We start from the raw sequence: 57187 nt of genomic DNA on the forward strand, positions 1-57187 counted from the left end.
GGACAATCAACACCTTTCGAGACCGTTTGTTAAAAATCGGGGGACGTGTCACTAAGCACGCCCGCAAGGTGATCTTGACGTTAGATAGCCGCATCCAAGAACAATTCGATGGTCTGTTCTGGCGAGCGTGGGAACGACTAAATGCTTTGTGGCAATAAAACAACGAAGTAGATTTTCAAAAAAATAGCAAAATCTGGCTGGTTTTAGTGTGCCCATTTTTCTCAAAAAACGCCCAATCGAAAAAAACACCCTGAAACCGTGCCAAGGTACTGGCAGTTTCAAGGTGATTTATCGTATTTTACTGATTTAGCTGTGGTTAAAAATTTAGTGCATGAATAATCCGGGTTTTATTGTTAAAAAAAACAAAAAAATAACAAGCAAACCTCACGGGGAGCCGTTATTATAAATAGCGTAATAGAAATGATGTGCAAGAGAAAAGGGACGCTATATTATCTTTGCCAGTTGTTCAAGCGTGCTCTTCTGCGGGAGCCAAACTTGTAACCGAACAATTAAAGTCAGTGACTTTTTGGGGTTTGTTCAAATTCAAGTGAATGACAATGGTGCCTATCTGCGAAGGCGATAATTGTGTGATCACAAGTGAATCTTCACAGATGATTTTGTTACGGGAAATATTTTCAAATATTTCTACTCACTCAATACTCTCTCTAAAAAATAAAAACCAGGATGTCTGCGCATCCTGGTTTTTATTTTCTTATCGGCTGAGGTTGTTTAGCACATCCAACACGGGTTGGAATGCTTCGAGTGTGTGGTAACGATCACCAATTAGGACACCGTCATAACCGATGGCACTAGCGATTGGTGAACCAACTTCATCCATGTGACCACCCAGAATCAATTGGTAATCAATGGCTGGGTAATTGCTCTTCATGAAAGCACGAATGGTGTTGTGGACATCGCGAATTTCATCAATTGAATAAAGGGCGCGGCCCATTTCGGTAGAAGCCAATGATTCATACGCGATGATGATTGGCTTCGTAATCTTTTGATCCAAAAGCAAAATATCTAGTTCTTCAGTGACCATTTCCAAATTACTGTATTGGCCGACTGAAATGATTGGCTTAATATCATTTTCCAAGGCGTTTTCGAGACGCTTGCGAACGATTAGCAAGCCTTCGTTAAGTGACTTACGACGCTCCAAGTGACCGATGAAACTCGTCGTGATACCAAGTGAACGCAAGACACTAGGCGAAATTTCCCCCACAGTACGCTCTTTAATCGTCAAATTTTGACTAATGACTTCGAACTTATCGTGGTCATTATCAACAGGTAGCGTTGGCGCGATTTTTAAGTCAACTTGAACTTCGGCATTATCCAAATCGCTTAGAAATTGCTTTTGAAGTTCAAAATCCACTAAGTTTTTAAAATTTAGAACAGCTAACATTGATTTATCCTCCCCAAAAGGTAACGTTGTTATACTTTTCGATTGATTACTTACAGTATACCCCATATTTCTGATGAAAGAATGGCTGATAATCGAATAATGGAAACTGAGTCATGAAAAAGCCACGAAAACATGGTTTAATTTAATTCTGGGGGGAAGGTCATGAAGGTACATCACGTAAAATGGATTTTAAAGGGCCTGTCAGTTATTGGTATCTTACTAACAATTTGGGCGATTTTTAAACTTTATCAGATGGGCGCTTTTAGTAATTCAAAAGTCTTAATTGAATTGCTAAAAGGATACGGAATTTTAGCGCCAATTGTTTTTATTTTGATTCAGATTATCCAAGTGGTCATTCCAGTGTTACCAGGTGGTGTATCGTTAGCTGCCGGTGTGTTGATGTTCGGCCCTTGGTGGGGATTCTTGTACAATTATATTGGTATTGTATTGGGGTCTTTGGCACTGTTTGCCTTGGGAAGGCGCTTTGGACACCGCATCATTGATATTTTTGTCAGTGAGGCAACCTTGGACAAATACATGCATCGATTGGATTCGAAAGGCTGGCATATTACGTTTGCGCTGCTTATTTTCGCGCCAGTCGCACCGGACGATGCGTTGGTTCTTTTGACTAGTTTGACGAAAATGACTTGGCGAGAATTCACATTGATCATTTTGCTCGGAAAGCCACTTTCAATACTTGCGTATAGTTTGGGGATGCTTTACGGTGCTGATTGGCTAATGAATTTTGTTGGCAAGTAGCGTATTTGAGACATAATAATTGTAAAGATTATTACGGCGTTATTCCTAACTTTTTATGCGTTAGTTACAAGTGAAGTTCGGTAATGACCGGATATTAATAAACAGACATTTGTCCTTGTACGACTTTAAACAATTAACCCCGCGAAACCTATGTTTCGCGGGGTTTTATGTTACATTTCAATGTTTGCTAAATCGTTAAGATTTCTTGATAATAGATAAGTTGAGTTTTTCTATTTGGAGGAGATGACATCATGTCACATCACACACAAGCTGACCGTCAATTAACGGCGGGGAGCTTGGCAGTTGCTATGGTTCCTGCGATGGTAATTTCCGCAGGCCTAACAGCACTTATGGCAGCGAAAGCATATGAAATGATTCGGCTAGCAAATGCGAACGGAAAAGTATTAGAAGAGAAAGCGAAGCAAGCAAATGATTAAGCGTGTATTTACGTATCTAAAAGATGACGTCATGTTCACGGTTAGTATGTTGCTTGCTGTTGGGACGTCTTTCTTTGTAACACCTGATTTCGGGGCTGTTAATTGGCATACTATTTTCAGTTTGATGTCGATGATGATTTGGGTTGGCTTTTTGGAACGAGCAGGCGTGTTGCATGCTGTCTCAGTTTGGTTGGTCAGCCGTAGTCACCATGCGCGAACGCTGATGACTTCTGTCACATTCCTATCGTTCTTCGGAGCGATGTTCCTATCAAACGATATTGCCATTTTGACGTTGATGCCAATCTATCTACGATTGGCCAAGGATCTGTCGGTTCGATTGAAGATCATCGGGTCAACGTTGGTTATTATGGCGGCCAATTCAGGGGCTATCTTATTCCCGTTTGGTAAGTCACAAAACTTGTACATGTACGGGTTCTATCACGTTAGCGTGGGCCAATTCTTCAAGTGGTCAGTGTCATTGACGTTGGCTTCATTGGTTTTGATGTTCATCATTACGCGATTCGTACGTGCGACGCCGTTGGAAATTAAGTTGAAGCCAGCTGATAAGCTAAATCATGGCTCACTTGTATTTTTGGCGATTACCGGTCTTATCTTGGTTGCAACAATCTTCGGCTGGACGCCATTTAACGTTGTTGTGCCATTGATTCTGGTTGCGTTTTTCATTTACAACCGCTCAATGTTCAAGATGGTCGACTTTGGCTTGCTAGTCACGTTCTTTTTCTTCTTCATTGCGACGAATAATTTGGCGCACATTGAAGTTATCCGTGAATTGGTCAGCTCATTGTTTGACACCAAGTCACACGTCCTATTCGGAACGTTCTTCTTGAGTCAATTCATCTCAAACGTGCCATCAACGATTTTGATTTCAACATTCACCGATCATGCGCGTGAATTGTTTATTGGATCAAACATCGGTGGATTGGGAACGGTTGTTGCTTCAATGGCCAACTTGATTGGATTCCGTGTGTTCCGTCAAATTGAACCAGACTCATCTAAGTCATTCATGAAGTTGTTCATGGTTGTGAACTTCGTCATGGCAGCAATTTTGCTGGTGATTTTTGGAATTTAATAATTAAAACGGCTGTTGCTCATATTTTTAGAGCAACAGCCGTTTTTCGTTATTCGCTTCGAGCTGGCAATTCGACGCTGGCTTCTGCCAAAACGTGGCCGACTAGGTCTTTACGGAGTTCGTTAAAGAAATAGCCGGGCGTCAAATCTAGCGTTGTATCAACGGCGTAAACCGTTAATGTGTAATCGTGTGTTTGATCAGGTGGCATTGGACCAATGTATGATTGTGTAATTTCAGGCTTACTGTGCTTGAAAATACTGTACATTGAGTTCGTACCAGGGACAAATGGCGCGTCAGATGTCGCTAGGTTTTCTGGTACACCACCCACAGGGAGATTTGCGACTGTCCAGTGAATCCATGGGAAGCCCCCAACTGGGATTGCGTCATAATCAATGAACGCAATCGCGAGTGTTTCAGTACCGGCTGGCACGTCGCTAACGGCGATCGGGAAATTAACAACGGGATTATCTTCTAAACGATATTCCGCTGGTGCAAACTTGGCATACTTATCAGGCAACAAGCCTTGATTATCAAGCGTTACGGATACTTTCATAATGTGTTCCTCCAGATGCTTTTGGTGTCAGTTTACCACAGCTGCCAAACAAAAGTGTTGACGGAAAAATGGCAATCATGTATTCTAAAGCCACATACGAATACGATAACCTATCAAGAGTTCGGCGAGTGATACCACACGATGACCCGACAGCAACCTACAGCAATGCAAGGTGCTCCACTGGTAACGGATAGGTGCTAATGATAACGGCACCTACTGGTTTTGTAGGTGTCGTTTTTGCTATGCAAAAATATTTTTAGGATGGTACTCGTAATGGGTGTGATTGATGTAGAGAAGATTCAGAAGACGTCAACGTTAGGATTGATGATGGCGGTCAGCAGTTCGCGGGGGCACCACCCTGCTGCTGGTGCTTACGGCGCAATGGCCAACAATCTCAAAATTGGCCAATTGTGGAATCGTGCGCAGCAGAATGATGCTTTAGCACGCAAATTTGTGGATGAAAATCCAGAAATTTTCAGTTCCAAGGCATCAAAGGAACCAGCCAAAACGGCAGTTCAAGAAGCGGCTGAGTCATTGGTTGAGATTGAGGAACGTATCGTTGAACAACAAGAATCACTTGATTATCGTCGTCGCTTCTTGTTGGGGTTGTTCAGTGAGGAAGAACTTGCTGAGGCAGAAAAAACGGCGCGTCGCCGGGCACATTTAAATGATGTTTCACGTGGAACGGAATATCGAAAGTTGCCGGACTAAATCAAACTGGTGTAAGCTTAGTTCACTAATACGAAAGCATGAGATGAGGTTTTGAGATGGACTTGGCACTTGATTTGGCACGCACAGCTCTGGCTGTGATTGATGTGCAAGACGGCATTGCATTTGCAGGCGTAGCGACGCCTAATACGCCGGAACAATTGGTGGCACACAACAACGAGTTGGCGGCAGCTTTGAAGAATACGGCAGCTCAAATTGTGCTGGTACGTGTTAAGAATGATGGCGCAGAAGGATTTAATCCTGTAACCGATTCACCATACACACCAGCGCAACCATTGTCAGCTGAGGCAACCCACTTGTCATTGGATATTGCGGCTGACGAAACAGCTGAGAATGTGATTGTTGTGAGCAAGCACAACTGGGGTGCATTTTATGGCACTGACTTGGATGTGCAATTGCGTCGCCGTGGCATCGACACGATTATTTTGACGGGTATTGCGACATCAATTGGCGTTGATACAACAGCCCGTGAAGCAGCCCAACGTGGCTACAACCTCGTGTTTGTGCCAGAAGCTATGACGGATCGCACGGAGCAAGGTCACAACGCTTCAGTAGAGGTGATTTTCCCACGCTTAGGGAAAATTCGTACGGTCGCAGAAGTGAAGACGGCAATTGCTGAAGCAAAATAGATGGAGAGCCTGGAATTAAGTTTCAGGCTTTTCTGTTTTTCGGACTAGTGTCTGGCTAATCTGGGCAAATGGCGTTAATATGGCAACAATAACAAAAAGTAAGGAATGGTGAGAGACGTGATTGAATTTCGCAATATCTCGAAAATTTATCAAGGTAAGCCAGCGGTCTCGAACCTAACGTTGGATATTGCTGACGGTGAATTATTTGTCTTAGTTGGCCCAAGTGGTAGTGGGAAAACCACGTCAATGAAGATGATTAACCGATTGGTTGAGCCGACTGACGGGGATACGTATGTACGTGGTAAGCGTGCGATTGATTACGACTTGGTTGAACTACGTCGTGGGATTGGCTATGTGCTCCAAAATTCGGCTTTGTTCCCGAATATGACGATTTTTCAAAATGCCGGTATTCAGTTGGAAGCAGCTGGCGTACCGCTAGAACAACGCCAACAACGCGTATACGAATTGTTGAATCGAGTCGGGTTGCCAGCAGAACAATATGCGAACCGCATGCCAAACGAGCTTTCAGGCGGTGAACAGCAACGTGTTGGGATTGTCCGTGCATTGGCGTCAAAGCCAGACATCATTTTGATGGATGAGCCGTTTAGTGCTTTGGATCCATTGTCACGTCGTTCTCTACAAGATTTGGTGTTGGAATTGCACGCAGATTTGCACACCACCATTCTCTTTGTGACGCACGATATGAGTGAAGCGACGCGCCTAGGAAACCGCATTGGTGTGATGTATGATGGCGTTTTGCAACAAGTTGGCACACCAACGGAAGTCACGACGCACCCAGCAAATGAGCTGGTCGAAGCAATGTTTAGCGAGCGTCCAGCAACCATGATTCAAGCCATTTTGGATGCTGGTTTTGGTGAACCAATCACGCAATTAGGTGACGAGCCACAGCTACAAGCAACCGATTATTTGGCTGAATTATCTAAGCAATTGGTTAACCATTCAGCTGTGGTCATCAACGGGACGACCAAGTTGACGGTGCAAGATTTGTTGCAGTATTTGGCTGCGTTTTAGAGAAAGTAGAGTGTGGGGATGTTAGCAGATATGTTACACATGCTGACAACATAATCTGGCGATATATTGACGGCGCTGCGTGAACACGTACTGCTTTCTTTGCTAGCGATTGTGATTGCAGCAATCATTGCCCTGCCACTGGCTATCGGTTTGATGAATCATCGCCGTGCTGGTGAGTGGGTGCTCCAAATTGTCGGGGTCATTCAAACGATTCCGAGTTTGGCAATTCTAGGGGCGTTAATTCCGTTTGTGGGTATCGGTACTGTGCCGTCAGTTATTGCGTTGGTGTTGTATGCGATTATGCCAATTTTTCAAAACGCGTATGCCGGTTTGACAGGGATTGATCCAACATTATTGGAAGCAGCTGATGCGTTTGGACTATCTAAGCGATTTAAGCTGTTCCGCGTTCAGTTGCCACTAGCGATGCCAATGATTATGACAGGGTTACGCATTGCGATGGTAATGATTATCGGAACCGCAACCTTGGCGGCGTTGATTGGTGGCGGTGGTTTGGGAACCTTCATCATGTTGGGAATTCAAACTAATAACAATGCTGAATTGTTGTTGGGAGCCATCCTGTCAGCTTTGTTAGCGTTGGTATTCTCTTGGGGTATTAAGCTACTAAGCAAGCTCTCAATCAAGCGGATGGGGATTGTCTTGGCCAGTTTGATTGTGATTTTTGGCGGAGTCGCCGGTTATCGTGCGATTGTCCAACCGGCCGGTACAATTACGATTGCTGGAAAATTGGGTGGTGAGCCTGAAATCCTGATTAACATGTACAAGGATTTGATTCAGGAAGATCATCCACGGTTGAAGGTGCAACTAAAGCCTAATTTTGGTGGGACAACCTTCTTGTATAAGGCGTTGAAGAGTGGTCAGGTTGATATTTATCCTGAGTTTACCGGAACGGTTTTGCAATCATTGGTTAAGACAGATGGTCATATTCCACATGACCCCGTCACGGCTTATGAGCGTGGCAAGAAGTTGTTGAAGCAACAGGATAACTTGGATTATTTGCAACCGATGAAGTATCAAAACACGTACGCTTTGGCGGTCCGTAAGGCGGATGCTAAGAAGTACGATTTGAAAACGACGTCTGATTTGAAGAAGGTTGATGCCCAATTTGCAGCTGGGTTCGACCCAGATTTCGCCAAGTTGTCAGATGGTTATCCTGGTTTGCAAAAGGCGTACGACTTGAACTTCAGTAAGGTCGTCACGATGGAATCAAGTTTGCGTTATGAGGCGGTTGCCAATAAGCAAGTTGATGTAACGGATGCTTATACGACTGATCCGCAATTGAAGCAGGATGATTTGGTGTCGTTGAAAGACGATAAGCAATTCTTCCCACCTTACCAAGGTGCACCGTTGGTTAACGATGCGACATTGCAGAAGTATCCAAGCATTAAGAAGAGCTTGAATAAGCTGGCTGGTAAAATTTCAGAAGATGATATGATCCAAATGAATTATGAAGTGACGGTTCAGCATAAAAAGGCTGGGGATGTTGCTCGTGATTATTTGAAGCAGCATGGCTTGATAGATTAAATTTGTAAGGCAATTGCCTTTTTTGTATGGGGGTCGAGTTCAGTAGTTTATAAAACAAAAAAATTTTAAGATATGGTATTCTGTGGCCGTAAGTAAGATTTTAAGTGCGATTTATGGGGGAAAAGTATGGAAGAAACATTAGAAAAACAACTTGAAAAAGTTATTGAAAGAACTAATCGACCAACGAATATTCTGTTTGTGGGGGCAACAGGATCTGGAAAGAGTTCTACAATTAACGCACTTTTCAATAATGAAAAAGCAAAGGTCGGTTTTGGTGCTGATCCTGAAACTAAGGATATTCAACAATATGAACTAGGGCATAATCTTACGCTGTGGGATTCACCTGGATTCGGAGATAGTAAGGAAAATGACAGACAGTATGCCCAACAAGTCATGACACTACTGCAAAAGAAAGACGCCGATGGTAAGGCGCTCATTGATTTGGTAGTTGTGATTGCAGATAACGGTTCGCGAGACTTAGGCACTGTGTACCAATTAATTAGTAATGTCATTATTAACAATTTGGCAGAAGAAGATAAGAACCGTGTTGTTGTGGCATTGAATAAGACTGACCTGTTGGCTGGAGGAAATTATTGGAACAAAGAGACTAACCGACCAGAACCTAAGTTAGAACTAAAAATTATAGAAAAGGAAGAGTCAGTTCGTAATCGTATTTATGCAGATACTAAAATTAATCCAACAGTATTGTCGTACACAGCTGGCTATTCAGATGAAGATACACAGCAAAAGCCATGGCAACTTATCAGATTATTAAGCAGTATTCTGGCGGCTGTTCCTGTAGCAAAACGACTAACCGTTGCCAAGACGGCAAATCCTGATGCAGAAATGTGGAAGAATGACGAAAATTACGATGAGTATACTGAAGAAGCTGATGACTTATTGTGGGAGACAATTAAAGATCTTGTAGAAAAGGCAAAGGAATTGATACCTTTTGCAAAGCCGATTATAGAAATCGGTAAAAAGGTATTTCAAATTTTCCCCAAGTTTATGCCTTGGCTGTAAAGCCATTTTATGGTCAATAGCATGATGAAAATACCTGAAAAGTTAAAATACACACCATTAGACATTGTGTTCATTGGACCATCTGGCACTGGAAAATCAAGTGCGATTAACAGGCTACTTGGGCAAAATGTCGCAAGTGTCGGTGATATTGATCCAGAAACTAGTAGCATACAGTCATATAACTTAACGGATAACGTGCGAATCTGAGACACTCCGGGTTATGGCGATAGTGTTCAAAATGATGAGATGTACTTTGAATCGTTAGAGCAATTGTTAAATCGCCAATATCACACGCTCGGAGGAGAACGCTCTGTTATTTATTTGGTGGACCTTGTGGTGTTAATTATCGATGCGCCAAGTAGAGACATTGGTACTGTGACTGGCATTTTAGATAGGTTAAAGTCTATCGGATTTTCGGCAAATCGCATTATTTTAGTAGCAAATCGTTTCGACCTAATTCAGTCGAAAAAAGAAAAGCTTCCCGGAGCAATGCGTAAAAGAGGAAATGTATTGAGGAAAAGGATTCAAGAAGAAACAGGTTATGATCTAAATCGTCCGATATTTATCTCTTCAAATACAACTGAGGGTATAGATCAATTACTTGAGGAAATTTTTAGCAAAGCTAGTTTGGGAAATAGGAAGCGATATTTGTAGTTAGAAATTTGATGGATTTATTAGTTAATGGGAAGGATGGAAATATGGGAGATAATTTAGATAGTCAATTGATGGATGTCATTAGGCGAACAGATAGGCCAACAAACATTTTATTTGTTGGCGCAACTGGATCTGGGAAAAGCTCTACAATAAATGCACTGTTCAATAGCGAAAAGGCGAAAATTGGATTTGGAGCTGACCCAGAAACAAAAAACATAGCAAAATATGAATTGGGTGAAAACGTTACACTTTGGGACTCTCCGGGACTGGGTGACAGTAAAGAAAATGACAAAGAGTATTCAAAGAATATCGCGAGCCTTCTACAAAGAATGGATGATAATGGCAATACGTTAATTGATTTGGTTGTTGTGATAGCAGACAATAGCTCTCGAAACCTGGGGACTGTGTATCAACTGATTAGTAATGTTATCGTCCCAAATTTGGCCGAAGCAGATAAAAATCGCATAGTAATTGCACTGAATAAGACGGATTTGCTTGCAGGTGGTATGTATTGGAATCGTGAGGATAATCGCCCGGAACCAAAGCTGGAACCTAAGATTGTGGAGAAAGAAGAATCTGTTAGAAATCGTGTATACAACGATACTAAAGTTAATCCGAAAGTAATATCATATGCATCGGGTTTCTCAGATGAGGAAATTTCACCGCAACCATGGCAGTTAATTAGATTACTGAGTGAGATAATTGCAGCCGTACCACCAATTAAGCGAATTACGGTTATGAATATGGTTAATCAGGATTCTACGGTATGGGAAAACGATGAAAATTATGATCACTATAAGACAACCGTCAAGAATAATTTGGCAGATTCTATCGTGGAAATTGCAGAGTCTGTTGGAGAGAAAGTTCCGATTTTAAAGCCTTTAACGACTGGCGTGAAGGTGGTTACTAGGTTGGTTGAAGGGTTCTTTGACTTTTTCTTCTAGAATGTCGGATGACATAGAGTAAGTGGTTCTATATTAGAAAAAGATTATAAAAGTTGTTGACAAATTAAAAGTATGAGCATACCATAATCAACATCAACGAAGACGAGATGTAGTAGCGGTTGAAAAATCTGCAGAGAGCTAGCGTTTGGTGAAAGCTAGTGATTGGCAAATCGTGAAAATGGTCTCTGAGTTAGTGTGTGACTGCGATCAGGTTCTGTAAGTGGTTACCGGGTGCGCCCGTTATAGCGCCAACGTATTTCCGGCGGCTGTCGACTAGTCCAGCTTGAAGGCGTACGTGTAAGCTTATTCGGGTGACTGAATAAGAAAACTGGGTGGTAACACGAGTCATTTCGTCCCGGGGATTGTGTCATAAGACACGGTCCCCGGGTTTTTGTTTATTCGGCCAAATAAACAGCCATCAAAGATAGGTTAATGAATTGGGTTTAAACGGAGAGTGGAAATTATGAGCAAGAAGATTATTACAAGTGCAGTTTTGGCATTGGCAGTGGCCGGCGCAGTTATCCCAGCAACATCAGTTGTGGCATCAGCAAAGGAATTGAAGACGGTGAAGGTGGGAATCAATTCACCATCTAAGACAGATCAAGCCGTTTGGAACATCGTTAAGAAGAATGGTGAGAAGCGCGGTATCAAGATTAAGTTGATTACCTTTACGGATTTCAACCAACCGAACGCGGCATTGAAGCAAGGTAATATTGATGCAAACTCCTTCCAACACTACGCCTTCTTGTCAGATTGGAATAAGGCGCACAAGGCAGATTTGCAACCAGTTGGTGAGACGGTTTTGGGACCTGGTCGCTTGTACTCAGATAAGTACAAGTCAGTGAAGGACATTCCAGACGGTGGGACGATTGCAGTTGCTAACGATCCAACTAACGAAGCGCGTGCCTTGTTCTTGTTGCAAGCAGCTGGCTTGATTAAGATTAAGGCAGGTGTCACAAGCCCAACTGTTCGTGACATCGTTTCAAGTTCTAAGAATTTGCACGTGAAGGAATTGGCAGCGGATCAAACGTTGGCTAGCTTGAATTCAGTTGATGCCGCCGTTATTTCAGCTACGTTCGTTGAAGCAGCTGGTCGCAACCCAAACTCAGCTATCTACGTTTGGAACGCAAACAACAAGCAATCACACCAATGGGTGAACATTATTGCAGCGCGTCATGGCGATGCTAAGAAGTGGTATATTAAGGCTTTGGTAAAGTCATACCAAACGAAGGAAGTTGGACAATACATCAACGACCACAACAACGGTACGGAAATCGCAGCTTGGAAGGGTGCCCCTAAGGCTACGGTTGTGACGGCCGATACGGCTAGCGATGCGTCATCTGCATCATCAAACTAATCAAAAAATCGAGGGGATTTGAATGGCAACAGCACTAGGAAACATCAGGGGAATCGCACGTCCAACGATTGTTGGTCAAACGCTATATGCGACGGAAAGTGTCGCGGACGAAATTGGGAATCGTTATCAAACGAATTTGGTGGTTGTGAACGAGACGGATACGACCACGTTGGTGAATGACGTAACCGATTTGCAAGGAACGACACAGGCTATTTTCTATCAGCATGATGAGCAACTATACCGCCGTTCTGTTGCTGGCGAAACGGTGCAATTAACGCATCAAAGTGATTCCATCACGAGTTTTGTGCCAACACCTGATGGGGCGGGTGTTGTGTTTGCTGTTCAAGTTGAAACACAAGCATCGTTTAATGCCGTCAGTGAGCGACCAACGGTGCGATATTATACGAAGCGTCATTATAAAGATGACGGCGTGGGCTTTATCGATGAGCAACGTCGCTTTGAGATTTATCAAGCCACGGCTTCTGGGGTGACACGTTTATTGGGTGAGTTCTCGTTGCCGGTTAAGGTTGCAGATGCGACTGATACGCAGGCGGTCATTATTGTGCAAACGAACGACGAGGACGCGCACGAATATCGTTCAGAATTACGCACGATTGATTTTGAAACTAAGACGCAAACCACAGTGGCCACGAATTTGGCACAGATTTATGAAGCGACAATTGCACCAGATGCAACGCAAATTTTGGCTCTTGGCAACGATGATCAATATCCTAATCGACGCGCAGTGAGCCTACATTATTATGATGGTCATCAAACACGATTGGTTTTTGATGACGAAGAATTGTTGGCAGAACCCAATTCTGATGTCATCGTGCAGGGGCAAGGACGCCATGTGCGTTGGTTGGATTCAGAAACGTACATCTTTGAAACTGGCTATCGCGGACACACGCGTCTGTATCAAGGAACGGTAGCTGGTGAAATTACGCGACTACTTGATGAGCAACAACTGCTAACTGATTTTGTGATTGCTGATCGTGAATTGTTCATTGCGCAACAAGATACGCGTCACCCAAGCCGTTTGATTACAGTCGATTTAGACACGCATGAACAAACGGTGCGTTATGATGCTAATCCGACGTTGTCGTTTACGGCAGCTGAAAAATTCACGTTTGCTAGTGAAGACGGTTCGGATGTGGATGGGTGGTTCTTGCCAGCGCATTCAGAGGAGCCAGCACCAGTTGTGCTATATGTTCACGGTGGCCCTCATGGTGCTTATGGGGATGCGTTCTTCTGGGAATTCCAACGCTTTGCGGAAGCGGGATACAACGTTGTCTTTACGAATCCGCATGGTTCAACGACATACAGCCAAGCGTTTATCAATGCAGTAGTAAACCATTATGGTGAACAAGATTATCGCGATGTATTAGCGGGCTTAGATAGGGCTATTGAACGCTATGCGGATAAGATTGATGCGACCCGAAAAATCATTATTGGTGGGTCGTATGGTGGTTTTATGACGACTTGGGCAATTGGTCATACTGATCGATTCCAAGCGGCCGTTTCACAACGACCAGTAACAGAGTGGCTACATCTAACAGGTGCCAGTGACATTGGGTATAACTTCGTTGCTGACGAAATGGGCGCAACGCCATATACGGAAGCTGGCCGAGCAGAATTGATTAAGCGCTCGCCAATTACGTACGCTGGAGCAGTTAAAACACCACTACTAATGATGCATGGTGAATATGATTTACGGACACCAATTGCGCAAACGGAAATGTATTTCACGGCGGTGAAGACGTTGACGGATACGCCGGTTGAAATGGTACGTTTCCCACAATCATGGCACGGTGTATCTCGTAACGGCTTACCGAACTTACGCGATGCGCGACTGACTGTCATGTTTGAATGGTTAAATAAGACGCTTAAATAATGAAAAAATCAGCCATCTCTCAACTTGCGTTGGGGGATGGCTGATTTGCTATATGTATGTCAATTTAGGTGCCAATGTTTCACGTGGAACATTGGCGAATATGTATCGTTTTAAAACGGCAGGTGATTTTACCATATGTTTGGGGAAAGTGGTCAAGTTTGACCGCTTCCGTGAATCTTTAAGCGAGTTGAGGTGTGATTGTATTGTTGATCCAATCAGTTAGTTCATCAATACCAGTGCCCTTGTGAGAAACTGGATGGCTGAACCCCTCATTAATGAAATGCCAACTTGCAGTTTGACCATCATTCCCATAGGAAACGAAGTGGATCTTCAGCGAACCGTTTTCCCAGTTGCGAATGAGTGCCGGGCTGGCTTGCGCACCTTGGTAAAAGGTGAAGCCGTTAGCTGCAGCAAAGTCAGCGACAAGTTGTGTGTAAATATTTTCGTTCATCAGTATGCTCCTTGATTTGTGTAATCTGTTCACGACAACATTGGTAATATTCAGTTGTAAATGTCTCTCCTTCCGTTGGTATATCTATCATTATAATGACGAAAAAAAATAAATGGTAGTCTAGTAATTATTGGGTTTCATGCTAAAATCACCTGCCAAAATGAATCAGTAGAGCCAAACGATTTGAAAGTCGTTTGGCTTTTTTGATTAAACGACAAATAATGTCGCGCGCAATTCCTATACTTGTGTCATCAAGTAAGACGAGGTGATTGAAATGATGTATCGAAAAGGCGATTTTGTTGCGAATTTGGTGGCGCAAAATTTTCATGGTGAAGCGCTGGACGTATCAGATATGGCGATGTTTTTGAGTGATGCGATTAAAACCGCAAATACGTTACTGGGGTCAAATCATGAACAAACACTGGCGGGATTAGATATTGCGCTGGTCGGATCAGAAAAGGGGTTCTTGCAGTGGTACGCGGATGCCTTGACTGCAGCTGGTGCAAATGTTCGTTTGGTTGACGATGCTGACACGGCGTTGTTTGAGACGGATACGGCATTTATGGCAGGTGACATGGCCACGCTAACGGTTGTGCCGTATTTGTTTAGTGGCGACGAAACATTCAAACGTGCCCAACTCTGGCGTAATCAAGGCGACATCATGGTCACGATGTATCAAACGCCAATTAGTGTGTTGTTGGATATCGAAACATGGTGGACAAATCAACATAACGACAAATAATGTCGCGAACGTTTCGTAATATGAGGTCATACAAGAAGAAAGAGGTCTGATAAATGGCAAAGAATAATGAAATTGAAAAGCTGGTTAAGCTTGGCGAATATGAAGCGGAGTCGTTGACGCCACTTGGTGGATGGCACTTGTTTGGTAACGCTGAAACGCTAGCATTGCGTAAGCTGCCTATGTTTAATGAGTTGATTGCTGAAGACACACCAACGATTCAGCAACTAAGTGAGCAAAAGGAGGCTAGAATTTTCAGTGCTCGTGAGAAGGCAATTCGTAAGGTGGTTGGGGATGTGCCGCTCAATGTGCTTGATCGCTTGGTACGGATTGAAGAACTTGTGAGTCGTGAGTTTGAGTTGCGTAATCAATATATCGAAGCACGCGATGATTATGAAGATGACGAAGACATCCAAGAAATCTTGGAAAAACTGGCAAGTGTCATGAAGCAACGAATGGAATTGACGATTTAACGAATCAGTGAAAAACGCCCGTCAGTTAAATGACGGGCGTTTCGTTAGGCATTGTATTGATTGAGCATTTGGTTGATTTCAGCAATGAGCGATTCACGCAATGAGATTGGTGAAATCACCGTGACGCGAGCTCCTTGGCCCAGTGCCCACATCTTGAAACCGGAATCGGTAACGGCGGGGATGGTAATGCGCGTTGGCATGCTATCAGTGCCCTTGCGCTTGATTTTGGCATTGGGGAACTTGTCTAAAGCAGCTGAGACTAATCCGGTGTAGTCGAATTCGACTTGGATGGTACGACCAATTTGCATCAAGTTATTCGTTTGACGAATCTTTCCTTCTTCCAAACGTTGGTTGTAAGGATACTTGATATGGCGACTTTCTGCTTTGATTTCGGTGAAACGATCCAGACGATAATACGCATCGCGTTCGGCATGGTTTTCAGTAGCTTGGAAGTGAATGATTACGTAGAAGTAGTATGAATCGAACAGCAAACCGGTTGGTAAGCCGAATAGGTGTCGTTCCTCATCTTTTGCATTGGTATAGGTAAAAGCGACGGACTGTTGAGCTTGAATCCAGCCACTAATATCCCAAATGAGATTGATTAAATCTTTTTGGTGAGTGACTGGCGTATACGCAAGTTGTTCATTTCGTAGCGTAACGCGGATTTGCTCGGCTTCCTCAGAACTCATCATGTCAAGAATGCTTTTGATGAGACGCGTCATTTCACTTTCATTGAATGCGCGACTAGCTAGAACTAGCTTTGCAAGCGTTAGGGCAGCTGCGCTGTCGAAAGTGTTTTTGCTGGTAAGCAAAATATTTTGAATGGTACCATTTGTATGCAGTTCGGCGGGATAGTTCTCAGTTTGAATGGCTTCTCGAATGGCACTGATATCTCGTTGTACTGAACGGATATCAACGTTATGTTCTAGTGCCCAAGATTTTTCGCTAACTGCACCTCCAGAAAGGAGACGCAGAGCGAGATGAAGAGGGCGGTCAATGTTTGATTTGCTCATTATATTTGCATCCTTTTTATAGTAGTTGTTTTTGTATAATCAGCGCTATTTAGGACAAGGTTAGCCACATGTACGGCACTGTTGGTGTAAAAAATCATATCAGTATTAACTGTATAATAATATATTGGGTTTGTAACGAAACAAGCGGTTAAATAGTTAGAAATTAAAAATACAAGGGCAGATATTTTAGGGCGGTTCTTGTATTTAAAATGGGTATCAAGATGAGTGTTAGGAGTAGATAATATGGCTGAAATTTCTGATTTACTTTCTATGAGTCAAATGGAGAGTTACGGTTCGCATAAATTAAAAATTGAGGGATTGGCTGAAGCAGTCAAAGGACAGATTCAGGCTAATTTGATTTCACAATTTGGCTTGGGACAACTATTCGATTCTTTCCAAGACGGCGGTGGTGTAGACACAATTCATAATGTTCGGAATGATGTTTTTTCATCTGATGAAGTTAAAAATAAGATTCATTCTGAGACATCTGGTTATAACAAAGATGAGGCAGCAAAGTACAGAGGACAAAGCAAGCGATATCAAAAAATACAAGGTCAGCAAAAAGAAATGCAACATACAGGAAACCTGTATGATCCTAATACGGGTAAGAAGATTGCACGAAATGAAAAGACTGACTTGGATCATACAATTTCTTTGAAAGAAATATATGAAGATCCTGGACGTGTTTTGGCGGGGTATTCGGTTGATGAAGCTGCTAATTCAAAAGATAACTTGAAGCTAACTAATAGCAATATTAACCATTCAATGAGGGATGATAACAAGACGGATTATGCAAACGACTTGGAGAGGAAGCGATCAATTTGGCGCGCTGAATTGAAAAAGGTTAAAGAAAATCCAAATCTAACGGATGAACAGAAACGTACGAAAACACGCAATATCAATAACAGATTGAAGGCAAGTGCAGAGGACATTAAGAATTCTGACAAGGCTTCACGTAAAAGCCAAGAAGCAATGTATAACAAGACGTATTACACAAGTGATGCATTTTTGAAAAATGTTGCGACAAATTCAGCAAAGCAAGCCGGAAATCAAGGCTTGAAGTCTGCAATCGGTGCAGTTGTTTATCAGGCATCGGATATTTTGTTTGATGCGATTATTCCGGTTTTGAAGAACTGGAAAAGCTATGGGTCAATGTCTGCTCGCATACAAGACTTCAAGGTGCGTATTAAGGATGGTCTAGCTAATCTAAAGGAACGATTGGCTCAGGTTAAGGATGCTGCACTTGCTGGCTTGGGTGGTGGATTTATCTCGGCGCTAGTTAATACAGCTATTAATACGTTCTTGACTACAACAAAAAATATCGCACGTTTGTTGAATGATGTTGCTAGGTCTTTGTGGCAAGCCATTAAGATTTTGACTAGCAAGGATAAGTCCATTCCATTCTCACAGAAATTAAAAGAAGCGATTAAGTTGGTCACTACTGCAGTTATCGCAACTGGTGGAGTCATTCTTGGAGAAGCAATCAAAGTTTCATTACAAGGAACCCCATTTGCTCCAGTTGCGGATGTGGTTTCTACTGCGGTTGCAGCTATTCTTACGGGATTGGTTACGGCATTGGTGCTATTCGTTTTTGATAATTTTGGTGAAATTATGGCTCAATTCAAGCAAGTTTTTAGAACTATGGTTGATGGCATTAAGCTCGACGTCAAAGTAATTGAGCGTAATTATAATGCAGCTATCAAACGAATTGATGATATCTACAAAGAAATCTTAGAAGACATTTATCAACAATATGCGGAACTAAATCGATTGGCTGATTTAGCGTTTGATTTTAATTTGCCAGGTGCAGAACAATTTAAGGCAAGTCAACAGTTTGCAGAAGCGGTGGGTGTTGATCCAAATAAAATTTTGAGAACGACAGACGACATTCGCAATTATTTTAATTATTAAAGAGTAGGTGAATAAGGTATGGGATTTGATCCATTTAATAACAAAGCAAAAGAAAAAGCACAGTATGCTTTAGAAACAGCTGTTGAAAATCACGAAAAGCAATCAGAAAAATTAACAAATGCGTTTATAGTTTTGCAGGATAATCGACAACGTTTGGCAGATAAATTAAGGGAAGTCGAGAACGCTATTAACCGTTTTAAAAACACACCAGATAGTTACCAAAAAGATGTTCAAAAGTTGAGTGTAAGTATTCAACATTATGAAAAGTTGCTCAATGAAGCTCAGGAAGAATCTGCAAATATTGCACGTGGTGCTGGCGCCGGCGCGGTTGCTGGTGTAGCAGCAGGCGGGACAGTTGCGACGTTTGGTGGAGCTGGACTCACTGCGGTGGCCATGTCTCTCGGGACGGCAAGTACGGGTACTGCTGTTGGTGCTCTCTCAGGAGCCGCAGCTACAAATGCAGCATTGGCTTGGCTTGGTGGTGGAACTCTGGCAGCTGGTGGGTCCGGTATAGCAGGTGGCGAAGCCCTGTTGGCACTGACGGGCCCTATTGGTTGGGGAATTGGTGGCGCCATCATGCTAGGAAGTGGGCTTTGGGCGCGAGGAAAGAATGCGCATGCAGCGGAAGATATGCGCGCAGACGCCGTGAAAGTTCGCGCCGGAACAGACGCAATTAGAGCATTGATACAGGAAATAAAGTCACACCAAGAATTGATGATTAAAGTAATTGAAGGTTTACATGCAGGAATTTTATATGTCGCAAATTTCCCTGGCAATTTTAACAGTCTTAGTGAAACGCAAGCACAAAGCTTGGGTTCATTTCGAAATTTGGCACTTGCGGGAGAGGCGGTGCTTAATGCTAAGCTTGGGGGAAATCAAAAATTTGAGATGAATATGCATGACTATCATAAAATTGATGCTTTAAGTCAAGATATGGCAAAGTCAGTTAAAAATGATATTCAGGCATCGTTGAATTATGATGAATTTGTTCAAGCTAAGGTTTCGAGTGTGCGGTTTGTAGAAGATGGTTTGGAAGTTGATTTACAAGATTTAACTTATGGTTCAGGAGCCAAATTAGAAAGCCTGCAGGCGTTTTCTGATGCTGATAATTTTAGTTTGTTGCATGATGTACAGTTCCATGATGACCTAATCAAAGTATCATTTACAAAACATAATGGCGAAATCTATATCAGTAGGGTTGAACGTGTCTGAGCAAAAGTATGTTTAACAATTTAAAGTGGGAAATGAGTAGGTGAAATATATGGGATTTGATCCATTAAATAAAAAGGCAAAAGAACAAGCGCAGTTTGCATTAGAAGCTGCTTATAATAATCATAAAAAACAAGCCGAAAACTTAACGCAGCTGTTTGTTATTTTGCAAGAGAATCGACAAGGATTGGCAAATAAGTTAAAAGAAGCTGAACGTGTTATTAATCGATTCAAAAATACGCCGGAACATCTGCAAAAGAATGTTGAAACTCTGGGTGTAAATCTCCAGAAGTATGACACGCTACTTGAAGCGGCCAAGCAGGAGTCGGCCAACATTTCTCGTGGTGCGGGAGCAGGGGCTATGGCAGGAGTTGCTGCCGGTAGTACTGTAGCTTCGTTTGGTGGATCGGCGTTGACGGCGGTAGCTATGTCGCTAGGAACAGCAAGTACGGGTACTGCGATTGGCGCCTTATCAGGAGCCGCTGCAACTAATGCGGCGCTGGCGTGGCTTGGCGGAGGAGCAGTTGCTGCTGGTGGAGCAGGAATTGCAGGCGGTGAAGCTTTGTTAGGATTAACAGGCCCTATTGGTTGGGGAATTGGTGGCATTATAGTTGCCGGAACGGGACTTTGGGCTAGAGGAAAAAACGCAGAAGCTGCAGCAGACATGCGTTCAAATGCTGTGAAAATTCATGCAAGTGTAGATGCAATTAAGGCGTTGATTGCGGAAGTCGAATCGCATAGACAGTTAACGATTAAAATGGCTAATGGGCTGAAATCGGGGATTGCTAGGATGAACAACCTGCCAAATGATTTTAATCAATTCACTGATAAGCAAGTAAAAGAGATTGGTGCTTTTGTGAATTCTGCGTTTTCGGCCGAGGCTGTATTGAATGCGAAGCTTGGATCGAACCAAAAGTTTATTGTAAAAAATAGTCATCCAAAGGTAAGTAGCAGAAGTTTAAGCCCTGACAGTATTAAGTTCAGGGCATACATGGACTATATTACGTTGTCTAATAACAACGCGAATGTTGTTGAAATGTATTTTACTGATGTACACTTTGATAAAGGTGGAATTATAGATGGTGCCGATGGACTTGCAGATGTCGACATGTTTGAAGAACTTCGAGATCGACAAATGGCGTCAGCTGACTCTAAGTTTACAGGGGTAAAAACTAAAAAGAACGGGCAAATTATATTTACTGACGTGCGTCCAATTTAAGGTGACGAATTAATAACGATGGTTCGAAGGAACTATCGTTATTTTTTGTTTACGACAAATTATGTCGCGTCATCTCGGTATCATAAGCATATCAAATGAGATATGACGGAGGATTAATGAGATGACAAAACAAGAATATAACGTACGCTGGTTGCAACTTTCAGTCACGATGATATTGCGTGAGTTGGTGGTTATTTATGGGACAACGTTTTTGATGTTGTTAATGTCGCGTTTACTGGGACTGCAACTAGGACTGGTGCTTCGAGTCGTTGTATCATTCGCTCGAGAGATATTTATGGTGTGAGGTATCGCAGTAGGAATGGCAGTGCTACGACGATTTCAGTATCACGTGAATATGTTGCGCTACGAAGCGAATATGCGAAAGTGAGGCGCCATGATGTACACAATTAAACTTGGAACCACATTGGCCAAGAAGTCTTTGAAGCAACTACAAAAATCAGGTTTCTCAGAGAAGTTAAATAGTGTTTTGGCAAACATACAGCAAGATCCTACAGAACACGCTGAGAAGTTGGTAGTGTTCGCGGGTCGTAAAAACAAGGTGTTTTCACGCCGTTTGAACGTGCAACACCGTGTTGTTTATCAAGTATTCCCAGCTGAACGAATCGTAGAAGTTTTGTCCGTCTGGGGACACTACGTTGGCGCATAAGGAGCGGTGAAGATGGTTAAAAATGTGAATTGGCAAGATAAAGTTGTTTTCTATCAAAAGGCGAGTGTAGCAATTTTGATAGATGTCCTATTTGCCACATATATCTGGCGGCATGTACGAGAAGCAATGTTGTCGAATCAACCACATGAAATAAAGAGTTTATTGTTGGGGATGGCATTTATGTTTGTGATATTCATGTCGTTCGGTGCAATTTTTGAAGCTCATGACACGATGATGAAGTCGGAAAACGATGATTAACATGTTCCATGTGAAACAATAAAACCGCGTTGGATGTTCCAACGCGGTTTTTGTTACTTATCATTCTTGTCGATTTCAGTTTTACGATCCAACTGGCTCAACATGATGCGGGTACCAAGGTTTTGGATACCATCAAGCTTCAAGTTATCACGGATACCATCGTTCATCTTATCTAGCATGGCTGCGAGTTGTGTCCATTCTTCAGGGCATAGGTAGTCGAGATACTCAGGTATGTAAAATAAGCTCTTCTCGGCTTCGTGGCGACCTTTATCAGTGAGCTGAATTAATTGAATACGACCATCAGTTGGGGACTTTGTCTTAGTGACGAAATCTTTTTTAACTAGCTTAGCGACGAATTCAGCTGTTGATTGCACACTCATATCCAAACGCTCAGCGAGTTCCTTTTGGGAAATATTATCACCTTCACTCAACGCAACCAAGACTTTATTTTGCCCACGGAAAACGGGTGAGTGACGTTCAACTTGTTCATCAGCCAAGTGCTGAAGTGATGTAAATTCAAATAGTTTTGCTGCTAATTGGTGTTTTTCGATCAAATCAGCCATGTGTATTTCCGTCCTTAAATTTTTCTACTAATGCCAGTATAACAGGGTTCGTGACGAATATGAACTAAAATACACAGGGTACCTGAACAAAATCGTTGACATATTAATCAGGGCACCTTATTATTATTTTCGTCAGGTACCCTGATGATTAATTTTGAAAACAAGAAGGCAATATCATGAGTGAAGAGTATGCAGTTGAAATTGAAGGATTGACTAAGACGTTTGGCACCCAAACGGCGGTTGATAACGTGTCATTTAACATCAAGCGTGGTGAGGTGTTCGGTTTGCTTGCACCAAACGGTGCCGGTAAGACAACCACGTTGCGCATGATGACGACGTTGCTAAAGCCAACGTCAGGAACGATTCAAATTTTTGGACACGATGTTAAGAAGGAACCTAAAGTGGTTCGTTCATTGTTTGGCTTGACTGGTCAATACGCATCGGTTGATGAGGATATTTCTGCTCGTGAAAACTTGATGATTTTCTCACGCTTGAATGGACTGTCACGACGCGAAGCCAAGGAACGTACGGAAGAATTATTGAACGAGTTTTCATTGGTAGCATCAGCTGATAAGGCGATTTCGAATTTCCCAGGTGGTATGCGTCGCCGTTTGGATTTGGCGGTTAGCTTGATTTCACGACCAGCGCTCATTTTCTTGGACGAACCAACAACGGGTCTTGATCCACGAACTCGTACGCAAATGTGGGATACCATTCGTGAGTTGGTCGCAGAAGGCTCAACAATCGTCCTAACGACTCAATACTTGGAAGAGGCTGATGAATTAGCTGATCGCATCGCGTTGATTGATCACGGGAAGTTGGTCAGTCTTGGCACGCCAGCCGAGTTAAAGGCCCAAGTTGGGGGCGCAAAGCTACGTTTGGAAATGACGGATGCACAACAAGCCGATCAGGCAAAGCAAATCGTAGCTGATGCGTTGCATGAAGAAGTAAAGGTAGCGAATAACACTGTCACAGCGCCACTACACGATACAAATCAGGTTGCGGGTATCTTGAGCCGATTAACTGTAGCGGGGCTCACAATGACGAATATGGCCGTTGAACAACCATCTATGGATGATGTGTTCTTTGCTTTGACGGTTGGAAAGAATTAAGGGAAATTAAGAAGGTTAGAATCATGATGGATGTACAAGCACACAAGACAAATATTATTGCAAACACGGCCACGATGGCATACCGTAATTTGCTAAAGACGTTACACAACCCAGACAAGTTTTTGGATGTGATTGTGCAACCTGTGATGTTCATGTTGATGTTTGGTTACCTATTTGGTGGGGCGATTGCCGGTAACGTGCACGCTTATTTGCCAACGATTGTGCCAGGAATTCTCATGCAAGCATTGATTTCAGCAGCATCAGGTTCTGGTACCCAAATTAGTGACGACATGAATTCAGGTATTTATGATCGTTTGAAGTCATTGCCAATCGCCCACATCGCACCATTGGCCGGGCAACTATTCGCAGATATTTTGCGTTTGTTTATCGCTGCAATCGCGTCATTGACGACGGGATTTCTAATGGGATGGCGTCCAGCCGCTGGCTTTGGTTGGGTAGTTGTCGTTGTGTTGCTAGATGTGTTCTTGGGATGGGCCTTGAGTTGGGTATTCGCTTTGTACGGTATGGTTGCCAAGAGTTCAACGATGGTCGAAAGTGTCTCATTGATTACGATGCTTTTGCTAACGTTCCTATCAAGTGCGTTCGTACCCGTTAAGACGTTGCCACATGTTATGCAAATTTTGGTAAACATAAACCCGGTAACATATGTCATTAAGGCATCACGTGTCATGTTAAACCAAGGCGTTTGGTCAAACCAAGCCTGGATTGTATTAGGCGCTGGTGTATTGGTGGTTGCAATCTTTGCACCACTAACCGTGTTGGTTTATAACCGTAAGAATTAATAATTAAAAGCCCTGCATCAAGGTCGTTTTCCTTGATGCAGGGCTTTGCTGTTTATTTAAGGATTATTCCCACTCAACAGTTGCAGGTGGCTTGGCCGTGATGTCGTAGACGACGCGGTTGATGTGGTCGACTTCGTTTACGATGCGACGAGAAATCTCTTCCAAGATGTCCCATGGCAACTTTGCGAAGTCAGCCGTCATACCGTCGACTGACGTAATGGCACGGATGGCGATAGTGTAGTCGTACGTACGACCGTCTCCCATGACGCCGACTGAACGAACGGCAGTCAATACCGTGAAGTATTGCCAAACTTCTCCGTCTAGGCCGTGCTTGGCGATTTCTTCACGCAAAATAGCGTCAGATTCGCGCACGATTTCAAGCTTGTCTTTAGTGACATCACCCAAAATACGGATTCCAAGACCAGGGCCAGGGAATGGTTGGCGCCAAACAAGTTCGTGTGGCATACCCAACTTTTCACCCAAAGCACGCACTTCATCCTTGAAGAGCGTGTTCAAAGGCTCAATCAATTGGAATTGCATGTCTTCAGGCAGTCCGCCAACGTTGTGGTGTGACTTAATTGTTTGCGCAGTATCAGTTCCTGACTCGATAACGTCGGTGTACAACGTTCCTTGGGCCAAGAAGTCGATACCATCAAGCTTTGCAGCTTCTTCGTCAAAGACGCGGATGAATTCGTTTCCGATAATCTTACGCTTTTGCTCAGGGTCAGTAACACCGGCAAGCTTTGATAGGAAACGTTCTTGGACGTCAACCTTGATGATGTTCAAACCGAACTTACCACCAAGTGATGCCATCACTTCATCAGCTTCATTCTTACGTAGCAAACCGTGATCAACGAAGATTGATGTCAATTGGTCACCGATGGCGCGTTGCAACAACACACCAACGACTGATGAATCAACACCACCAGAAAGTCCCAACAAGACCTTCTTGTCGCCGACCGTTTCGCGGATTTGCTTGATTTGTTCGTCGATGAAGTCATCCATTGACCAGTTACGCTCAGCGCGAACGGCCTTGTCGACGAAGTTTTCCAAGATTTGCATCCCGTATTCAGTGTGTTGCACTTCAGCGTGGAATTGCACACCGTAGAAGTTGTGGTATGTGTCTTCCATTGCAGCGATCGGCGTGCTTTCTGACGTTGCAACCGCCTTGAAACCGTCGGGAACTTGTTCAACATAGTCTCCGTGTGACATCAAAACAGTTTGCTTCTCAGGGGTGTTACCGAACAATAGAGCGCTATCATCTGTCACATCCATTTCAGTTTCGCCGTATTCAGCTGAATCGTTAGCTGGTGCAACTTTTCCCCCTGGCAAAACGTGCGCCATGAGTTGCATACCGTAGCAGACACCCAAAATAGGAATGTTCAAGTTGAACACCTCTGGGTCAATTGTGAAGGCGCCGTCTTCGTAAACCGAGTTTGGTCCGCCAGAGAAAATAAGTCCCTTAGGATTTAGTTCCTTAATCTCGGCTGCCGTCAAAGTGTGTGGCTTTAGTTCTGAGTACACACCCAATTCGCGAATACGTCGTGAAATGAGCTGGTTGTACTGTGATCCAAAGTCCAAAACAAGAATACTGTCGTGTGCTTGTGTGTTTCCCATGATGTCCCCCATTAATAAGTTGTTTCTAATTATACGTACTTGTCGATATTTATCAATGATAACTTTTTGGAATGTTCGTAATTTGCTCACATATTACAATGTTCTCATAATTATAGTTGCTAAAAATAAGTTATTGACGAAAAATACTTATTTTAAAGGGTTCATACGTTGATAATCAGGTTAATCGTTTTTAATAATTCAAAACCGATGATTTTTGTAATGACTTAGCCCTTGCATTATCTTAAATACACCTTTATAGTGGTAAAAATTAAATTTTTATATGGACTCTGAGTTGGCCAGTTTTGGCCGGCAAAACGAGTGGTCGGGTCGAGGGATTTTATACTTGGAGGTATTAGGAAAATGGTTTCACGTCGTAACTTAATTATTGGTGGAGTGGCACTTGTCGCAGTTGCAGGAATTGCATACGCAGCAACGTCAGGAAGCAATGGTGGTTCAAGCGATAAGTTCACTGCAGCGGTTGTTTCAGACACGAACGGTGTTAACGACAAGGGCTTCAACCAAAGCGCTTGGGAAGGTTTGGAGAAGTGGGGTAAGGAAAATGGCTTGGAAAAGGGCCAAAACGGATACAACTACTTCCAACCTAAGACAGTTGCGGATTACAACACGCAATTGACGCAAGCTGCAACGGCTAAGTACAACGTTGTCGCAGCAATTGGAAACACGTTTAAGGACTCAGTTCAAACTGTTTCAAAGAAGTACCCAGACACGAAGTTTGTGTTGGTTGACGAAATTGCTGGATCAAAGTACAAGAACGTTGCGTCAGTAATGTTCCGTTCAGAGCAATCATCATACTTGGTTGGTGTGGCTGCAGCTACGAAGGCTAAGACGATGGGCGATGACACGGTTGGCTTCGTTGGTGGTATGAAGAACCCAGTTATCGAGGCGTTCTTGGCTGGTTACCAAGCCGGCGTGAAGTCAGTTGACCCTAATATCAAGGTAGATGCAACGTATGCTGGTACGTTCTCAGACCCTGCCAAGGGACAAACGATTGCGAAGGCTAAGATTGCACAAGGTGAGCACATCATCTTCCAAGCCGCTGGTGGGGTTGGAAACGGTGTCTTCCAAGCTGCGAAGGATCAAGACGCAACGTTGACTGCCGACTCTAAGGATAAGGTATGGGTTATCGGTGTCGACATGGATCAAACTGACATGGGTGCCTACAAGACAAAGGATGGCAAGGCTGATAACTTGACGTTGACATCATCATTGACTGGAATCGGTCGTGGTGTGCAATTGGTTACTGAAGCTGCCCAAAAGGACAAGTTCCCTGGTGGTAAGACGGTCTACTACGGTTTGAAGGAAAAGGGTGTTGGTGTCACAACTAACAACTTGAACGCAGACGAGAAGAAGGCTGTTGAAGATGCAAAGGCAAAGATTATTGCTGGCGACATCAAGGTTCCAGACACACCTGAAAACTAATTAATATAAACAAAAACCGCGATGAATTTAGGTTCATCGCGGTTTTTTAGCGTGGAATTAAACCAGCTGTTACGCTGGTTGCCTTCGCATCTTCGTATTCATGGTGATTAATTTTGTCATTATCTAGCATCGCGGCCAGCACGATGTTGCGGCGCTTTTCGACCAATTCAGGATTGCTGTACAAGTCGAAATTGGATGGACTCTGACCCAAACCAGCGATGATGGCCGTTTGTGACAACGTCAATTGAGATAAAGGCTTACCAAAATAGTAGTAGGCAATCGTTTGCGCACCGTATTGGTAGTGGCCTTCATAAATTTTATTGACATAGTATTCCAAAATTTGTGCTTTAGAATGCGTTTTGTTCAACTGAAGCGCTAGATAAATCTCTTGAATTTTGCGGGTTGGTGTTTGATCCGCCTTGCTAGTTGAGAAAACGGTCAACTTAACAAGTTGTTGGGTGATTGACGAACCACCAAGGTCAACGCCATCGCCAAAGCGGGCCTTGATGTTTGAAACAACCAAGTTGAATACCCCACCTAGGCTGACACCGTTGTTCGTTTCGAACGTACGATCTTCGGTTGAAATCAACGCATTACGATAATCGTCCGGAATGTTGTCATAGGTGACATAAACTTGATTGTCACCGGGACTGGGATTCGCCTTGAGGGCTGATTCCGTAATGGTTGGTGCTTGATGAATGGCGTAACCAATGTAGGCCCCACCCGCTAATAGCATGATGACAATGATGGTTGCCGGCCATTTCAGCACTTTTTTAACTGGATTGTGTCGTTGTCGACGTGTTTTGCGACTCGCCATCGGCAAATCCTCCGTAAGCATTATTTCTGATAGCATACGGGGAATTTCTTTTAAAAGCAACGCTGAACTGTTAGTGACTTGGCGTCAGTGTGACGGTTAGGTGGTTGTCAGAATCGACGAAAGCGTCATAAGCAGCCGTGCCGTTATCACCAAGGAAGTGTTGGTTGTGGTTATCCTTAGCTTCCAAAAAAGCGCCGATAAATGAAGGGTGCATCCAGTGCATACCGAACTCGAATCCTTGGAATGTGCCAGGGTAGCGACGATCATTAGCGTCAGCATCAAAACGAATTTCAGTAACACCGTCTGCGGTATTCGTGATGTTCATTTGAAGTCCATCTTCATTGATGACTTCGGTAGTTCCAACTGGTAATGATGCAGGAATGGGGTACGTGATGGTACTCGTGTTGTTATATGCAGATGCAAGTGTTTCATATTGTCCTAAAGTCATCATGATGGTGGCCTCCTTTGTTTTGTTGCCATCATTATCGTTCGTCCTTAACAACTTGTAAATGAAAAAGGCACGAAATTTAGGTAGACTGGGCCTTAGGGGGGATTGAACAATGAAAAAATTCAAAAAAGGTATTGGATTCCCGAGTGTTGTACTGCTAGGTATTAACGGTGTCATCGGTGGTGGGCTGTTTTTGCTACCGAGTACGATGTACAAGCAGGGTGGCCAATATGTCTTATTGGCAATTGCTTTAGCCGGTATTTCAGCGACGCTAATCGCGATGCATTATGCCGTCATGTCATCGCGAATTGATGAAGACGGCGGTGCGTGGGTGTACACCAAGCGCGCCTTTGGGCATTACCCAGGATTTTTGGTGGGCTGGTTTGGCTGGCTATTTGGGGTAATTACCATCAGTGCTGAAACGGCGGCCTTTTTAAAAACGTTAACAGGACTGGTACCAGCGGTTGGGACGCCGTTAGTCTACAATAGTTTGGCTATCGGCATTATGTTGCTGCTGGGAATCATGAATTACTTCGGTACAGGTATTGCGAGTCGCATAGATGATGCATCCAGTTTGATAAAAATCGGGGTCATTTTGGCCGTGTTCATTGCAACGGTTGTGTGGTTGCTGCTGGGAGCACGTCGCAATTCTCAATCGCACAAGCGAAACCGGTGCATGATTTCTCAGGTGCTTTTGGAAATGCCTTCTATATGTTTACTGGTTTCTCGCTGATTCCAATCGCAGCCAAAGAGATGAAGAACCCTGGCAAAATGTTGCCACGTGCGATTTTGACGGTGATGTTAGCCACGACAGCGATTTTCGTCTTGATGCAAGTCGTCGCAATGACAGTTTTGGGTGATCATTTGGCTGGTTCATCTTTGCCAGTCGCGGACATTTTTAATGTTATTTTGGGCCGTGTTGGCCGGACGATTATCATCACGGGGATGATGTTGTCGATTATCGGTGTTGCGATTGCGACATCATTTAACTCACCAATTGAATTGGCCTCGATGGCCCGTGAACGTGGGTTCCTGCCACGTGAATTCTCACGTTTGAATCGCTACGGTGCACCAGTTGGCGCCATCTTGCTAACAATCGCCATCTCAGGTGGTTTGATTTTGAGCGGTAGTTATCTATTTTTGATCAAGCTGATTGTGCTGAGCGACTTTGTGCAATACTTGGGAACGATTTTCTCATCGATTAAGCTTCGCGGTGATACGACATTGCCAACTGGCTACAAGCTACCAGGCGGTAAATGGATGACTTATCTGACCATTGTGGTGGTCGCATATTTGTTTACAACCTTTGCGTTTACGACAGTTTTGGTCGGCATTGGCTTTGCGATATTAGGAACGATTATTTACAGTGTGGAACAACGACGCCACTAAAACGACGATCACTTATGACCAAAAAATTTGGTTGTGAGTGATTTTTTTAATGCCTGCAAAATAACTTTCTAAAGTTTCCTAGTCAATTCTTATGGTAGTTAAAAATGGTTTAAGGGCGAGGTTTTGTAACGTGTTGTGAATAATGCACCGGTATCATAGAGAGTGGATATTTTGTAGGATTGTAGGCCTCTACGAATATAGGAGACATTAAATGATTAATAAACAAATTTTGACAGCAATGACAACTGCAGGAGTCGCAACGGTTGCCGTTGGTGTGAACGCATCAGCTGATACATACACGGTTAAGGCTGGTGATACGTTGACGAGCATTGCCAATGCAATGGGAACGACGGTTGAAAAGATTGCTAGTGATAACAACATTGAAGACGCAAACTTCATTTTGACGGGTGTGTCATTGACGGTTAACGGTGATGGAACGGTTACGCCGGTGCAAGCCGATGCAGATGCGACGGCAACGACGACCGCTGCCCCAGTTGGCGTAAATGGTTCATACACGGTGAAGAATGGTGATACGCTTTTCGCCATTGCCCAAGCAAACAACATGACGTTGGCTGATTTGTTGGCAATTAACGGTTTGACGGCGAATGACACGATTTTTATCGGTCAAACGATCAATTTGGTTGCCCAAGCTGCGCCGGTTGCACCAGTTGTTGAAAGTGCTGCGCCAGTTGTGACGTCAGAGGCGCCAGTGGTATCTGAAGCACCTGTTGTTTCAGAAGCTCCAGCAGCCTCAGAGGCACCGGTAGCATCAGATGTATCAGAAGTTGCTCCGGTTGCCGAAGAAGCGTCAGAGGCGCCAGTCGTGGCAGATCCAGCGTCAAACTACGTCGGCGCACCAACGCAAGCTGATTCATTCACGCAAACGACGGACTCAGGTGTTACGACTGCTTACCAAACGGCTGAAGTAGCGGCTGAAACGCCAGCGCCAGCAGCGACTGGTTCAGTTTATGATCAATTTATTGCAGCCGGTGGAACGGATGCTTTGTGGTCAAACATCGTGATGCCTGAATCAGGTGGGAACCCAGATATCGTTTCACCAAACGGTTACCGTGGTTTGGGTCAAACCAAGCAATCATGGGGAACTGGTTCAGTTTCAGAACAAACAGCCGGTATGGTTAACTACGCTGTGACACGTTACGGATCAATCGATAACGCCGTGTCATTCCGTGTTGCTAACGGTTGGTGGTAATATAAAATCTCATTTAGGGACTCGTATTTTTGCGGGTCCCTTTTCTAATTATTTCACAAGCTGGAACTCAGCAATTTACTTTCTAGAAGCGTACTATATCTATGACTTTTAGAGAGGTAAGCTGAATATGGAATCTTATGAATTGCAGCAAAACACTTATGCGGTAGAAGAGCAAAATCGTCTTTTGGCACAGCAGGCGGCAGAACTAGCAACTCAAAATGAATTGAGTCATAAGGAATTCGAACTTCGTCGCCAAGTGATGATGATTGAGCATCCAGAATTGCGCCCAATTATTGAGCAACAAATGCGTGAAGAAGCCGAACGGGCTCGTGAGCAAGAAGCTCGTCGTAAGCGACATGATTTTATTGGTAGTTTGGTCGGTGTCGTTATTCTAGGATTGATGATTGGATACGGCCTGCCTTGGTTGTTGAACAGCGGCTTAATTTAAAAACGAATGACCGATTAGTCGCGAAGGACTGACCGGTCATTTTCACTTCCTACATGTTAGAATAGAACTATCTTATAGAAAGAGTAGACGGTAAGTCTTTGTAGAACGAAATGGCTGAAGAAAAGAAGCGTCGTCCTTACCAAGGTAAGGGTGGCAACAATCAAAATCGCGGCAAGTTTGTTCCACGTGGAACACGTGGACCTCGTCGTGATAATCGCAACCAACAAAACGTCGAAGTTAACGTTGGTGACAAGCTGTTGATTACCATCAAACGATTGGGAATCAACGGTGAAGGAATTGGTTACTATAAGCGTAAGATTACGTTTATTCCAGGAGCACTTCCTGATGAAGTTGTTGATGTTGTTGTAACGAACGTCACAGACAAGTTCATCGAAGCGCGTGTTCGTAAGATTAAGCAACGCTCACCAAAGCGTGTTGATCCAGTTGATAACCAAGAAGTTGGTGGCTTTGAATTGGAGCACTTGTCTTACGATGGCCAACTAGAATTTAAGCAAGATGTGATTCGCCAGGCCTTGGAAAAGTACAAGCCTGAAGGATATGAAAAGTTTGATTTGCGCCCAACGATTGGTACGGAAAACCCAGACGGTTACCGTAACAAGGCGCAATTCCCGGTTCGTGAAGTTGATGGTAAGTTGGCCGTGGGAATGTACAAGCGTAATTCTCACGACTTGGTTGATTTGCCAAAGGCTTCAACGCAACACCCAGCAACATTGAAGGTAGTGCGTAAGGTGCGTGATATTTTGGCTGATATGGACATGCCAATTTACAACGAGCGCAAGAACTCAGGAATCGTTAAGACGTTGATTGCCCGCGTGTCAGAAACGACAGGTGATGTGCAATTGACGATTGTTACGAACGGCAAGTACTTGCCTAGTGCTGATGAATTGATTGCACGTATCAACAAGGAATTGCCTGAAGTTGTTTCTGTTCACCAGAACATCAACTCAGACAAAACGTCACTTGTTTGGGGTGAAGATACCAAGTTGTTGTGGGGTAGTGAGTACATTACGGAAACGATTAACGGTAAGACGTTCAAGTTGTCACCACGTGCATTCTTGCAATTGAACCCACGCCAAACGCAACGTTTGTACAACGAGGCTATCTCAGCGCTTGATTTGACGCAAGCCGATAAGTTGATTGACGCCTACTCAGGAGTTGGAACCATCGGTATTTCATTGGCTGATCATGCTGGTGAGGTGCGCGGTATGGATACGGTTCCTGAAGCCATTGATGACGCTAATGAAAATGCGGCTGATAACGGTGTTAAGAATGCTGCCTACTACACAGGTGCAGCTGAAGATTTGATTCCACGCTGGGCAAACGAAGGCTGGGTGGCCGACGCTTTGGTTGTTGATCCGCCACGTACTGGTTTGGATGAAGAATTGCGTTGGACGATTTTGGAAACACAACCAGATAAGTTTGTGTATGTGTCATGTAATGCATCAACGTTGGCCCGTGATTTGGTCGACTTGACGCGTGTTTATGATGTTGAATACATCCAATCAATTGATATGTTCCCACAAACTGCTCGTTGGGAAGGTATTGTTAAGTTTACGAAGAAGAGCAAGTAAGATAGAGGACGCGCAAATTAATTGCGCGTCCTTTTTCAGTTGGGGAGAACTGTTTTTCACGGGTTGAAGCGATACAATAAAAGGTAACAGGGAAAATGAGCACGACAACTAAGGGGTGGTAAGAAAATGACATTTTCGATTGAAGTCCGGGGTACAAAAACTAATAATCTGAAAAATATTGATGTGGATATTCCGCTTGGACAAATGACTGGAATTACTGGGCGCAGTGGTTCTGGAAAGAGTTCGCTGGCGATGGGGACGCTATACGGTGAGGGGATGCGTCGCTATTTGAATGCGTTGTCGACCTATACGCGACGCCGAATTACACAGGCGAATCGCGCTGACGTGACAAGTATTCATCATTTGCCATCAGCTTTGGCACTGCGGCAACGTCCACAGGTGCCAGACGTACGTTCAACGGTTGGGACGATGACTGAGAGTTTAAACGTGTTACGCTTGATGTTTTCTCGTTTAGGGTCGATGGTGTGTCCAAATGGGCATCGCATTGGGCCAACCTTGGCCGTTGCAATGGATGTTGATATGACGGGGATGGATTGCCCGATTTGTGGTGTGCATTTCATGCCATATGGCGCCGAAGATTTCGCTTTTAACTCGGCTGGAGCGTGCCCAACTTGCCAAGGAACGGGTGAGGTGCAAACCATTAATCCAGCGTTACTGATTAATGAAAAGTTAACCATTCGCGATGGGGCGGTGAATTCATGGCGTACACCTGGTCGCACGTTTATGCCATTGGTGGCTGAATCAGCGGGCATTAATATTGATATCCCGTATGAAGATTTCCCAGATGACCAAAAGGATTTGGTTTTGCATGGTGACCGTGATGAATATGAAATTAATATTCCAAGTAAGAGCGGTAAAGTCTTTCACATGGATCATGCGGTGTTTGAAAATGCGACGAACGCCATTGAGGACAGCATGAAAATCAGTAAAAATGAGCGCACTATCAAACGTTTGAATCAGTTTTACACTTTCCAAACTAGCCCAACGTGTCATGGGTCGCATTTTAACCCGAAGTTGCTAACGCAGTTACTACGAGACAAGAACATCGCGGAGCTGTCAGAGTACACCATCGAAGAACTGACGGTATTTATTGCCGAATTGCCTGCGACATTGCCCGACGAGATGCAAAAGATGGGAAAAAAGCTTGTTGATGAGTTTTTGGAACTATTAGATGCACCAATTAAGCTTGGTTTGGATTATCTTACGTTGGCCCGTGCCGGAAGTACACTTTCGACGGGTGAGCTACAGCGTATTCAACTTGGACGTACGATTCGCAATGAAACGACTGGTGTATTGTATGTGCTAGACGAGCCGACGGTTGGATTGCACCCAGCCAACGTCGCAGGTCTATTAACGATTTTCAAAACGCTCTTAGAACAAGGTAATACGTTGGTCGTGGTTGATCACGATATGAGCGTCATCGGGGCAAGTGACCATATTATTGAAATTGGCCCTGGTTCGGGTGATTACGGTGGGACGGTGACGTTTACCGGAAGTGCGCGTGAGGCAAAGGCATCTAACGCATTGGTAGCCCCTTATCTAAACGGGACGGCTGACATTCAGACCAGAACATTGGCGCCACGGGAGTCACTGTTTGATGATGGTAGCATCGACATCGCGGTGACTGCCAAGAATAATTTGCATGACGTTAGGACACAGATCCCTAAGAACCGATTGACGAGTGTCACGGGGATGAGTGGTGCCGGTAAGACAACGTTGATTCTCGATTTGTTGGTGCCAGGTATTCTAGCGCAAAACGAACAACAGCCACTACCTGATGGTGTAGCGTCACTCGATGCGGCAGGTGTTGCAAATGTGGTGATGGTTGATTCAGTGCCGGTTGGTAAGAATGCACGCTCAACGGTTGCGACGTACACTAACATTTTGGATAATTTGCGCAAGTTGTTTGCTAGCTTGCCGGATGCTAAAGAACATGGCTTCACTGCGAGTGATTTCTCATACAATGCAGCTGGTGCATGTCCAACTTGTGGGGGTGTCGGGCACATTACGCTCGATGTGCAATATCTACCAGACGTGATACAAGTCTGCCCAACCTGCCAAGGCTCACGTTATCGTGCTGAGGTACTGGATGTAAAATGGCATGATCGATCAATCGCAGATTTGTTGGCGTTGTCTGTCACGGATGCACTTGAAGTGTTCAAGGATGAAAAGAAGATTCTAAAGACGCTCGAAACGTTGCAAGAATTGGGCTTGGATTATCTGATTTTGGGTGAAAGTACGCCTGAATTATCAGGTGGTGAGGCACAACGCCTAAAGTTGGTGTCACAAATTCACCAAAAGCAGGGTGCTAGCTTGTTTATCTTTGACGAACCGTCAGTTGGATTGCACCCGCTGGACATCGAGAACTTGCTTCACGTGTTTGATTTGTTGCTGAAGCAAGGGGCAACAATCATTACCATCGAACACGATTTGGAAGTGATGGCTAACTCAGATTGGTTAATTGATTTGGGACCAGGTGGTGGTACGCACGGTGGCCAAATTGTTGGTACTGGAACACCAGCTGAACTGGCTGCGATACCAGAAAGCGTCACAGGTCAGTATTTAAAGGATTATTTGGCGCAATATCAACACGCATAATACTGTGGTCGTTAGTTTGGGACTGACGACCTTTTTTGATAATCATCAAAATAAATTAACAAGTTATTGATAAGCTACAATCTGATATATTAGTCGTAAATAGGAGGTGCAAGATGCGTTCATGGCGATCGCTTGTGTTGCCTGGTGGCGTGCTGTTACTGGCATCAGTTGTGCTGGTTTTACCGCAGCTGATATCGAATATGCCGATTATTGGCATCGATGCGCTTTTCCACTTTAATCGGGTCTATGATATTGCGGAACAAATTAAACACGGGCAGTTTAACTACTTCATGTCAGAATATGGCTATCAACATTCCGGACGAATTGTCACGCCGTTATATGGACCGTGGCTATCGTATTTACTGGGGTTTGTCCTCATGCTAATACCAAACTGGTTTTGGTTTGAAATTGTAACTGACATTGCTATCTTGCTAGTTGCTGGTGTGGGGATTTATCGACTAGGCCGTTATTTGAAATCTAGTCGATATGCCAGTTTAGTGAGTGCGGTTATCTATATGGCGTTACCGTTAACGACAACTTGGCAAACGAGCCAATCATTTACTGGCATCGGCGCTGCGCTACTGCCGTATGTGGTGTATTACGGCATTGCAATGGCTAAACAGCCGACAACTTTTTCTTGGGTTGGTCTGGCGATATCGTTGGCGGTACTGACGCAAGCCCATTTATTCACGGCATTATTAGGTGTCTTGGTATTAGGCATTTTATTTGTGGTGACGGTGATTGGTAAAAACAAGGCAACGATTATTGCTTTGATACAACGGTTGCTAAAAGCGGTTGTCTTATACGGGTTGCTAGTCGCTAATGTTTTAGTTGGTATGGCCGACGTGATGGGAAGCAATCAGATTCTAACGCCATATACGCCGCTTAATATTAGCCGTGAGGGAATGCGGATCACATTGTCGCAATCACCAACGCTCCGGAATTATAGTTGGCTTGGCGTTATAGCGGTGATTGTCTTGATCGTTGCCGTGTTAGTTTATCGGAAGCTGGCCCGTGAATACCGCTTCTTATTTTGGCTGGCAGTTGTCTTTTTCAGTCTGTCATTAACGGTATTCCCGTGGGATGCGATTCAGCAAATTGAACCAACCATTGTTGATACGATGCAATTTCCATTACGGTTGTCAGTGGTCAGCAACATTGCTTTGGTGTTGTTGTTGCCACGAATCCTGATGATGCCGGATGTGAAAAGACAGCTAAATCGTCGGTTGCGATTGGTGATTGTTATGATAGCCGTCGTGGTGCCGGTGGCGATTTCGACAAGTATTTTGGCGAAGAGTACTCATCGCTTGCATACGGATGAGCTGGTCCACGTCACGAAGCACATGGTATTTAACGATAAAAAATCTAAAGCTGAAATTGCACGGGATTGGCGCTACGGTGATGTACAGGTTGCACTAGCAGATGTACAAAAAGCGACCCCTGATTATTTGGTGAATAATGGCTTGCAACCAGGTGATAACAGTTATGACATGTATATGCGCGAGGTTATTCAGAACCCACTAAAAGCGCAGGTGACACAAGGTAATAATGCACTCACGTATCGTTGGCATAGTGGAAATGAACAGCAGACAACAGTGCCAGTTGCTGTCTATGCGCATTCAAAGGTGATGTTGAACGGCCAGCAGGTGACGAACCCGCAAACGACACGTATTGGGACGTTACAGGTTCGACCACGGGTTGGTCAGAATAACGTGACGATTTCGTATGACGTGTCACCAGTTATTAAAATAATCGTTTTAGGCAACGCTGTACTTTGGGCGGGCCTCGTCATTTTCATGACTGGTAAAACAATTTGGCGTAACGGCTATCAGATTAAGGTCTGATGGCCGTTTTTCGCGTGGTATACTTAGTGATAAGTTTCTATTTTTAACGTAAGGGAAGTGTTTGTGTGAGTAAGCAGTGGTATGTGGGGATGGCTGCTGGTGGTGCCTTGTTCTGGGGTATCAATGGTATCTTGTCGAATATGTTATTCGATCGGATTGCGATTTCCCCAGATTGGTTAACGACCGCTCGTTTGTTAATCTCAGGTGTCGCGTTGCTGTTGTATTCGTTGATTCGCCGGCAAAATATTTTTTGCGATTTGGCGTCAACCGAAGAACGCCGTCTTGTTAGTATCGTTTGGGTTGGTTGGGGTGTATTTTGCCCAGTCTAATTTTGTGCGAACGTTGTACTACGGTAACGCAGCGGTTGCGACGGTGTTGCAGTATATGGCGCCAGCTTTGATTGTTATTTTTTTGGCGCTATTTCGTCGCAGGTGGCCACAACGACAAGAATTAATCGCAGTAATTCTGTCATTAGTGGGGATTGTGTTGTTGGTAACCAATGGTAATCTGGCGCAATTGCAAATCTCTGAGAAGACATTATTCTTTGGAATTTTGTCAGCGTTGGGATTGGTCGCCTACACGTTGATACCGGGATCTTTGTTGGCTGAAAACGATGCTATCGTTGTTGTTGGTTGGGGGATGTTTATGGGTGGTTTGGCCGCTAATTTTGTGGCGCCCCTTTATCACCCGGCTTATCATTTTGATATGCTCGACTTGATATTGCTGTTCTTTATTGTGGTGTTTGGGTCGATTGTTGCGTTTGTCTGGTATATTGCGAGTTTGCGTAAGGTGGCCCCAGAAACAGTGGGGATGCTTGGCATGTTAGAGCCATTAAGTGCGACTGTCTTATCAGCGCTCGTGTTGGGAGTGTCATTCCATGCCTTCCAAGTAGTTGGGATTGTCATGACACTCGGTGCGATTTTGATTATGAATGTCGCTAAGAAGTGACGAAATGCTTGTGGAGTTAATGCTCTGCAAGCGTTTTTTTGTCTGTACAGCAATGTTTCTTCATGTTTTTAGAATACAAATCGAGTAGACTGAAGGGTAACAAGTGACGTTTTTAAAATGACAGTGACGTAATTAGTAGTGGGGGTAATGAAATGACTGTTTTAACATTTACAACAAGTAATCTTCAGGGGCGTTTGCCGGAAGCCCGAGAGATGGACGTACCATATAGTGATGCGCTTTTTAACAATAATCCGGCTGAGTACCAACATGATTTGGCGCGAGTTAGTGCTGTGATGGATGGGTCAACGTACACGCGTGATAGCCAAGTGGCCGGACCAGGTTATACAACTGAAAATTTGCGTGCCTTGGGCTTTAAGACAGAGTCACACGGCTATCATGTGCTTGATGATCCGAATAATGTCGCTTTCACGCTAGGTTATAAGCGTGTTGGCGCCAATAATTTGTTTGCGGTGATTATCCGTGGGACGCCACAAAACGCGGAATGGTCGGGCGATTTCATGATTGGTGACGAAGATGCACCAGGAATGGATAACATGATTTATATCGGCCAAAAGATTGCAGCGCAGTTGCATGATTATGTGATGCAATTCGACAACGTTGGTCAGGAAAATATCTTCTGGGTAACCGGGCATTCTCGTGGCGGTAGTGCGACAGAAGTGCTGGGAAAGTTGTTGATCGATGCTGGGGAGGAACACGTTTTTGCCTATGCATTTGCGCCAACGACAACGTACAAGACGGTTGCTAACGTTGATTATGCGGTGAAGTATGATGCAGTGCATGCCATTATCAATCCGCTAGATGTTGCCCCAACATTTCCATTGGTCCAGTGGGGCTTCACACACATTGGTCAGCAACATATGCTGCCAGTATCAGCATTGTCTGAAGTTGCCAAGGAATATGAGCGCATTAATGGGGTGCCATTTAAGGGCGATGCCCAGCAAGATGCGGACATGTTGGAACGTGGTTTGCAACTATACTATGCGTTGGCATCAAGTGTGCATGACTTTTACCATGCGACGACACCTTGGTGGGACGGACAAACGATGACGCCATATCAATGGGTGCAGGATATGATGATGGCACCACAAGGGCTGGAAATCCCTGAGCGAACGGCGAATGTGATGGCATATGCAAAGACACATCCGGTGTATGCAAAGTTGTTCGAGCATATGGCGAATGGTGGCATGGCATCATATGAGCACACGATCACCACATATATCAGTTTCATGGCTGTCTTACCAGATGATTGGGTTAAGTCATGATTGAATTAGCAGATGTTATTTCGGTTATCCAAAATCCGATTGTTTTTATCCGACCGATAATGGACAATCCGTGGCTGGTGTATCCAGTACTTTGGGCGATTGTGGCACTAGAAAGTTATTTCGTTCTCTTCGCGTGGATGCCGGCGGAAACAACTATGTTTCTGGCCGGTAGTTTAGCGGCCCATCCAGATATCCCAATCGAGCTGTGGTTGCTATGGATTGACTATTTGCCAATGGTGTATCTTGGCTGGCAGGCGAAGTATAAGCGTGGTCGCAAGCACAAAATTAAGAATGCCCGCATGGACGATACAGTCGCGTTCTTTAACAGTCATGCATCCCTAGCGATGCTATTTGGCCGGTATATTCCAGTGCTGGGTATTTTTATTCCAATTATCGCCGGTGAAAGTCAGTGTGCAGCTGACCGTTTTAAAAACCAGAATATGGCGGGGACTTTAATTTGGGTGCTTGGATCAACCGTAATTGGCTTCTTTTTGGGATCGGTGCCGTTTTTCCAACAACATTTTTCAATCTTGATTGTCGGTATCATTATTGTGCCGGCTGGCCTTTACTACCTCGTTAACTTTGTGAATAGCTTTTTCCAGCATATGCGTGGATAACGTGTTGCATTATCTCCTTAACGTGGAATAATGGGTGGTGAAAAGAGGGCGAATCATATGGCAGAGAAAAATTACATCGCACGTATGCGCGAAAAAGTTGGTCATGAAGGCATGATTTTTAACACGGTATTCGGTGTGTTATGGCAGGCGGATCGTTCAGCAATCTTATTAGAGAAACGTTCTGATATTCAAAAAGGCTGGGGCTTTCCAGGTGGCTATATTGAATACGGTGAAACGCCACAGGAAGCGATTGTACGCGAATTCAAAGAAGAAACGGGGCTTGATGTGCGTGTGAAGCGTTTGCTCGGTGTATCGTCTGAAATCGTCACTGAGAACCGCTGGGGTGATGCGCAAGAAACGATTGCAATGGGTTTTGAAGTTGAAGCGGTTGGTGGCAAGCTGCGTGAAGATGGTGAGGAAACATTGGTTGTTTCATACGTACCGGTGAGCCCTGAACCCGAGATGTTTGTGCCCCAGGCGCAAAAGACAGTTCACCAAGTAATTAATGATAATGAAGCTTCCGAGGTTGTTTGGCTACGTGAAGATTAAGCGAAGGTCGCACTCAAATGGGTGCGACCTTTTTAATGTCAAAATTAATTAATTAGTTAGTTTGTGTTGACTTAACCTAACTAACGGTTTATACTTCTTTTTCGTTAGGTTGGTTGTTGTAAACCTAACTAATTAACTAATGACATTTGAGGTAAAAATAAAATGTCAGATGAAACACAAGATTTGATGGAATCGTTCAGCCGTTTGATGCACTCGCGCTTCTTTATGGCAGCGATGTCAATGAACATGCGTACTAAGCGCGGTAGTGATAAGGAATTGGGTCGTGGTCGTTTGCGCTTGTTGGCTTTGTTGAACAAGGAAGATGGCTTAACGAATGCGGAGATCGCAGAAAAGTTGGATATTCGTCCTAGCTCAGTGAGCGCGCAAGTGACGAGCTTGGTGGAGACGGGGATGATTGAACGTCGTGCTTCTGAGAATGATGGCCGTGTTTCACTTATTTTCATTACAGATGCCGGTAAGGAGACGCTGGCTGGTTTGCATAACGGTAATGACGAAATGAGTGAACGTGCTTTATCAGTGCTAACTCAAGCCGAGCAGGCACAGTTGAAGGACATGTTGCGTCGCATCGCAGCCAATACTGAGGACATTGAAATGGATCCTGAGATGCTCCGCGATGCGTTTGGACCATTCGCTGAGCGTTTCCAAAACATGGATTTCACTGACCGCCGTGAAATGCGCAAGGAGATGCACAAGATGCACCACGACTTGCACAAGGGCTTCAAGGGTTGGTTCTAACCGATAAGAGATAAGAGATAAGAGGCAGAGAGATGGATCGTGGACAAAACGTTGAAACGGAAGCATTTCAACGACCAGAAAAGTTTGATATGAAGGCATTTATGCGTTTGATTCGTCAAACAAAACCAGCCTATTGGCAACTAGGACTGGGCCTAGGATTAGGCGTGATTGCGACGGGCATTCAGTTGGCCGTGCCACATTTTGCGGGTGATTTGATTAACGGGTTTGGTAAGTCGATTGATAAAACATTGCTCGTCAGTGTGATTGGTATGTTTATCTTGAGCGCGGTAATTAGCGCCTTATCAGGAACTGTTTTGGGAATCTTTGGCGAAAACGTGGTTAGTCGTTTGCGTAATACCTTGTGGGACAAACTAATTCGTTTGCGCGTCACCTATTTTGATGAAACCAAAGCGGGCGAAATGACGTCGCGTTTGATTAATGATTCAACGCAAATTAAAGACTTATTGGCAAACTCATTCCCTCGTATGATTACGTCTTTGCTAACAGTGGTGGGTGCGTTGACGCTGATGGTCTTGAAGGACTGGCGCATGACGGAGATTATGGCATTGGCAATTCCGTTGGTGATGTTGGTGATGTTGCCAGTGATGCGCCAATCACACAAGGTTGGTCGTGATCGTCAAAATTCATTAGCTGACTTTAATGGCGCAGCCGGTGAGACGCTAAGCGAAATTCGTTTGGTGAAGTCATCTAACGCGGAACCGTTTGAAACGGAAAAGGGCCACACAACGATCCAATCTTTGTACAAGATTGGCTTGCGTGAAGCCGTGTATGATTCCGTGGCCGGTCCATTGATGACGGCGGTTATGATGGGATTATTTGTTGGTGTATTGGCCTATGGTGCTCACCGTGTGTCACAAGGCACGATGACGATGGGAACGATGTTCTCATTCTTGATGTACCTATTCCAATTGCTGGGCCCATCAGCAACGCTGGGTCAATTCTTCTCAGATTTGGCTAAGGCCAGTGGTTCGACAGAACGTGTTCAAGCCTTGTTGGCAGAGCCTGAAGAAGATTTGACGTCTGGTGTCGACGTTGATGTTGAAGGACAAACGTTGGCGATGAACCATGTTGATTTTGCCTATGATGACAGCAAGAACATCTTGAGCGACGTATCGTTTGAGGCTCAACCAAATACAGTTGTAGCGTTTGCTGGACCTTCAGGTGGTGGTAAGTCAACCATCTTTAGTTTGCTTGAGCGTTACTACATGCCAACGGCTGGTGAAATCATGATTGGTAGTCATGATGTGGCGGATGTGAATTTGGCTAATTGGCGTGAACAAATTGGGTTCGTTAGCCAGGATTCAGCGATTATGGCTGGAACCATCCGCCATAATTTGACGTATGGTCTAACGGGTGATTACTCAGATGATGATTTGTGGCGTGTGTTGGGACTAGCATTTGCTGAAAAGTTCGTGCGTGACATGCCAGCTGGCCTGGACACTGAAGTTGGTGAACGTGGTGTTAAGGTGTCTGGTGGACAACGTCAACGTTTGGCAATCGCGCGTGCGTTCTTGCGTAATCCAAAGATTTTGATGTTGGATGAAGCGACGGCAAGTTTGGATTCAGAATCTGAAGCAATGGTGCAAAAGGCTTTGGAATCTTTGATGAAGGGTCGCACGACGTTGGTGATTGCACACCGTTTGAGCACAATTGTAGATGCCGACAAGATTTACTTTATCGAACATGGGACGGTAAGTGGCGCTGGTACGCACAAGGAATTTGTTGCCAACCACGACTTGTATCGTGAGTACGTTGATACACAATTCAATCAAGATTAATATGATTTTGCAGGCGGGTGTAGATGATTACACTCACTTTTTGTTTCATGTGGAACAAAATTAGTTAACTTAGGTATCTTTTATTGTGGACGACTTTTTCCTTTCGCTCTTGAATAAAAGTAAGTAACGGTTATAATAAATACTCGTGTGAGATTTATATTTGTGAGAGGTTTGAATAATGCAAGAGATGAAGTATGTGATGTCAGCAAAGGCGTCAGCTATTGCCGCTATCGTAACGATTGCTGTGTTTGCAGCATTGATGTTGCTATTTAGCGCTGAGGGCAACGCCTCAACGTGGGAAGTTGAGTTAGATGTTGTTCTAGCCGTTGTTGCTTTGTTGGCCGTAGGCGTCGGTACAGTCGCTTTTGGTTTTAAGAAGTAATCATATATCAATATCGTTGGGTGGTTGGTGAGAGAACCACCTGACGAGCAAGAAATCATTCAATTGAATCATTCCTTACAGACAAAAACGCCCCTAACTTTTCAGTTAGGGGCGTTTTGTTATGCATAATTAGAAGTTTGTCTTGTCAGCGTCGTTGTGCGTACCAGCAACACCTTCAAGCTTGTCCAACGTTGCCATGTCTTCAGCAGACAACTCAAAGTCAAAGAGTTGACCGTTTTCAACGATACGCTCCTTGTGCGTTGACTTTGGCAATGGCAAGAAGCCGTGTTGCAATGACCAGCGCAATGCAACTTGGGCAACTGACTTGTTGTACTTGTCGGCAACTTCTTGAATTGCAGCGACCGTCAACATCTTACCCGTTCCCAATGGTGAGTAAGCTTCAGTCAAAACGTTGTGGTCGTTGTTGAAGGCAACGATTTCGGCTTCCATGTCAGAAGGGTTAACGAACAATTGGTTAACCATAGGCGTAACCTTAGCCGTCTTCAACAATTCTTCGAAGTGGTGTACTTGGAAGTTTGAGATACCGATTGCACGGACCTTACCAGCCTCGTAGGCTTCTTCCATCGCACGCCAAGTCTCAGCATTAGCTTCGGCCCAGTTTTCGCGGTTAGCCTTTGGGTTTGGCCAGTGGATCAAGTACAAGTCCAAGTACTCCAAGTCCAAGCGCTTCAACGTGTCTTCCAAAGCTTGCTTAGCTGACTCGTATCCGTGCATGTCGTTCCACAACTTTGACGTTACGAAGATATCTTCGCGGGCAATGCCTGAATCCTTCAAAGCACGTCCGATTGATTCTTCGTTACCGTAAGCAGCGGCCGTATCGATGTGACGGTAGCCGGCAGCCAAAGCATCCAACGTGCTTTGGTAGGCCACATCACCATCAGGCGTTTGCCAAGTTCCGAATCCCACAACGGGGATCTTAACACCGTTTGAAAGCGTGTAAGTATCAGTCAATGATGAAATAGTCATTAAATTTCACACTCCTATTAAATTGATTAGGTGCATCGACGTGTAACGTTACTAAATAAAAATAAGTTACACAACTACTCCTTAATGATAACAAAAATATTGAGAAGTTTAAAAAATTAGGCACTTTTTTAAGGTTCGGCTATAATAAACAACAGAACGGAGGTGAACGCCATGGCGAAAGTGACGACAGAGTCCATTTTTGATGCCGCACGAGCAGTTCTCGACGAAAAGGGTTTTGAAAAGTCACGATTAGCTGACGTTGCCCGAAAGTTGGATATTACGCCGGCGGCTTTGTACAAGCATTTTGCGAATAAAGAGGCGCTTTTTGAAGCGATGAATACGGCTTGGCTGGAGCAAGTTGATGGTCCGGTTTGGGAAGCGAATGTTCGCGCACCTGAAGAAGAGCGTGTCACAGCCTTGCACGATTGGTTGTGGTTGTTGGCATCACGTCGACGCGAAGGATTTAGCCGTGAGCCTGAGATGATGGCTTTTTACGAAGAACAATTGGCTAACCGAGATGTGTTGCTTGATCCACGTTTGCAGGATTTTGCGCTGGCCGTGGAAAACATCATGGCCTGGGATACATTCCGTAATCAGCGTGGCATGACTATCATGCAGACATTTACATATTTCTATCACCCATTTTTTGCAGACAAGTGGGATGATAATTTGTTTAAAACATTGTTCGAAACAACGTGGCAAGAAATCTTGCCAGTTGTGGAGCAAGGAATTGTCTTAAATGAAGAAGAAAATTGATTAAAAAGCGTTGGTGCCAGGTGCATCGGCGCTTTTTGGTTTACAATGTCATTAGGTTTAATGTGGGGGGATAGTCATGACAACGTTAGAATTGAAACATGTTAATTATCTGGTAGATGGCCGGACGATTTTGAAAGACTTAAATTTGAAGCTTTCATCTGGTGATTGGGTGACGGTAGTGGGGCCGTCAGGAACAGGTAAAAGTACACTATTGAAGATTATCGCTGGGCTGCAAGATGCCACTGATGGTGAGGTCGTGTTGGATGATACCAGTACGACAACTATGCCAATCGGAACGGTGCGCCAACAAATTTCATACGCGACGCAATCGGCCCAACTATTTGGTGAGACGGTGCGTGATAATTTAGATTTTCCGTTTTTGGTGCGCCAAGAAACGGTGAATGAAGCCACCCAACGTGATGGTTTGGTGAAGATGGGCTTGCCTGAGTCTTATCTTGATAAGGCAGTTTCAGAATTGTCAGGTGGTGAACGCCAACGTATTGGTGTGCTGCGCAATTTGCTATTTCCACCAAAGGTTTTGTTATTAGATGAAATTTCAACTGGTTTGGATAGTGAAACGAAGCAAGCAATTTGGCAAGCTATTCACGCTTTACATGACCGCGAGCATAACATTGTCTTGTCAGTCACGCACGATGAGCAAGAAATCGCTGAAGCACAAACTGTGTTGACGTTGCACGAGGGTGAGGGGGTGTTGACGCATGAATAGTCAAATTAATGTTAGCAACTGGTCGCTCGCCCTTGCGTTTGTGTTAGTTGTTATCTCATCGGGGATTAGTTATCGTCAGAAATTAGGACTCGAAAAGGATACGATTATTTCGGTTGCCCGCGCGATTATCCAACTGATTATTGTTGGGTACCTATTGAAGTTTATCTTCAACTTGGATAACTGGTTGGTCACAATTGTGATGCAACTATTCATTGTTTATAATGCTGCCCGCAATGGAAAGAAGCGTAGCCAAGGGATTCCTGGTGCGTTCTATATCTCTTGGTGGGGCTTGCTCCTATCAACGACAGTGACAATGAGTATCTTGGTTTTGACGGGCGTTCTGAAATTCGAACCTTATCAAATGATTCCAGTCACAGGTATGGTTGCCGGAAACTCAATGACGGCGGTCGGACTGGTTTATCGTAGTTTGAATCAACAATTCCGTGATCAACAAGGTCAAGTCTTTGAGCGTTTGGCCTTGGGTGGTTCGCCTAAGCTTGCTGCTAATAGCATTGTGCATGAGGCTATCCGTACTGGTATGCAACCAACAATTGATACGGTGCGTACGTATGGTTTGGTGTCATTGCCAGGTATGATGTCTGGTTTGATTATGGCGGGTGTTGATCCAATTCACGCCATTAAGTATCAAATCATGGTTGTGTTCATGTTGCTTTCAGCGACCGGTATTTCATCCGTTTTTGCTAGTTTCATGGCCTACCGCAAGTTCTTTAATGAACGTTGGCAACTACAATTGCCAGTTAAGAAGTAACAAAAAGCCTTCGAGAAATTTTTCTCGAAGGCTTTTTGTTTCACGTGAAACACGTGATTAATCTTCAAATTTGAATGCGTTTAGGAAGTGCTTGATACGGTCAGTTGGCTCACTGAAGAACTCAGCTGGTGTACCATCAAACACAATTTCACCATCTTCCAAGAACAACATGCGATCGGCTGCTTCACGTGCGAATTCCATGTTGTGTGTCACGATAATCATTGATTGGTCATCCTTTGCCAAACCATTCAAGACACGCAAAACTTGTGCTTCCAATTCAGGGTCCAAGGCAGAGGTTGGCTCATCAAGCAAAAGATAATCAGGTGACATCGCCAAAGCACGGGCGATAGCAACACGTTGCGTTTGACCACCAGATAGTTGGTAAGGGTAACGATCAGCCGTGTTATCCAAATTAACAGCTTGTAGCAACTCGTGCGCCTTTGCGATTGCCTCGGCCTTGTTTTGCTTCAAGACGTGCACGGGCGCCTCAATAATGTTACCTAAGATTGTTAGGTGATCAAACATACGTGGTTGTTGGAAAACCATACCAGTCTTGCGACGAACCCAAAGCAACGTCTCAGTTGTGATTGGTTGGCTCAAATCAATCGTACGATCATCCAACGTGTACAAACCTGAATCGGGGTGCTCTAGCAGGTTAAGTGAGCGAAGCAACGTTGACTTACCTGAACCAGAAGGTCCGACAATAACCGTCGCTTCATGTGGATTGAACGTCACGTTGATATCTTTTAGCGCATGGTGTTCAGCGTATTGCTTATCAATGTGTTCTAACTTCAACATAATTAATTACCCTTGTACCTTTACGAAACGATCAGCCCATCGTTGGATGTAGCGTTGTGGAATAGACAAAATTGAGACGAATAGTGCGTAAATTGCAGCGACTAGCAAGTACATTTGCAATGGTTCGAAGTTGGCAGCGGCCAATTGTTGTGAGAGGTAGAACATCTCGACAATCGTGACAACAGATGCCAATGACGTATCCTTAACCAAAGAAATGAATGAGTTTGCCAACGTTGGAATTGAAATACGAGCAGCTTGTGGCAGGATGATGCGCAAGAAAATTTGTGAATCAGTCATACCAAGCGCTGCACCAGCTTCGCGTTGTGTATCAGGAATTGATGAAATAGCGGCGCGGATTGCTTCTGAGGCGTATGCGGCCGTGTTCAATGACAATACCCAGATGGCAGCGGCCCATCCAGAAGGAGATAGCCAGCTAATACCCAGCTTAGGCAATCCATAGAAGACCACGAACAATTGGACCAACATTGGTGTTGAACGGAACAACCAAACGTAGAACCAAAGGATGAACTTCAAAATGCGCCAACCAATTGACTTGATACCGGTTGCGTGCGGTACGTATGAACGGAGCATCGCAACAATTGCCGCGATGATAACGGCGATGACAAATGAGATAAGTGCTAGAGGCACAGTGTACTTGATACCCGCCATAATCAATTGTGGGGCATACTTGGCAATAAATTCAAACATGAAGATTCCCTTTCTGAGGATGAGCGCAAAAAAGAGCGCGCCGACAGTTTCTGTGTGACACAGGAAAGGCCTAGCGCGCTCTTCTTAACGGTTCATCGGAATGATAAGTTCACCAAAACGACCTACCGCGAGTAACGCGCTAGGCTGATGCAAGCAACATTAATTTGTGTGTTGATCGTCATCATGGTTAACTTTCCTTCCGTCTTTTTTAATTAGTCTTTGTTGTGTTTCATTTTAGAGACATCACTGACTAAATGCAAGCGTTTTAGGATAAGAAATTCTCGGCGCTGAATTAAATAAACATTAAAAAGGTATTTGACAACCATGGCAAAGTGGGTTTATGCTATGCAACATACTTTTTGAAAGGGCGTAAGATAATTATGCAAAAGCACAGCTTTAACGGGATTAAGCTAGTCGCAGCGGTATTTGCCGCAGGAACATTGTTGAGCGCCGGGGTGTGTAACCGCTAATGCGGATTCTACTAAGAACCTCGGCCTCCTTCACAAGGATCAACTGACTGTTGGTTTGGAAGGTACGTATGCACCATATTCATACCGTACTGATTCAGGTAAGCTAACGGGAATTGATGTGGATATGGCCAAGGAAATTGGTAAGAAGATGGGAGTTAAGGTCGCCTTCGTACCAACAAAGTGGGATTCACTGGTTGCAGGTCTACAAGACCACAAATACGATATCATTTTGAATGATATGGGTGTGACGCCAGCACGTATGAAGGTGTTCCGTTATGGTTCGGAATACATTTATACTGGGGGAGTTGTCGTTACGAAGAAGGATTCAGGTATCAAGCAAGTTACTGATATCAAGGGCAAGAAGACTGCTCAATCAGCAATTGGTAACTATGTGAAGTACGCCGAGAAGCTAGGATCTACAAATGTTGCTGTACCAGGATTTGCTGAAGCGATTGCCACGGTTGAAAACGGGCATGCAGACGCAACTTTGAATGATGCAGTAGCCTGGGGAGTTTACAAGAAGGCGCACCCTGATACGGATTTGATTGCCATCCCTTCACCATCAAAGTACATGCCTGCAACTGGGGCTGCACCTATGATGAACAAGAAGTCTGTTGCCCTTGATAAGGCAGTTACGAAGGCTGAGCACGAGCTTCGTAAGGAAGGCATGATGAAGAAGATTTCAGAAAAGTATTTGGATGCTGATTACAGTAATCCAATTAAGTAAGATTTAGCATTTGCAATTTAGGGATCGTTTTGGTTATTATTTGAAAGTAACCGAAATGATTCCTTTTTCGTTTGCGCAAATAAAAAGACGCGCATATACTCACTCAACAGAATAAAAGTTGAGGAAGTTAACGATATGATTGTTTCATCAGTTAATTATCGTAAGCGCTACTGGGCAATGCGACTCAATATTGCATTTACTGTGATGTTTGTGACGTATAGTTTGGGATCAACACTAATGATAAATACAGCTATGTAGGCGAGGGTATAAGAATGAACAAGATTATGAAGACGTCTGTTGCATTGGTTGCAGCAGGTATGATTGGCGGTGTTGTCGCATCAGCAACGACTGTTTCAGCAGCATCATACAAGAGTGAATTGAAGACTAAGGGTAAGTTGACCGTTGGTTTGGAAGGAACATACGCACCATTCTCATACCGTAGCGATTCAGGTAAGTTAACTGGATTTGAAGTTGAGTTGGTTAAGGCTGTTGCTAAGAAGATGAAGTTGAAGCCAGTGTTTGTTCAAACAAAGTTCGACTCATTGGTAGCCGGTTTGGATGCTAAGAAGTACGATGTTGTGTTTAACAACATGTCAATCACGCCAGAACGTAAGAAGGCTTACGCATTTGCGCAAGAATACTTGTTCACTGAGTCAGTAATGATCACGAAGAAGGGTTCAAAGATTAAGGATTACAGCGATTTGAAGGGTAAGAAGGCGGCACAAACGTCATCATCTGACTTCGGTCAAGTTGCTACTAAGGCTGGGGCAACGATTGTGTCAGCACCTGGTTTTGCGGAAGCGTTGGACTTGGTTGATTCAGGTAAGGCTGACGTGACGTTGAACTCACAAGATTCATGGGGCGTTTACAAGAAGGCCCACCCAAAGACGGATTTGCAAGCTAAGGTAACGAAGGCTTTGGGTGAGACGACTGCTGCACCTATGCTTGATAAGAAGGATAAGAAGTTGGCCGCTGCAATTACAAAGGCAGAAAAGTCTTTGCAAAAGGATGGCACAATGAAGAAGTTGTCAGAGAAGTACTTCGGTTCTGATTTGACCACTGAGAAGAAGTAAAACGCTATAATAGTCCCATGGATAACCGTTATCCATGGGACTTTTTTGATAGGGGAAAGGCTATGGTAGAAGCAAAAAGCATCGTTGTGACAGGGCGTGTTCAAGGGGTTGGTTTTCGCTATTTTACGAAAATTTTGGCCGATCGTTTGGGTGTTACAGGTGTGGTTTGGAATGCCTCAGATGGCTCTGTTCGAATCGAAGCGCAGGGTGATGAGGTGGCGATGAAGGACTTCGTGAATGGGGTGAGTGTGTCGCCATCACCGTATGGTCGGGTTGATTCGGTTACGTCTGAGGCGATTGATGTGTCGCCAGAACGACGTATTTTTAAGGCAATTTAGCGACGTATACCAATCTGCTTTTTGGGGTCTTAAATCGACCGTTGTGTTAGTTAAAATTTAGTGTTTCAGCTTGACGTTGATCCGCCGCTTTTGGGTTCGGATTGACGTCTTTTTTGTCGCTTTTCGGTGTGTGTTTGAGGTGCTGTTTTGGTTGCTTAAGGTGGTGGATTTTTGGTTGTGTTTGGCTTGCTTTTTGATGGGGATGGTTTGTGCTTTTTGTGCGACTGATCGTTTCGAATGGTGGTGATTTTTGACATTGGTTACCGTCGAAATCTGATATCGTCGTGGGCACCAATATGCAACTAAATGCATAAACTGCATACACGTTTTTGCATATAAATGCATACGGAGTAACCGTGTAAAAAGGCCGCTTTGGTCGTGTGAAAACGTGAAAATCCTTTATATTTTTAACTGAACGCCCCGTTCAACAGATGTAACGTGTAACACGTGTAAACCCTGCTTTAAACGCCTTTGTTTGGCGAAATTGTATAATACAACATAAATATTAAGGCGTGATTTCCCCTACCCTACCCCTGTGGATAACTCGGTATTTCTTGCTTACGGCGGGTACTTCGGGTAAGCTGAATTGTCGGAAAAACTTTTTGGAGGTTTTTGAGAATGACTTTGAAAACATGGTTGAAATTCGTTGAAATTCAATCTTTGGTAGCGAGTGTATTGCCGTTGGTATTGGGTAACTTATACGCGGCAATTACTTATCAACATATGAATGCGGTGCTAGCGATTGTGTTTGTGATCGTTGCATTTGCCTTGCAGATGGCAGTGAATGTTTGGAACAATTTGCAGGACTTTAAGTCAGCCACAAGTGAGGAATGGAAGAACGGTGTGAACAACATTGTTGGCTCGGGTGGCATCACACCACGCCAAGGATGGACAACGTTGATTGGGTTGGTGTTGATTGTGGCAGTTGGTGGCCTTTGGTTGGTGTCACAAACGGGTATACCATTGTTGGTGATGGGGCTGATTGGTTTCGTCGTTGCATACTGGTATGCAGGTACGCCGTTGCCATTGTCACGTACGCCTTTTGGTGAATTAGCCTCTGGTTTGACAATGGGGTATTTAATTTTCCTAAGTGCAACCTACGTGAACGTTGCGCCAACATTTACGACTGAATTGGTGTTACACGCAATCGTTGCATCAGCTATTTCTTGGTTCGCGATCGGCGATATTATGTTGGCAAATAACATCGGTGATTACGAAGAAGACCTGGCTGAGAATCGTCACACGTTGGTTTGGTACCTTGGTAAGGAACGAGCCGTTAAGGTGTTTGGTTGGATTTATTTGGCTGGTTACATTGTTTTGATTTTGGCGGTCGTTTTGCGTATTTTGCCATGGCCGGCATTGATTACGTTGGTCTCATTCCCAATCGTTATGAAGAACACGAAAGCCTTCCAAGCGAACCCAATTAAGCCAAACTTTCCGCAAGCAATTAAGAATGCGGTGGTCATCTCATTGACTTTGGCAATCGGTTTGGTTGTTGCGCTATTCATTTAATATTTTGAACAACGCAAAAAAGCTGCCCGCTCAAATTTAAGAGCGGGCAGCTTTTTTTGTGTTAATCCAATTCAACACCAGGGTTATCAATTAGCAACAAAGCGATCATGACGAAGATGATGTTTGAGTGGTTTGAGTAAGCAATGTAGTAAGGTTGCCAATCGCTGGCGAACTTACGCTTGTAATGACGCAAACCTTCGAACGAGTAAATCGCAGAACCAAATTGGAAAATAAGGTTGGCGATACGTTCGCGGATGAAACTGTGTTGGTACAAGCCAACGTTAGCTAGTGGCGACATGCCAAGGTTGAACGTCTGATAACCGGCATCGCGGGCATATTCGAAAGTCTTAACGAACAGCACGTCCATCGTACCGTTTGGTGATTCCTTCGTGAAACGCATGAGATCGACGGTCATTTGATTTTCCGTGTGAGACGTAACCAAGGTTGCAAAGGCGACGATATGGCCGTCAGGGGCCTTTAAAACGCCAATGCCGTCACGCTGGAGGTAATGATCATCGAAGAACCCCAATGAATAACCTTTTTCTTCACGACCGTTCAACCATTCGTTTGAAATGGCGCGCAACTCAGTCATTAGCGCAGGGCTGAATGGTGGTTGCAGAACTTCGTATTCAAAGCCAGCCGCGGCCGCTTGGTTGATTTCACTACGGATATTCGCAAATTTCTTACCAGCGGTCTTGAAATTCACGGTATCAACGCGGGCTTCTTCACCGAGTTTCATGAAGTTATAACCAAACTCGTGGGCAATCATGGCGATTTGCTCTGAGACCTCATAGAAAATTGGCATATAACCCAGACGGTCGGCTTCGGTGATAAAGGCGCTCATAGCAGCCTTGAAGTCATCGGCGTTACCAAATGGATCACTCATGACGGCGGCCTTGTTGTTGATGAGACGGAATTGAATGGCGACGGAATCTTCAGCACCTTCCTTTGGTTGGTAGTAGAAGAGACGCTTGTCGCCCAAGAAAATGAGGTTCGTGTAGTGGTTATCGCCGATTGCGAGGACCTTTTCGACACGTTCTTCATCGAGTGCTTCACCTAATAATTCACGCTTGCCTTGCAAGTAAGCGATAAATCCTAGCGCGCCAAGGCTCACAGCGACAATTGTTAGGAAGCCAATCACCCACCAATGGAATGATGGCAACAACAACAGCCCTGTAGAGCGGAAATGGAAGTGCGCTGACACAACTGGCAAGTTGGCCAGTCCGATCAACAGATAAGCGATAAACAAAATGCTGTAAATGGCGCCGTCGATTAAACGAGATTCCCAGCTGTACACCAGTTGCTCACGTGTCAAACGTGGCTTGATGAATAATGTGGCAAGGAATAAAGCGCCAACCAGAATAACTGGTGTGATATGACTACGTGAAATGATGACATAGACAAACGTGATTGCTAGCAAAATGAGTGTTGGCACGTAGGCGCGCTTTACTTTGCTGGCGATACCACGTCCAGCCATAATCAACATGAATCCCAAGAAAATGTTAGGGACTTGCGTTAGGAAATTGCTCGTCCAAGGACTGAAGCGTTGCAAGAATGTAATTGATTCTAGCGTGCCGGGCAGTGCGCCAACCAAAATCATGGCGATACCCATTAAGTAGAGTAAGAAAGCATCAACTTTTTGAATAACTGAGCCGGCGATTATTCTTGGGACACCGCGGAATGAGGTGTTCACATTAACCAAAGCGCCACTGATGCCTGCAATTACGGCGATGATGCCAGGGATTGCCGTGTAGGCCAATCGGTAGAACATAATCCATAGGAATGCGACTGCTGAATCGATACCGAGATGTTGCAAACCGAAGAATATGAAGATATCGAATGTACCATAACCACCAGGCACCAACGTAATGAGGCCAATGATGCGAGCGGCAATAAATAGTGGCACGAGCTCAAGTAATGTTGTTGGAAGGTGCATCACGGCACCGAATGCTAGGAATGCAGCCGTGCTACCGAGCCATTCGAATAATGAAGCGCCGACCGTCTGAGCGAATCGACGTTTTGTGACCGGAAACGCGAGGGTTTTCCAATTGCGAATTGTGACAGCAACCCCGATGAATGGTAGCAACATACCGATCAACAAAATAAAGGCGTAGTCAGCAACGGGCGCGTTTGGCCAGAAGATAAGTGTCGCAGCGAAGCTTAACAAGCTGGCGATACCTAGACCGAATGTGCCTTGCCACCAGTGTTGGCGGATTGTGGCTGATTCTTGGACGGAACGGCTGTTAAACAGGCGCCCGCGCAACCAGCTCATCACGATGTCGGCAATTCCGAACGCATTGTTTAAGTTGGAGACGGTCCAACTTTCGAACCAAAACTGGCGACCTTGTGGCGCGTTGTTGACGTCGTTATCCTGAAAAATTTTGCGTAGCACCCAGTCTGATAAGACGCCAGTGCTTGCGCCGACTAAACCGATCAAAAAGATACTGATGGTTAGGCTGAGGGGTAATTCTGCCAAAATGGCGACGATACTTTCTGGCGGAATGTGTTTGATTAATGCTCCTAACTCGAACAATGCGACGAACGCGACCCCGATAATGAAGATTCGCCTGAAATTTAGAAAACTAGATTTCATAATTAGTGCTCCTTAAGAAATTGACGCACGATGTTTGAGAAAACCAACGGCGAAAATTGAATGAATAAATGTGTTTTGAATGGCGCGACGTATAGTGTGCCGTTGCCCAAGGCGTGTGCGATGTTTAGGGAGTGGCGTCGCTTGATGAAGTCGAATTGACCAACTAAAACAAGCGTTGGCGCCATGACCGTCTGCAAATCGCGCTTGGAAATGCCAGGTGTTTTAAACATGAGGCTGGTTTGTTGCCAACGGGCCTCGAAGAATGGATGGAGATGTCGTAACTTGCCTAACAACCATTCAATCCAACTGGCAATCAGAACAATTGGCTTTGTTAATCCGTTGATGGTCAGATTAGGGGCGTTCAAAACTAATGCGTGAACACGCGTCGGATTATCCAGCGTGTAACGCAATGCTAAGTTGGCGCCGTCGCTATATCCCAAGATGCTCCACGTCGAGACATTAGTTGCGATTCGCAATGCTTCCAAATCGGAGGCTAACAGCTGGTAATTGAGCTGCGACTGGGTATTCGTTGATTGCCCGTGCCCGCGCGCGTCTTGCGTAATGACATAAAAGTCATGTGCAAAGAGGGGGAGGTAGGCATTGAAGTCTTGTTGCGATCCGTTGTTACCATGTAATAACAGCAAGGCTGGTTTTGTAGGTGAGCCGTATGTTTGATAATCAATTTGGCTACCATCTTTAGTATGCAATTTCATATAAAATGCCTCGATATGTTAATACTTATTATTTTACACAAAAAGCCTGTGGATAACTTGTGGAAAGTTTGTTCGCATGACAATTGTCACGTGCAACTGTTTGTTAGGTTAAACTTAATTAATAAGTGAAGAAAATCACAACGCCCATAAACGGGCATTTGCGGCGCGTTTTGGTATAATGAAATTCATTAGGTTGCCGACTTTTTAGTCGGCAATCGCGGGGAAACTATAAAAAATGAAAAGAGGTAGGCGTGTGTTACAGCAATTGAGACAATCACGACTCTTGTATTGGACAGTGGAATTATTGGCTGCTGCCCTCTTGATCTTGGTTGTAACGCAGTTGAGTTTTATACTCGAACCGATTGGGAAATTTATCGGGGCAGTGTTTGTGCCGCTGATTGTATCGGGATTCTTCTATTACTTGTTGAACCCGATTGTTGGGCTGCTTGAAAAAGTTCGTGTCGGCAAGTTTCATTTGAATCGCGTCGCATCAATCGCAATTGTGATGGTATTGCTAGTCGCTTTGATTGTTGCTGCGTTTATGGCGTTGGTGCCAGCATTGGCGACACAAGTTGGTAAGTTAGTTGATAATGCGCCGGGATTGATTAGGACATCGCAAAGTTGGATTGCGCAACTAAGCGAAACAGACTGGGTGAAAGACATTGGCGTGAATGCTAATCTGCAGGATTTACAAGCCCAAGTGAAAAAGTACGGTGAAACATTTATCTCTGGCACTGCAAGCAGTTTGAGTACGTTGATTGGGACGATTACCAGTGTAACAATCACGGCTGTTAC

The 57187-nt window shown here is 44.3% G+C and carries 58 protein-coding genes, 1 pseudogene and 1 other annotated feature (1 of these 60 cut by a window edge); of the genes and pseudogenes, 46 read left to right on the top strand and 13 right to left on the bottom strand.

The genetic code is table 11. The features are described from left to right. Positions 1 to 712 precede the first annotated feature (712 nt). Positions 713 to 1402, bottom strand: coding sequence for a triose-phosphate isomerase (locus C6P11_RS00170; protein ID WP_135517886.1), 690 nt, complete (start codon positions 1400 to 1402; stop codon positions 713 to 715). 162 nt (positions 1403 to 1564) lie between these two features. Between C6P11_RS00170 and C6P11_RS00175 the strand changes: the two genes are divergently transcribed. From C6P11_RS00175 to C6P11_RS00185, 3 genes are all read left to right on the top strand, one after another. After that, positions 1565 to 2161 (top strand): TVP38/TMEM64 family protein, encoded by a 597-nt coding sequence (locus tag C6P11_RS00175; protein ID WP_135517887.1) that lies wholly within the window; start codon positions 1565 to 1567, stop codon positions 2159 to 2161. Between the two features lie 251 nt (positions 2162 to 2412). Beyond that, a complete protein-coding gene (locus C6P11_RS00180) occupies positions 2413 to 2598 on the top strand; it encodes a hypothetical protein (RefSeq protein ID WP_135517888.1) in 186 nt (61 codons plus the stop codon). After that, positions 2591 to 3688 carry an SLC13 family permease gene (locus C6P11_RS00185; protein WP_135517889.1) on the top strand — a complete coding sequence of 366 codons (1098 nt, stop codon included), beginning with the start codon at positions 2591 to 2593 and terminating at the stop codon, positions 3686 to 3688. Before C6P11_RS00180 ends, C6P11_RS00185 begins: the two co-directional genes overlap by 8 nt. A gap of 49 nt (positions 3689 to 3737) precedes the next feature. Here the strand turns inward: C6P11_RS00185 and C6P11_RS00190 are convergent, their stop codons facing one another. Then, a complete protein-coding gene (locus C6P11_RS00190; protein ID WP_135517890.1) occupies positions 3738 to 4241 on the bottom strand; it encodes a YbhB/YbcL family Raf kinase inhibitor-like protein in 504 nt (167 codons plus the stop codon). A gap of 273 nt (positions 4242 to 4514) precedes the next feature. On the opposite strand from C6P11_RS00190, the gene C6P11_RS00195 reads away from it, so the two are divergent. The 10 genes from C6P11_RS00195 (at position 4515) to C6P11_RS00240 (ending at position 14045) form a co-directional block, all read left to right on the top strand. After that, positions 4515 to 4952 (top strand): hypothetical protein, encoded by a 438-nt coding sequence (locus tag C6P11_RS00195; RefSeq protein ID WP_135517891.1) that lies wholly within the window; start codon positions 4515 to 4517, stop codon positions 4950 to 4952. 56 nt (positions 4953 to 5008) lie between these two features. Then, complete coding sequence (locus tag C6P11_RS00200; protein ID WP_135517892.1) at positions 5009 to 5599, top strand: isochorismatase family protein; 591 nt, start codon at positions 5009 to 5011, stop codon at positions 5597 to 5599. A gap of 117 nt (positions 5600 to 5716) precedes the next feature. Next, complete coding sequence (locus tag C6P11_RS00205) at positions 5717 to 6631, top strand: ABC transporter ATP-binding protein (protein WP_135517893.1); 915 nt, start codon at positions 5717 to 5719, stop codon at positions 6629 to 6631. Between the two features lie 63 nt (positions 6632 to 6694). After that, positions 6695 to 8173, top strand: a complete 1479-nt coding sequence (locus C6P11_RS00210) for an ABC transporter permease/substrate-binding protein (protein ID WP_210114207.1) — start codon at positions 6695 to 6697, stop codon at positions 8171 to 8173. Positions 8174 to 8299: 126 nt separating this feature from the next. Continuing rightward, positions 8300 to 9196 carry a GTPase family protein gene (locus C6P11_RS00215; RefSeq protein WP_135517894.1) on the top strand — a complete coding sequence of 299 codons (897 nt, stop codon included), beginning with the start codon at positions 8300 to 8302 and terminating at the stop codon, positions 9194 to 9196. Positions 9197 to 9220: 24 nt separating this feature from the next. Continuing rightward, the gene (locus C6P11_RS11465) at positions 9221 to 9403 is read left to right on the top strand and encodes a GTPase (protein WP_432430729.1); all 183 of its coding nucleotides are present in this window, start codon (positions 9221 to 9223) and stop codon (positions 9401 to 9403) included. 129 nt (positions 9404 to 9532) lie between these two features. Further along, positions 9533 to 9850 carry a hypothetical protein gene (locus C6P11_RS00225; protein WP_135517896.1) on the top strand — a complete coding sequence of 106 codons (318 nt, stop codon included), beginning with the start codon at positions 9533 to 9535 and terminating at the stop codon, positions 9848 to 9850. Between the two features lie 44 nt (positions 9851 to 9894). Further along, the gene (locus tag C6P11_RS00230) at positions 9895 to 10794 is read left to right on the top strand and encodes a GTPase family protein (protein WP_167849498.1); all 900 of its coding nucleotides are present in this window, start codon (positions 9895 to 9897) and stop codon (positions 10792 to 10794) included. A gap of 90 nt (positions 10795 to 10884) precedes the next feature. Further along, positions 10885 to 11155: a binding site (T-box leader), on the top strand. A gap of 102 nt (positions 11156 to 11257) precedes the next feature. Beyond that, positions 11258 to 12151 carry a MetQ/NlpA family ABC transporter substrate-binding protein gene (locus tag C6P11_RS00235; protein WP_135517898.1) on the top strand — a complete coding sequence of 298 codons (894 nt, stop codon included), beginning with the start codon at positions 11258 to 11260 and terminating at the stop codon, positions 12149 to 12151. A 22-nt stretch (positions 12152 to 12173) separates the two neighbouring features. Continuing rightward, entirely contained in the window at positions 12174 to 14045 is a 1872-nt protein-coding gene (locus C6P11_RS00240) for an alpha/beta hydrolase family protein (RefSeq protein ID WP_135517899.1), read from the top strand. A gap of 178 nt (positions 14046 to 14223) precedes the next feature. On the opposite strand, the gene C6P11_RS00245 is transcribed toward C6P11_RS00240, so the two are convergent. Continuing rightward, entirely contained in the window at positions 14224 to 14496 is a 273-nt protein-coding gene (locus C6P11_RS00245; RefSeq protein ID WP_003608537.1) for a hypothetical protein, read from the bottom strand. 274 nt (positions 14497 to 14770) lie between these two features. Between C6P11_RS00245 and C6P11_RS00250 the strand changes: the two genes are divergently transcribed. Further along, positions 14771 to 15238 (top strand): hypothetical protein, encoded by a 468-nt coding sequence (locus C6P11_RS00250; RefSeq protein ID WP_135517900.1) that lies wholly within the window; start codon positions 14771 to 14773, stop codon positions 15236 to 15238. A gap of 53 nt (positions 15239 to 15291) precedes the next feature. Next, positions 15292 to 15708, top strand: a complete 417-nt coding sequence (locus C6P11_RS00255) for a hypothetical protein (protein WP_135517901.1) — start codon at positions 15292 to 15294, stop codon at positions 15706 to 15708. 44 nt (positions 15709 to 15752) lie between these two features. Here C6P11_RS00255 and C6P11_RS00260 read toward each other — a convergent pair whose 3' ends face one another. Then, positions 15753 to 16721 carry a helix-turn-helix transcriptional regulator gene (locus C6P11_RS00260; protein WP_135517902.1) on the bottom strand — a complete coding sequence of 323 codons (969 nt, stop codon included), beginning with the start codon at positions 16719 to 16721 and terminating at the stop codon, positions 15753 to 15755. A 243-nt stretch (positions 16722 to 16964) separates the two neighbouring features. Here C6P11_RS00260 and C6P11_RS00265 point away from each other — a divergent pair, with 243 nt between their 5' ends. The 6 genes from C6P11_RS00265 to C6P11_RS00290 all read left to right on the top strand — a co-directional run bounded on the left by C6P11_RS00265 (position 16965) and on the right by C6P11_RS00290 (position 21985). Further along, positions 16965 to 18632: a hypothetical protein gene (locus C6P11_RS00265; RefSeq protein WP_135517903.1), complete on the top strand. Its 1668-nt coding sequence runs from the start codon at positions 16965 to 16967 to the stop codon at positions 18630 to 18632. Between the two features lie 18 nt (positions 18633 to 18650). Continuing rightward, positions 18651 to 19844 carry a hypothetical protein gene (locus C6P11_RS11060; RefSeq protein WP_210114204.1) on the top strand — a complete coding sequence of 398 codons (1194 nt, stop codon included), beginning with the start codon at positions 18651 to 18653 and terminating at the stop codon, positions 19842 to 19844. A gap of 49 nt (positions 19845 to 19893) precedes the next feature. Further along, positions 19894 to 21060 carry a hypothetical protein gene (locus C6P11_RS00275; RefSeq protein WP_135517904.1) on the top strand — a complete coding sequence of 389 codons (1167 nt, stop codon included), beginning with the start codon at positions 19894 to 19896 and terminating at the stop codon, positions 21058 to 21060. Positions 21061 to 21181: 121 nt separating this feature from the next. Then, entirely contained in the window at positions 21182 to 21364 is a 183-nt protein-coding gene (locus C6P11_RS00280) for a hypothetical protein (protein WP_135517905.1), read from the top strand. Between the two features lie 90 nt (positions 21365 to 21454). Further along, positions 21455 to 21727: a type II toxin-antitoxin system YoeB family toxin gene (locus C6P11_RS00285; RefSeq protein ID WP_210114205.1), complete on the top strand. Its 273-nt coding sequence runs from the start codon at positions 21455 to 21457 to the stop codon at positions 21725 to 21727. Between the two features lie 12 nt (positions 21728 to 21739). Continuing rightward, complete coding sequence (locus C6P11_RS00290; RefSeq protein ID WP_135517906.1) at positions 21740 to 21985, top strand: hypothetical protein; 246 nt, start codon at positions 21740 to 21742, stop codon at positions 21983 to 21985. Positions 21986 to 22038: 53 nt separating this feature from the next. Here C6P11_RS00290 and C6P11_RS00295 read toward each other — a convergent pair whose 3' ends face one another. After that, positions 22039 to 22548: a MarR family winged helix-turn-helix transcriptional regulator gene (locus C6P11_RS00295; RefSeq protein WP_135517907.1), complete on the bottom strand. Its 510-nt coding sequence runs from the start codon at positions 22546 to 22548 to the stop codon at positions 22039 to 22041. 176 nt (positions 22549 to 22724) lie between these two features. On the opposite strand from C6P11_RS00295, the gene C6P11_RS00300 reads away from it, so the two are divergent. Continuing rightward, a complete protein-coding gene (locus C6P11_RS00300) occupies positions 22725 to 23660 on the top strand; it encodes an ATP-binding cassette domain-containing protein (protein WP_135517908.1) in 936 nt (311 codons plus the stop codon). Positions 23661 to 23683: 23 nt separating this feature from the next. Continuing rightward, the gene (locus C6P11_RS00305) at positions 23684 to 24463 is read left to right on the top strand and encodes an ABC transporter permease (protein WP_135517909.1); all 780 of its coding nucleotides are present in this window, start codon (positions 23684 to 23686) and stop codon (positions 24461 to 24463) included. Between the two features lie 63 nt (positions 24464 to 24526). On the opposite strand, the gene guaA is transcribed toward C6P11_RS00305, so the two are convergent. Further along, the gene (gene guaA, locus C6P11_RS00310; protein WP_135517910.1) at positions 24527 to 26080 is read right to left on the bottom strand and encodes a glutamine-hydrolyzing GMP synthase; all 1554 of its coding nucleotides are present in this window, start codon (positions 26078 to 26080) and stop codon (positions 24527 to 24529) included. Positions 26081 to 26440: 360 nt separating this feature from the next. Between guaA and C6P11_RS00315 the strand changes: the two genes are divergently transcribed. Then, a complete protein-coding gene (locus C6P11_RS00315) occupies positions 26441 to 27520 on the top strand; it encodes a BMP family lipoprotein (protein WP_135517911.1) in 1080 nt (359 codons plus the stop codon). A gap of 46 nt (positions 27521 to 27566) precedes the next feature. Here the strand turns inward: C6P11_RS00315 and C6P11_RS00320 are convergent, their stop codons facing one another. Together C6P11_RS00320 and C6P11_RS00325 are read right to left on the bottom strand one after the other, a co-directional pair. Beyond that, the gene (locus tag C6P11_RS00320) at positions 27567 to 28337 is read right to left on the bottom strand and encodes a biosynthetic peptidoglycan transglycosylase (protein ID WP_135517912.1); all 771 of its coding nucleotides are present in this window, start codon (positions 28335 to 28337) and stop codon (positions 27567 to 27569) included. Between the two features lie 70 nt (positions 28338 to 28407). Then, complete coding sequence (locus tag C6P11_RS00325; protein ID WP_135517913.1) at positions 28408 to 28788, bottom strand: hypothetical protein; 381 nt, start codon at positions 28786 to 28788, stop codon at positions 28408 to 28410. 190 nt (positions 28789 to 28978) lie between these two features. On the opposite strand from C6P11_RS00325, the pseudogene C6P11_RS11440 reads away from it, so the two are divergent. The 14 genes and pseudogenes from C6P11_RS11440 (at position 28979) to C6P11_RS00390 (ending at position 44221) form a co-directional block, all read left to right on the top strand. Continuing rightward, positions 28979 to 30174 (top strand): annotated as a pseudogene (locus C6P11_RS11440) (APC family permease). A 211-nt stretch (positions 30175 to 30385) separates the two neighbouring features. Beyond that, positions 30386 to 31384, top strand: coding sequence for a LysM peptidoglycan-binding domain-containing protein (locus tag C6P11_RS00335; RefSeq protein ID WP_135517914.1), 999 nt, complete (start codon positions 30386 to 30388; stop codon positions 31382 to 31384). Positions 31385 to 31511: 127 nt separating this feature from the next. Beyond that, on the top strand, positions 31512 to 31832 hold the full coding sequence (locus C6P11_RS00340; RefSeq protein ID WP_135517915.1) for a hypothetical protein: 321 nt from the start codon (positions 31512 to 31514) through the stop codon (positions 31830 to 31832). 110 nt (positions 31833 to 31942) lie between these two features. Further along, positions 31943 to 33424 carry a 23S rRNA (uracil(1939)-C(5))-methyltransferase RlmD gene (rlmD, locus tag C6P11_RS00345; RefSeq protein WP_135517916.1) on the top strand — a complete coding sequence of 494 codons (1482 nt, stop codon included), beginning with the start codon at positions 31943 to 31945 and terminating at the stop codon, positions 33422 to 33424. Between the two features lie 126 nt (positions 33425 to 33550). Next, a complete protein-coding gene (locus C6P11_RS00350) occupies positions 33551 to 36043 on the top strand; it encodes an ATP-binding cassette domain-containing protein (protein ID WP_135517917.1) in 2493 nt (830 codons plus the stop codon). A gap of 113 nt (positions 36044 to 36156) precedes the next feature. Beyond that, positions 36157 to 37887 (top strand): hypothetical protein, encoded by a 1731-nt coding sequence (locus C6P11_RS00355; RefSeq protein ID WP_135517918.1) that lies wholly within the window; start codon positions 36157 to 36159, stop codon positions 37885 to 37887. 65 nt (positions 37888 to 37952) lie between these two features. Then, entirely contained in the window at positions 37953 to 38216 is a 264-nt protein-coding gene (locus C6P11_RS11140) for an EamA family transporter (protein ID WP_280950168.1), read from the top strand. Continuing rightward, complete coding sequence (locus C6P11_RS11145; protein ID WP_280950169.1) at positions 38170 to 38835, top strand: DMT family transporter; 666 nt, start codon at positions 38170 to 38172, stop codon at positions 38833 to 38835. Before C6P11_RS11140 ends, C6P11_RS11145 begins: the two co-directional genes overlap by 47 nt. Positions 38836 to 38987: 152 nt before the next feature. Further along, entirely contained in the window at positions 38988 to 40118 is a 1131-nt protein-coding gene (locus C6P11_RS00365; protein ID WP_135517919.1) for a lipase family protein, read from the top strand. Then, positions 40115 to 40735, top strand: coding sequence for a DedA family protein (locus tag C6P11_RS00370; protein WP_135517920.1), 621 nt, complete (start codon positions 40115 to 40117; stop codon positions 40733 to 40735). Before C6P11_RS00365 ends, C6P11_RS00370 begins: the two co-directional genes overlap by 4 nt. Positions 40736 to 40792: 57 nt before the next feature. Continuing rightward, complete coding sequence (locus C6P11_RS00375) at positions 40793 to 41284, top strand: NUDIX domain-containing protein (RefSeq protein ID WP_135517921.1); 492 nt, start codon at positions 40793 to 40795, stop codon at positions 41282 to 41284. A gap of 162 nt (positions 41285 to 41446) precedes the next feature. Further along, entirely contained in the window at positions 41447 to 42040 is a 594-nt protein-coding gene (locus C6P11_RS00380; RefSeq protein WP_135517922.1) for a MarR family winged helix-turn-helix transcriptional regulator, read from the top strand. A 32-nt stretch (positions 42041 to 42072) separates the two neighbouring features. Beyond that, a complete protein-coding gene (locus tag C6P11_RS00385) occupies positions 42073 to 43839 on the top strand; it encodes an ABC transporter ATP-binding protein (protein WP_135517923.1) in 1767 nt (588 codons plus the stop codon). Between the two features lie 178 nt (positions 43840 to 44017). Further along, on the top strand, positions 44018 to 44221 hold the full coding sequence (locus C6P11_RS00390; RefSeq protein WP_135517924.1) for a hypothetical protein: 204 nt from the start codon (positions 44018 to 44020) through the stop codon (positions 44219 to 44221). 129 nt (positions 44222 to 44350) lie between these two features. Here C6P11_RS00390 and C6P11_RS00395 read toward each other — a convergent pair whose 3' ends face one another. Further along, entirely contained in the window at positions 44351 to 45208 is an 858-nt protein-coding gene (locus tag C6P11_RS00395) for an aldo/keto reductase (protein WP_135517925.1), read from the bottom strand. Positions 45209 to 45379: 171 nt separating this feature from the next. Here C6P11_RS00395 and C6P11_RS00400 point away from each other — a divergent pair, with 171 nt between their 5' ends. The 3 genes from C6P11_RS00400 to C6P11_RS00410 all read left to right on the top strand — a co-directional run bounded on the left by C6P11_RS00400 (position 45380) and on the right by C6P11_RS00410 (position 47460). After that, on the top strand, positions 45380 to 45964 hold the full coding sequence (locus C6P11_RS00400) for a TetR/AcrR family transcriptional regulator (protein WP_135517926.1): 585 nt from the start codon (positions 45380 to 45382) through the stop codon (positions 45962 to 45964). Positions 45965 to 46040: 76 nt separating this feature from the next. Further along, complete coding sequence (locus C6P11_RS00405; protein WP_135517927.1) at positions 46041 to 46691, top strand: ABC transporter ATP-binding protein; 651 nt, start codon at positions 46041 to 46043, stop codon at positions 46689 to 46691. After that, positions 46684 to 47460, top strand: coding sequence for an ABC transporter permease (locus C6P11_RS00410; RefSeq protein WP_135517928.1), 777 nt, complete (start codon positions 46684 to 46686; stop codon positions 47458 to 47460). The genes C6P11_RS00405 and C6P11_RS00410 overlap by 8 nt, the downstream gene beginning before the upstream one ends. A 57-nt stretch (positions 47461 to 47517) precedes the next feature. Here C6P11_RS00410 and C6P11_RS00415 read toward each other — a convergent pair whose 3' ends face one another. Then, positions 47518 to 48258, bottom strand: a complete 741-nt coding sequence (locus tag C6P11_RS00415; protein WP_135517929.1) for an amino acid ABC transporter ATP-binding protein — start codon at positions 48256 to 48258, stop codon at positions 47518 to 47520. Positions 48259 to 48264: 6 nt separating this feature from the next. Next, on the bottom strand, positions 48265 to 48966 hold the full coding sequence (locus C6P11_RS00420; protein WP_056972846.1) for an amino acid ABC transporter permease: 702 nt from the start codon (positions 48964 to 48966) through the stop codon (positions 48265 to 48267). Between the two features lie 525 nt (positions 48967 to 49491). Between C6P11_RS00420 and C6P11_RS00425 the strand changes: the two genes are divergently transcribed. The 4 genes from C6P11_RS00425 (at position 49492) to C6P11_RS00440 (ending at position 53086) form a co-directional block, all read left to right on the top strand. After that, on the top strand, positions 49492 to 50163 hold the full coding sequence (locus C6P11_RS00425) for a transporter substrate-binding domain-containing protein (protein ID WP_135517930.1): 672 nt from the start codon (positions 49492 to 49494) through the stop codon (positions 50161 to 50163). Between the two features lie 272 nt (positions 50164 to 50435). After that, positions 50436 to 51236 (top strand): transporter substrate-binding domain-containing protein, encoded by an 801-nt coding sequence (locus tag C6P11_RS00430; RefSeq protein ID WP_135517931.1) that lies wholly within the window; start codon positions 50436 to 50438, stop codon positions 51234 to 51236. Between the two features lie 62 nt (positions 51237 to 51298). Further along, positions 51299 to 51574, top strand: a complete 276-nt coding sequence (locus C6P11_RS00435) for an acylphosphatase (protein WP_135517932.1) — start codon at positions 51299 to 51301, stop codon at positions 51572 to 51574. A gap of 618 nt (positions 51575 to 52192) precedes the next feature. Further along, positions 52193 to 53086 carry a prenyltransferase gene (locus C6P11_RS00440; RefSeq protein WP_135517933.1) on the top strand — a complete coding sequence of 298 codons (894 nt, stop codon included), beginning with the start codon at positions 52193 to 52195 and terminating at the stop codon, positions 53084 to 53086. A 61-nt stretch (positions 53087 to 53147) separates the two neighbouring features. On the opposite strand, the gene mprF is transcribed toward C6P11_RS00440, so the two are convergent. Further along, positions 53148 to 55679 carry a bifunctional lysylphosphatidylglycerol flippase/synthetase MprF gene (gene mprF, locus C6P11_RS00445; protein WP_135517934.1) on the bottom strand — a complete coding sequence of 844 codons (2532 nt, stop codon included), beginning with the start codon at positions 55677 to 55679 and terminating at the stop codon, positions 53148 to 53150. Between the two features lie 2 nt (positions 55680 to 55681). Next, entirely contained in the window at positions 55682 to 56392 is a 711-nt protein-coding gene (locus C6P11_RS00450) for an alpha/beta fold hydrolase (protein ID WP_135517935.1), read from the bottom strand. A gap of 253 nt (positions 56393 to 56645) precedes the next feature. Between C6P11_RS00450 and C6P11_RS00455 the strand changes: the two genes are divergently transcribed. Then, on the top strand, positions 56646 to 57187 hold the 5' end (the start) of the coding sequence (locus tag C6P11_RS00455) for an AI-2E family transporter (protein ID WP_135517936.1). 574 nt of this gene lie beyond the right edge of the window; 542 of the gene's 1116 nt are visible here — the first part of the coding sequence; the start codon lies at positions 56646 to 56648; the stop codon falls past the right edge of the window.

Source organism: Weissella confusa (genome assembly GCF_004766315.1).
Lineage (GTDB): Bacteria > Bacillota > Bacilli > Lactobacillales > Lactobacillaceae > Weissella > Weissella confusa_A.

Excerpts from the sequence above, each read along its gene's own strand:
- C6P11_RS00170 (WP_135517886.1), bottom strand. The coding sequence starts at position 1,402 with ATGTTAGCTGTTCTAAATTTTAAAAACTTAGTGGATTTTGAACTTCAA.
- C6P11_RS00175 (WP_135517887.1), top strand. The coding sequence starts at position 1,565 with ATGAAGGTACATCACGTAAAATGGATTTTAAAGGGCCTGTCAGTTATT.
- C6P11_RS00180 (WP_135517888.1), top strand. The coding sequence starts at position 2,413 with ATGTCACATCACACACAAGCTGACCGTCAATTAACGGCGGGGAGCTTG.
- C6P11_RS00185 (WP_135517889.1), top strand. The coding sequence starts at position 2,591 with ATGATTAAGCGTGTATTTACGTATCTAAAAGATGACGTCATGTTCACG.
- C6P11_RS00190 (WP_135517890.1), bottom strand. The coding sequence starts at position 4,241 with ATGAAAGTATCCGTAACGCTTGATAATCAAGGCTTGTTGCCTGATAAG.
- C6P11_RS00195 (WP_135517891.1), top strand. The coding sequence starts at position 4,515 with ATGGGTGTGATTGATGTAGAGAAGATTCAGAAGACGTCAACGTTAGGA.
- C6P11_RS00200 (WP_135517892.1), top strand. The coding sequence starts at position 5,009 with ATGGACTTGGCACTTGATTTGGCACGCACAGCTCTGGCTGTGATTGAT.
- C6P11_RS00215 (WP_135517894.1), top strand. The coding sequence starts at position 8,300 with ATGGAAGAAACATTAGAAAAACAACTTGAAAAAGTTATTGAAAGAACT.
- C6P11_RS11465 (WP_432430729.1), top strand. The coding sequence starts at position 9,221 with ATGAAAATACCTGAAAAGTTAAAATACACACCATTAGACATTGTGTTC.
- C6P11_RS00230 (WP_167849498.1), top strand. The coding sequence starts at position 9,895 with ATGGGAGATAATTTAGATAGTCAATTGATGGATGTCATTAGGCGAACA.
- C6P11_RS00235 (WP_135517898.1), top strand. The coding sequence starts at position 11,258 with ATGAGCAAGAAGATTATTACAAGTGCAGTTTTGGCATTGGCAGTGGCC.
- C6P11_RS00240 (WP_135517899.1), top strand. The coding sequence starts at position 12,174 with ATGGCAACAGCACTAGGAAACATCAGGGGAATCGCACGTCCAACGATT.
- C6P11_RS00245 (WP_003608537.1), bottom strand. The coding sequence starts at position 14,496 with ATGAACGAAAATATTTACACACAACTTGTCGCTGACTTTGCTGCAGCT.
- C6P11_RS00250 (WP_135517900.1), top strand. The coding sequence starts at position 14,771 with ATGATGTATCGAAAAGGCGATTTTGTTGCGAATTTGGTGGCGCAAAAT.
- C6P11_RS00255 (WP_135517901.1), top strand. The coding sequence starts at position 15,292 with ATGGCAAAGAATAATGAAATTGAAAAGCTGGTTAAGCTTGGCGAATAT.
- C6P11_RS00260 (WP_135517902.1), bottom strand. The coding sequence starts at position 16,721 with ATGAGCAAATCAAACATTGACCGCCCTCTTCATCTCGCTCTGCGTCTC.
- C6P11_RS00265 (WP_135517903.1), top strand. The coding sequence starts at position 16,965 with ATGGCTGAAATTTCTGATTTACTTTCTATGAGTCAAATGGAGAGTTAC.
- C6P11_RS11060 (WP_210114204.1), top strand. The coding sequence starts at position 18,651 with ATGGGATTTGATCCATTTAATAACAAAGCAAAAGAAAAAGCACAGTAT.
- C6P11_RS00275 (WP_135517904.1), top strand. The coding sequence starts at position 19,894 with ATGGGATTTGATCCATTAAATAAAAAGGCAAAAGAACAAGCGCAGTTT.
- C6P11_RS00280 (WP_135517905.1), top strand. The coding sequence starts at position 21,182 with ATGACAAAACAAGAATATAACGTACGCTGGTTGCAACTTTCAGTCACG.
- C6P11_RS00285 (WP_210114205.1), top strand. The coding sequence starts at position 21,455 with ATGATGTACACAATTAAACTTGGAACCACATTGGCCAAGAAGTCTTTG.
- C6P11_RS00290 (WP_135517906.1), top strand. The coding sequence starts at position 21,740 with ATGGTTAAAAATGTGAATTGGCAAGATAAAGTTGTTTTCTATCAAAAG.
- C6P11_RS00295 (WP_135517907.1), bottom strand. The coding sequence starts at position 22,548 with ATGGCTGATTTGATCGAAAAACACCAATTAGCAGCAAAACTATTTGAA.
- C6P11_RS00300 (WP_135517908.1), top strand. The coding sequence starts at position 22,725 with ATGAGTGAAGAGTATGCAGTTGAAATTGAAGGATTGACTAAGACGTTT.
- C6P11_RS00305 (WP_135517909.1), top strand. The coding sequence starts at position 23,684 with ATGATGGATGTACAAGCACACAAGACAAATATTATTGCAAACACGGCC.
- guaA (WP_135517910.1), bottom strand. The coding sequence starts at position 26,080 with ATGGGAAACACACAAGCACACGACAGTATTCTTGTTTTGGACTTTGGA.
- C6P11_RS00315 (WP_135517911.1), top strand. The coding sequence starts at position 26,441 with ATGGTTTCACGTCGTAACTTAATTATTGGTGGAGTGGCACTTGTCGCA.
- C6P11_RS00320 (WP_135517912.1), bottom strand. The coding sequence starts at position 28,337 with ATGGCGAGTCGCAAAACACGTCGACAACGACACAATCCAGTTAAAAAA.
- C6P11_RS00325 (WP_135517913.1), bottom strand. The coding sequence starts at position 28,788 with ATGATGACTTTAGGACAATATGAAACACTTGCATCTGCATATAACAAC.
- C6P11_RS00335 (WP_135517914.1), top strand. The coding sequence starts at position 30,386 with ATGATTAATAAACAAATTTTGACAGCAATGACAACTGCAGGAGTCGCA.
- C6P11_RS00340 (WP_135517915.1), top strand. The coding sequence starts at position 31,512 with ATGGAATCTTATGAATTGCAGCAAAACACTTATGCGGTAGAAGAGCAA.
- rlmD (WP_135517916.1), top strand. The coding sequence starts at position 31,943 with ATGGCTGAAGAAAAGAAGCGTCGTCCTTACCAAGGTAAGGGTGGCAAC.
- C6P11_RS00350 (WP_135517917.1), top strand. The coding sequence starts at position 33,551 with ATGACATTTTCGATTGAAGTCCGGGGTACAAAAACTAATAATCTGAAA.
- C6P11_RS00355 (WP_135517918.1), top strand. The coding sequence starts at position 36,157 with ATGCGTTCATGGCGATCGCTTGTGTTGCCTGGTGGCGTGCTGTTACTG.
- C6P11_RS00365 (WP_135517919.1), top strand. The coding sequence starts at position 38,988 with ATGACTGTTTTAACATTTACAACAAGTAATCTTCAGGGGCGTTTGCCG.
- C6P11_RS00370 (WP_135517920.1), top strand. The coding sequence starts at position 40,115 with ATGATTGAATTAGCAGATGTTATTTCGGTTATCCAAAATCCGATTGTT.
- C6P11_RS00375 (WP_135517921.1), top strand. The coding sequence starts at position 40,793 with ATGGCAGAGAAAAATTACATCGCACGTATGCGCGAAAAAGTTGGTCAT.
- C6P11_RS00380 (WP_135517922.1), top strand. The coding sequence starts at position 41,447 with ATGTCAGATGAAACACAAGATTTGATGGAATCGTTCAGCCGTTTGATG.
- C6P11_RS00385 (WP_135517923.1), top strand. The coding sequence starts at position 42,073 with ATGGATCGTGGACAAAACGTTGAAACGGAAGCATTTCAACGACCAGAA.
- C6P11_RS00390 (WP_135517924.1), top strand. The coding sequence starts at position 44,018 with ATGCAAGAGATGAAGTATGTGATGTCAGCAAAGGCGTCAGCTATTGCC.
- C6P11_RS00395 (WP_135517925.1), bottom strand. The coding sequence starts at position 45,208 with ATGACTATTTCATCATTGACTGATACTTACACGCTTTCAAACGGTGTT.
- C6P11_RS00400 (WP_135517926.1), top strand. The coding sequence starts at position 45,380 with ATGGCGAAAGTGACGACAGAGTCCATTTTTGATGCCGCACGAGCAGTT.
- C6P11_RS00405 (WP_135517927.1), top strand. The coding sequence starts at position 46,041 with ATGACAACGTTAGAATTGAAACATGTTAATTATCTGGTAGATGGCCGG.
- C6P11_RS00410 (WP_135517928.1), top strand. The coding sequence starts at position 46,684 with ATGAATAGTCAAATTAATGTTAGCAACTGGTCGCTCGCCCTTGCGTTT.
- C6P11_RS00415 (WP_135517929.1), bottom strand. The coding sequence starts at position 48,258 with ATGTTGAAGTTAGAACACATTGATAAGCAATACGCTGAACACCATGCG.
- C6P11_RS00420 (WP_056972846.1), bottom strand. The coding sequence starts at position 48,966 with ATGTTTGAATTTATTGCCAAGTATGCCCCACAATTGATTATGGCGGGT.
- C6P11_RS00430 (WP_135517931.1), top strand. The coding sequence starts at position 50,436 with ATGAACAAGATTATGAAGACGTCTGTTGCATTGGTTGCAGCAGGTATG.
- C6P11_RS00435 (WP_135517932.1), top strand. The coding sequence starts at position 51,299 with ATGGTAGAAGCAAAAAGCATCGTTGTGACAGGGCGTGTTCAAGGGGTT.
- C6P11_RS00440 (WP_135517933.1), top strand. The coding sequence starts at position 52,193 with ATGACTTTGAAAACATGGTTGAAATTCGTTGAAATTCAATCTTTGGTA.
- mprF (WP_135517934.1), bottom strand. The coding sequence starts at position 55,679 with ATGAAATCTAGTTTTCTAAATTTCAGGCGAATCTTCATTATCGGGGTC.
- C6P11_RS00450 (WP_135517935.1), bottom strand. The coding sequence starts at position 56,392 with ATGAAATTGCATACTAAAGATGGTAGCCAAATTGATTATCAAACATAC.